General features: G+C 45.7%; 51 protein-coding genes, 2 pseudogenes and 1 riboswitch. Of the genes and pseudogenes, 33 read left to right on the top strand and 20 right to left on the bottom strand.

Going from position 1 to position 49,498, the window contains the following annotated elements; genetic code table 11:
* The first annotated feature begins 444 nt into the window (after positions 1-444).
* Positions 445-1,296, top strand: a complete 852-nt coding sequence (locus tag QUB70_RS15495; protein ID WP_332981630.1) for a hypothetical protein — start codon at positions 445-447, stop codon at positions 1,294-1,296.
* A 14-nt stretch (positions 1,297-1,310) separates the two neighbouring features.
* On the opposite strand, the gene QUB70_RS15490 is transcribed toward QUB70_RS15495, so the two are convergent.
* Positions 1,311-1,970 carry a restriction endonuclease subunit R gene (locus QUB70_RS15490; RefSeq protein WP_332981628.1) on the bottom strand — a complete coding sequence of 220 codons (660 nt, stop codon included), beginning with the start codon at positions 1,968-1,970 and terminating at the stop codon, positions 1,311-1,313.
* A gap of 81 nt (positions 1,971-2,051) precedes the next feature.
* Between QUB70_RS15490 and QUB70_RS15485 the strand changes: the two genes are divergently transcribed.
* The 3 genes from QUB70_RS15485 (at position 2,052) to acs (ending at position 4,834) form a co-directional block, all read left to right on the top strand.
* Positions 2,052-2,402, top strand: a complete 351-nt coding sequence (locus QUB70_RS15485; RefSeq protein ID WP_332981627.1) for a DUF433 domain-containing protein — start codon at positions 2,052-2,054, stop codon at positions 2,400-2,402.
* Entirely contained in the window at positions 2,380-2,739 is a 360-nt protein-coding gene (locus QUB70_RS15480) for a DUF5615 family PIN-like protein (RefSeq protein WP_332981626.1), read from the top strand. Before QUB70_RS15485 ends, QUB70_RS15480 begins: the two co-directional genes overlap by 23 nt.
* 124 nt (positions 2,740-2,863) lie before the next feature.
* Entirely contained in the window at positions 2,864-4,834 is a 1,971-nt protein-coding gene (gene acs / locus QUB70_RS15475; protein ID WP_332981624.1) for an acetate--CoA ligase, read from the top strand.
* 408 nt (positions 4,835-5,242) lie between these two features.
* Here acs and QUB70_RS15470 read toward each other — a convergent pair whose 3' ends face one another.
* Positions 5,243-5,530 (bottom strand): hypothetical protein, encoded by a 288-nt coding sequence (locus QUB70_RS15470; RefSeq protein WP_332981622.1) that lies wholly within the window; start codon positions 5,528-5,530, stop codon positions 5,243-5,245.
* Positions 5,530-5,721, bottom strand: coding sequence for a hypothetical protein (locus QUB70_RS15465; RefSeq protein ID WP_332952377.1), 192 nt, complete (start codon positions 5,719-5,721; stop codon positions 5,530-5,532). The genes QUB70_RS15470 and QUB70_RS15465 overlap by 1 nt, the downstream gene beginning before the upstream one ends.
* Before the next feature lie 124 nt (positions 5,722-5,845).
* Between QUB70_RS15465 and QUB70_RS15460 the strand changes: the two genes are divergently transcribed.
* The 7 genes from QUB70_RS15460 (at position 5,846) to QUB70_RS15430 (ending at position 9,537) form a co-directional block, all read left to right on the top strand.
* Complete coding sequence (locus tag QUB70_RS15460; RefSeq protein WP_332981621.1) at positions 5,846-6,004, top strand: hypothetical protein; 159 nt, start codon at positions 5,846-5,848, stop codon at positions 6,002-6,004.
* 35 nt (positions 6,005-6,039) lie between these two features.
* Positions 6,040-6,453, top strand: a complete 414-nt coding sequence (locus tag QUB70_RS15455) for a hypothetical protein (RefSeq protein WP_332981620.1) — start codon at positions 6,040-6,042, stop codon at positions 6,451-6,453.
* Between the two features lie 442 nt (positions 6,454-6,895).
* Positions 6,896-7,474, top strand: a complete 579-nt coding sequence (locus QUB70_RS15450) for a Uma2 family endonuclease (protein ID WP_332981617.1) — start codon at positions 6,896-6,898, stop codon at positions 7,472-7,474.
* 21 nt (positions 7,475-7,495) lie between these two features.
* A complete protein-coding gene (locus QUB70_RS15445; protein ID WP_332981616.1) occupies positions 7,496-7,645 on the top strand; it encodes a hypothetical protein in 150 nt (49 codons plus the stop codon).
* Entirely contained in the window at positions 7,633-7,968 is a 336-nt protein-coding gene (locus QUB70_RS15440; protein ID WP_190740648.1) for a XisI protein, read from the top strand. The genes QUB70_RS15445 and QUB70_RS15440 overlap by 13 nt, the downstream gene beginning before the upstream one ends.
* Positions 7,969-7,971: 3 nt before the next feature.
* On the top strand, positions 7,972-8,550 hold the full coding sequence (locus QUB70_RS15435; RefSeq protein ID WP_332981614.1) for an acyl carrier protein phosphodiesterase: 579 nt from the start codon (positions 7,972-7,974) through the stop codon (positions 8,548-8,550).
* A 96-nt stretch (positions 8,551-8,646) separates the two neighbouring features.
* Positions 8,647-9,537, top strand: coding sequence for a thermonuclease family protein (locus tag QUB70_RS15430; protein ID WP_332981612.1), 891 nt, complete (start codon positions 8,647-8,649; stop codon positions 9,535-9,537).
* Between the two features lie 881 nt (positions 9,538-10,418).
* Here the strand turns inward: QUB70_RS15430 and QUB70_RS15425 are convergent.
* Both QUB70_RS15425 and QUB70_RS15420 read right to left on the bottom strand, forming a co-directional pair.
* Positions 10,419-12,338: an iron uptake porin gene (locus QUB70_RS15425; RefSeq protein ID WP_332981610.1), complete on the bottom strand. Its 1,920-nt coding sequence runs from the start codon at positions 12,336-12,338 to the stop codon at positions 10,419-10,421.
* A gap of 79 nt (positions 12,339-12,417) precedes the next feature.
* The gene (locus QUB70_RS15420; protein WP_332981636.1) at positions 12,418-12,636 is read right to left on the bottom strand and encodes an ATP-binding protein; all 219 of its coding nucleotides are present in this window, start codon (positions 12,634-12,636) and stop codon (positions 12,418-12,420) included.
* 660 nt (positions 12,637-13,296) lie between these two features.
* Here QUB70_RS15420 and QUB70_RS15415 point away from each other — a divergent pair.
* The gene (locus tag QUB70_RS15415) at positions 13,297-14,085 is read left to right on the top strand and encodes a class II glutamine amidotransferase (protein ID WP_332981608.1); all 789 of its coding nucleotides are present in this window, start codon (positions 13,297-13,299) and stop codon (positions 14,083-14,085) included.
* Between the two features lie 107 nt (positions 14,086-14,192).
* Here QUB70_RS15415 and QUB70_RS15410 read toward each other — a convergent pair whose 3' ends face one another.
* The 11 genes from QUB70_RS15410 to QUB70_RS15360 form a co-directional block, all read right to left on the bottom strand.
* A complete protein-coding gene (locus QUB70_RS15410) occupies positions 14,193-15,050 on the bottom strand; it encodes a hypothetical protein (RefSeq protein WP_332981606.1) in 858 nt (285 codons plus the stop codon).
* Positions 15,051-15,135: 85 nt separating this feature from the next.
* On the bottom strand, positions 15,136-15,486 hold the full coding sequence (locus QUB70_RS15405; RefSeq protein WP_332981633.1) for a DUF5615 family PIN-like protein: 351 nt from the start codon (positions 15,484-15,486) through the stop codon (positions 15,136-15,138).
* Complete coding sequence (locus QUB70_RS15400) at positions 15,483-15,803, bottom strand: DUF433 domain-containing protein (RefSeq protein WP_332981605.1); 321 nt, start codon at positions 15,801-15,803, stop codon at positions 15,483-15,485. The genes QUB70_RS15405 and QUB70_RS15400 overlap by 4 nt, the downstream gene beginning before the upstream one ends.
* Positions 15,804-15,839: 36 nt before the next feature.
* Complete coding sequence (locus QUB70_RS15395; protein WP_332981603.1) at positions 15,840-16,223, bottom strand: hypothetical protein; 384 nt, start codon at positions 16,221-16,223, stop codon at positions 15,840-15,842.
* 69 nt (positions 16,224-16,292) lie between these two features.
* Positions 16,293-16,682, bottom strand: a complete 390-nt coding sequence (locus tag QUB70_RS15390) for a hypothetical protein (protein ID WP_332981600.1) — start codon at positions 16,680-16,682, stop codon at positions 16,293-16,295.
* Positions 16,679-17,248, bottom strand: a complete 570-nt coding sequence (locus QUB70_RS15385; protein WP_332981598.1) for a hypothetical protein — start codon at positions 17,246-17,248, stop codon at positions 16,679-16,681. The genes QUB70_RS15390 and QUB70_RS15385 overlap by 4 nt, the downstream gene beginning before the upstream one ends.
* Positions 17,249-17,338: 90 nt before the next feature.
* Positions 17,339-17,542, bottom strand: coding sequence for a type II toxin-antitoxin system RelN family antitoxin (locus QUB70_RS15380; protein WP_332981596.1), 204 nt, complete (start codon positions 17,540-17,542; stop codon positions 17,339-17,341).
* 7 nt (positions 17,543-17,549) lie between these two features.
* Positions 17,550-17,897, bottom strand: a complete 348-nt coding sequence (locus QUB70_RS15375; RefSeq protein ID WP_332981595.1) for a XisI protein — start codon at positions 17,895-17,897, stop codon at positions 17,550-17,552.
* Between the two features lie 126 nt (positions 17,898-18,023).
* A complete protein-coding gene (locus QUB70_RS15370) occupies positions 18,024-18,416 on the bottom strand; it encodes a hypothetical protein (RefSeq protein ID WP_332981593.1) in 393 nt (130 codons plus the stop codon).
* Positions 18,409-19,074, bottom strand: a complete 666-nt coding sequence (locus QUB70_RS15365; protein WP_332981591.1) for a Panacea domain-containing protein — start codon at positions 19,072-19,074, stop codon at positions 18,409-18,411. Before QUB70_RS15365 ends, QUB70_RS15370 begins: the two co-directional genes overlap by 8 nt.
* A 212-nt stretch (positions 19,075-19,286) precedes the next feature.
* Complete coding sequence (locus tag QUB70_RS15360; RefSeq protein WP_332981589.1) at positions 19,287-19,544, bottom strand: type II toxin-antitoxin system RelN family antitoxin; 258 nt, start codon at positions 19,542-19,544, stop codon at positions 19,287-19,289.
* A gap of 115 nt (positions 19,545-19,659) precedes the next feature.
* On the opposite strand from QUB70_RS15360, the gene QUB70_RS15355 reads away from it, so the two are divergent.
* A complete protein-coding gene (locus QUB70_RS15355; RefSeq protein ID WP_332981587.1) occupies positions 19,660-20,880 on the top strand; it encodes a hypothetical protein in 1,221 nt (406 codons plus the stop codon).
* Positions 20,881-21,067: 187 nt separating this feature from the next.
* Here QUB70_RS15355 and gltB read toward each other — a convergent pair whose 3' ends face one another.
* Entirely contained in the window at positions 21,068-25,654 is a 4,587-nt protein-coding gene (gene gltB / locus QUB70_RS15350; RefSeq protein WP_332981585.1) for a glutamate synthase large subunit, read from the bottom strand.
* 315 nt (positions 25,655-25,969) lie between these two features.
* Between gltB and QUB70_RS15345 the strand changes: the two genes are divergently transcribed.
* From QUB70_RS15345 to QUB70_RS15280, 14 genes and pseudogenes are all read left to right on the top strand, one after another.
* Positions 25,970-26,188, top strand: a complete 219-nt coding sequence (locus QUB70_RS15345; RefSeq protein WP_332981632.1) for a DUF433 domain-containing protein — start codon at positions 25,970-25,972, stop codon at positions 26,186-26,188.
* A gap of 135 nt (positions 26,189-26,323) precedes the next feature.
* A complete protein-coding gene (locus QUB70_RS15340) occupies positions 26,324-26,911 on the top strand; it encodes a hypothetical protein (protein WP_332981584.1) in 588 nt (195 codons plus the stop codon).
* A gap of 191 nt (positions 26,912-27,102) precedes the next feature.
* The gene (locus QUB70_RS15335) at positions 27,103-28,380 is read left to right on the top strand and encodes an RNA-guided endonuclease InsQ/TnpB family protein (RefSeq protein WP_332981581.1); all 1,278 of its coding nucleotides are present in this window, start codon (positions 27,103-27,105) and stop codon (positions 28,378-28,380) included.
* 76 nt (positions 28,381-28,456) lie between these two features.
* Entirely contained in the window at positions 28,457-28,864 is a 408-nt protein-coding gene (locus QUB70_RS15330) for a Fic family protein (protein ID WP_332981580.1), read from the top strand.
* A 277-nt stretch (positions 28,865-29,141) separates the two neighbouring features.
* Positions 29,142-29,561 carry a cupin domain-containing protein gene (locus QUB70_RS15325; protein WP_332981578.1) on the top strand — a complete coding sequence of 140 codons (420 nt, stop codon included), beginning with the start codon at positions 29,142-29,144 and terminating at the stop codon, positions 29,559-29,561.
* A gap of 203 nt (positions 29,562-29,764) precedes the next feature.
* Positions 29,765-30,094 (top strand): HesB/IscA family protein, encoded by a 330-nt coding sequence (locus QUB70_RS15320; RefSeq protein ID WP_332981576.1) that lies wholly within the window; start codon positions 29,765-29,767, stop codon positions 30,092-30,094.
* A 560-nt stretch (positions 30,095-30,654) separates the two neighbouring features.
* Positions 30,655-32,469 carry an allophanate hydrolase gene (atzF, locus tag QUB70_RS15315; protein WP_332981573.1) on the top strand — a complete coding sequence of 605 codons (1,815 nt, stop codon included), beginning with the start codon at positions 30,655-30,657 and terminating at the stop codon, positions 32,467-32,469.
* A gap of 40 nt (positions 32,470-32,509) precedes the next feature.
* Positions 32,510-33,259 (top strand): calcium-binding protein, encoded by a 750-nt coding sequence (locus QUB70_RS15310; protein ID WP_332981571.1) that lies wholly within the window; start codon positions 32,510-32,512, stop codon positions 33,257-33,259.
* A gap of 310 nt (positions 33,260-33,569) precedes the next feature.
* A complete protein-coding gene (truB, locus tag QUB70_RS15305) occupies positions 33,570-34,493 on the top strand; it encodes a tRNA pseudouridine(55) synthase TruB (RefSeq protein WP_332981631.1) in 924 nt (307 codons plus the stop codon).
* Positions 34,494-34,508: 15 nt separating this feature from the next.
* Positions 34,509-34,718: pseudogene (locus QUB70_RS15300) on the top strand (NAD(P)-binding domain-containing protein); the annotation flags it as partial.
* 157 nt (positions 34,719-34,875) lie between these two features.
* On the top strand, positions 34,876-35,106 hold the full coding sequence (locus QUB70_RS15295; RefSeq protein WP_332981569.1) for a hypothetical protein: 231 nt from the start codon (positions 34,876-34,878) through the stop codon (positions 35,104-35,106).
* 10 nt (positions 35,107-35,116) lie between these two features.
* Entirely contained in the window at positions 35,117-35,347 is a 231-nt protein-coding gene (gene yidD / locus QUB70_RS15290) for a membrane protein insertion efficiency factor YidD (RefSeq protein ID WP_332981567.1), read from the top strand.
* Between the two features lie 216 nt (positions 35,348-35,563).
* Complete coding sequence (locus QUB70_RS15285; RefSeq protein ID WP_332981566.1) at positions 35,564-36,778, top strand: response regulator; 1,215 nt, start codon at positions 35,564-35,566, stop codon at positions 36,776-36,778.
* Between the two features lie 114 nt (positions 36,779-36,892).
* Positions 36,893-37,900: a glycosyltransferase family 2 protein gene (locus QUB70_RS15280; RefSeq protein ID WP_332981565.1), complete on the top strand. Its 1,008-nt coding sequence runs from the start codon at positions 36,893-36,895 to the stop codon at positions 37,898-37,900.
* A gap of 408 nt (positions 37,901-38,308) precedes the next feature.
* Here the strand turns inward: QUB70_RS15280 and QUB70_RS15275 are convergent, their stop codons facing one another.
* Positions 38,309-38,521: a hypothetical protein gene (locus QUB70_RS15275; protein ID WP_332981562.1), complete on the bottom strand. Its 213-nt coding sequence runs from the start codon at positions 38,519-38,521 to the stop codon at positions 38,309-38,311.
* Between the two features lie 85 nt (positions 38,522-38,606).
* On the bottom strand, positions 38,607-39,740 hold the full coding sequence (gene tnpB, locus QUB70_RS15270) for an IS200/IS605 family element RNA-guided endonuclease TnpB (protein WP_332981561.1): 1,134 nt from the start codon (positions 39,738-39,740) through the stop codon (positions 38,607-38,609).
* A 348-nt stretch (positions 39,741-40,088) separates the two neighbouring features.
* A riboswitch (guanidine-I (ykkC/yxkD leader) is annotated at positions 40,089-40,243 on the top strand.
* Positions 40,244-40,387: 144 nt separating this feature from the next.
* On the opposite strand from tnpB, the gene QUB70_RS15265 reads away from it, so the two are divergent.
* The 6 genes from QUB70_RS15265 to uca all read left to right on the top strand — a co-directional run bounded on the left by QUB70_RS15265 (position 40,388) and on the right by uca (position 49,077).
* A complete protein-coding gene (locus QUB70_RS15265) occupies positions 40,388-41,455 on the top strand; it encodes an ABC transporter substrate-binding protein (RefSeq protein WP_332981559.1) in 1,068 nt (355 codons plus the stop codon).
* A 106-nt stretch (positions 41,456-41,561) separates the two neighbouring features.
* A complete protein-coding gene (locus QUB70_RS15260) occupies positions 41,562-42,413 on the top strand; it encodes an ABC transporter permease (RefSeq protein WP_332981557.1) in 852 nt (283 codons plus the stop codon).
* Between the two features lie 176 nt (positions 42,414-42,589).
* On the top strand, positions 42,590-43,366 hold the full coding sequence (locus tag QUB70_RS15255; protein ID WP_332981556.1) for an ABC transporter ATP-binding protein: 777 nt from the start codon (positions 42,590-42,592) through the stop codon (positions 43,364-43,366).
* Between the two features lie 351 nt (positions 43,367-43,717).
* On the top strand, positions 43,718-44,446 hold the full coding sequence (locus QUB70_RS15250) for an urea amidolyase associated protein UAAP1 (RefSeq protein ID WP_332981555.1): 729 nt from the start codon (positions 43,718-43,720) through the stop codon (positions 44,444-44,446).
* 193 nt (positions 44,447-44,639) lie between these two features.
* On the top strand, positions 44,640-45,281 hold the full coding sequence (locus QUB70_RS15245) for an urea amidolyase associated protein UAAP2 (protein ID WP_332981554.1): 642 nt from the start codon (positions 44,640-44,642) through the stop codon (positions 45,279-45,281).
* A gap of 181 nt (positions 45,282-45,462) precedes the next feature.
* The gene (uca, locus tag QUB70_RS15240; RefSeq protein ID WP_332981552.1) at positions 45,463-49,077 is read left to right on the top strand and encodes an urea carboxylase; all 3,615 of its coding nucleotides are present in this window, start codon (positions 45,463-45,465) and stop codon (positions 49,075-49,077) included.
* Between the two features lie 91 nt (positions 49,078-49,168).
* Here the strand turns inward: uca and QUB70_RS15235 are convergent.
* Positions 49,169-49,498, bottom strand: a pseudogene (locus QUB70_RS15235) (photosystem II q(b) protein); the annotation flags it as partial.

The following is a 49,498-nucleotide window of genomic DNA, read 5'->3' as shown; positions in this document are numbered from 1 at the left end:
CCCATTCCACAAGAAAAAAACTTTTTGTGGGATGGGCATCTTGCCCGTCCCAGCTATTTTTGCAAGAGGTCTAATACAAAACCCTTGCAAGAATTTTTGACGATCGCAAAACTCGCGCAGAACCGACCTACTATGATAACATAAGTCAATTCAAGCCGCGGAAATTAGGGAGATGATTTTAGAATATGAATGCCATGCAGTTGCAGGTAAAGAAGACACTTAATTAGATGAAGAGGAAAATATACAATCTCCGGATGTAAAAGTTTGCGCTCTGTCAGTGCAGTCTTACAAAAAAAATTACCAATCTTGACATCAGGAACCTCCGACATTAATATTATTGTAAATGAGTAGATAATCGCTATTTTGCTAAATTATCTAAACTGCGTAAACCAGGAGAGCGATCGCTCTTACAACTTTTTTTATTCAAGTGTGAGGATATTGAAGGTGAAAAAGATTATTGTCTTTGCAATTATATTCATATTTTGCTGGTTTTTAACGCCATTTCTCAAGTATTACCTAACTGCAATTTTCACGAATTTAGCGCTACCAGACTGGTCGATCGGTGTTTTAGTGGCTGTGGTGAGTTGGTTCATTACCTTTGTTCTGTCAGTGTTGCTGTTTTTGAAACCTTTAGTCCTTCAAGACTTATCAAAAGAACAAGAGTTTATACTGGCAGATCCCTATGAATTTCCGCAGCTAGATGTCGAATCGCTTCAGCGATATACAGAGGATATAGAATCTATAGGTTTTGTCAAAATTATCGATTTCAAAATTATCGATTTCAAAATTTCCACCCAACAAGTGAGTTTCGCTAGGATATTTCTTCATCCGCAACATCAGTGCTGGGCTGAAGTGAGTCAGATCTGTTTGCATACAAAATCCATGCCAATCATATCCACGATAATGAGTGTTTTTGATAGCGGTTACTCATTATCTAGTAGCGATAGAAAACTAAGCGGTTTGCTATTTGGTCGAAATTTTATCATCCGTCACCCCCAAATTTTGTGGATGAGCCACCCTGGTATTACTCAGAATAAACTTTTGGAAATACATTTGCAGCGACGGCGGAAAGTTGCCCGTACCCTTAACATAAAAATAGCGGAAGTGACAAACGATTCACTCGATGTTTACTGTGATTTTCAGCGAGAATTACGGCTCAAACGCAAGCAGTATTTTCAGCGCAAAAACATAGCTGTCGGTCTGGTAGAATCTTTACTTTTTGACGTGAATCCGAAGCAGGAGTGGATGGGCGAATATGGGGATGCGGTAGCAACAAAGATGCGGTCAGGACGTTAGAAATATAACACTTTTTATGCGATTTGCAACTGCAAGTTCTGCAACTTGCAAATCGCTTTCAACACTTGCGCCAATAAGAGCGATCGCTCTCGGTCAATCAAGTTCAATTCCGGTAAAATCTGATAAGTGCAAGGATTCCCCCGCGTCACCCGCACAAACCGATAACTTTCCCCATTCGTCGTCAATCCCCAAACAGACGATTGCTGCTGCAAACTCTTATAAGCATAAGTCAGCAATTGCGGCAAACCGACCAAAGGGGCGATCGCACTATTTTTCGCCTCCACGACCAAAATCCAAAACTGTGCAGCCGCGAGCTCTGCATCCGGCTGATTTACGGCTAGAATATCCAACCGCCCTTTAATTAAAATATCCCCGTCCTCAACCTCGATGGGGATGCTATCTTCCATTGTCAGCACAACAGGAACTTTAAAAAATCCCGTCAATCTCATCAACGGCGACAGTGATAAAAACTTAACCAATTCTTCAGAAACTTTCCCTGCTTCTAGATAGCGCCAAAAGTCATTGCTGATTTGCAATAATTCCTGCTGTTCAAAATCCGTCAGAGGTTCCAGAGGGAAAAAATCAGTAAAAGAGCCTCCTGTTTGTCTTTCGAGTTTGAACAGGCGGCGAACGTCATTTAGCGAAAGTTGGCTGGCTTCTAAATTTGGGGTCATGGCTTTTGTGCGATAGCTTATCCATTCAACTGTATATAATTGATATGATATAATCATACCAGATATCACCCCGAACAAGCCATGCAACTAGAAGACTATTTCAACTTCCTCAGACCTGACGATATTCGGCTCAAAGGTTCTCGCATCGGCATCGAAACCATTCTTTACGAATACCTGTTTCGCGCTCGAACTCCCGAAGAAATCGCCAACATTTATACATCGCTCACCCTCGAACAGGTTTATGCCACCATCTTGTACTACCTGCACAACAAAGAAGCAGTCGGTAAATACATAACTGAATGGCTGGAATGGGGCGAGAAAATGCGAGAAGAACAACGTCGCAATCCTTCTCCAGCGGCTAAAAAAATCCGCAAACTGAGAGCAGCAAGAGATGCAATGAGAAAAGCTGATGGGAATCCAGTATCTATTTGATGAAAATGTCGATCCTGCCTATGCTAACCAAATTCGCAGGCGCAATCCTGATTTGGTTGTTCTAGCAGTGGGAGAACTAACAGCACCTTCCAAAGGTACTCTCGATCCAGAAATTCTTATTTGGGGCGAAATCCACAACTTCATTCTTGTCACCAACAACCGTCGCTCTATGCCAGTTCATTTAACAGATCACATAGAGCAAAATCGCCATGTTCCAGGAATATTTATCCTGAACTCCAAGATGAGTATTGGTCAAAATATTGACGAACTGATTTTGATTTATCAAGGATCGTTTGATGATGAGTACCAAGATAAAATTGAGCATTTACCACTGTAATAATTTCTAACACATCCCCAATACTTACAAAATTTCCCAACGTCTTAAGGAAAATAAACATACTTTTGCCCCAATTTATGTACACAATAGCTAAAAAGAGTAACTGAACTAAAAACTAACAGCGATGTCACAAGATACGATCGAATCAATTCTCCATGAAAAACGTCTATTTCAGCCGCCCGCTGAATTCTCCCAAAAAGCTCACATCAAAAGCCTAGAAGAATACCAAGCCCTCTACGACAAAGCCAAAGCTGACCCCCAAGCATTCTGGGCACAACTCGCCGCCCAAGAATTGCACTGGTTCCAAAACTGGGATACCGTGCTCGACTGGCAACCGCCTTTTGCCAAATGGTTTGTCAATGGCAAAATTAACATTTCTTACAATTGTCTCGATCGCCACTTAACCACTTGGCGCAAAAATAAAGCCGCCCTGATTTGGGAAGGGGAACCCGGAGACTCCCGCACCCTCACCTACGCGCAACTCCACCGCGAAGTCTGCCAAATGGCCAATGTCATCAAACAATTGGGAGTCCAAAAGGGCGATCGCGTCGGCATTTATATGCCGATGATTCCCGAAGCTGCGATCGCCATGCTAGCCTGCGCCAGAATCGGTGCAGTGCACAGCGTTGTGTTTGGTGGATTTAGTGCAGAAGCTTTGCGCGATCGGCTTAACGACGGCGAAGCAAAACTCGTCATCACCGCTGACGGAGGCTTCCGCAAAGATGCAGCAGTTGGCCTCAAAGCACAAGTAGACAAAGCACTAGCAAATAATGCCGTACCAAGCGTTACCAACGTTCTCGTAGTTCAGCGCACCAAACAGCAAATTGACATGGAACCTGGGCGCGATATTTGGTGGCACGAATTGCAAAAAGATGCCTCGGCAAATTGTCCGGCAGAACCGATGGATAGCGAAGATATGCTGTTCATTCTTTACACTTCTGGCAGTACCGGAAAACCCAAAGGAGTCGTCCATACAACGGGCGGTTACAACCTTTATACCCACATGACAACCAAGTGGATATTCGACCTCCAAGATACCGATGTTTACTGGTGTACTGCTGATGTCGGCTGGATTACCGGACACAGTTACATAGTCTACGGGCCGCTGTCCAACGGTGCGACAACTTTAATGTATGAAGGTGCTCCCCGCGCTTCTAATCCCGGCTGTTTTTGGGATGTAATTGAAAAATACGGCGTCACAGTTTTCTATACTGCACCCACCGCAATTCGCACCTTTATGAAAATGGGCGAACAATTGCCAAATGCCAGAGATTTGTCATCTTTACGATTGTTAGGAACTGTCGGCGAACCGATCAATCCTGAAGCTTGGATGTGGTATCAGCGCGTAATTGGAAACTCGAATTGCCCGATCGTCGATACTTGGTGGCAAACAGAAACCGGGGGAATTATGATTACCGCTTTGCCCGGTGCAATTCCTACAAAACCCGGTTCTGCAACCCTACCGTTCCCCGGAATTGTGGCTGATGTTGTTGACCAAGATGGCGAACCTGTAACTAACGAAAGCGGCGGTTATTTAGTCGTGAAACATCCTTGGCCGGGAATGATGCGGACGCTTTACAACGATGCCGATCGCTTCCGCCGCACTTATTGGGAATATTTGCACCCGAAAGATGGGGAATTTGTGTACTTTGCAGGGGACGGCGCGCACAGGGATGAAGACGGTTATTTCTGGGTAATGGGCCGCGTTGACGATGTAATTAATGTGGCCGGACACCGACTCGGCACGATGGAAGTCGAGTCGGCTTTGGTATCGCATCCAGCGGTGGCGGAAGCTGCGGTTGTTGGCAAACCGGATGAGATTAAAGGTGAGGAAATTGTGGCTTTTGTCACGCTGGACAACTCGCAGCAACCTAGCGATGAATTGGCTAAGGAATTGAAGCAGCACGTTGTTAAGGAAATTGGGGCGATCGCCCGTCCGGGAGAAATTCGATTTACTGATGCTTTGCCGAAGACTCGCAGCGGGAAGATTATGCGGCGTTTGCTGCGTTCTTTAGCTGCGGGAGAAGAGGTTTCTGGGGATACTTCGACTTTGGAAGACCGGACTGTTTTGGATAAGTTGCGAGGGGAATCGTAGGGGTATTTTGTAACCGCAGATGTAGGCAGATAAACACAGATGAACGCAGATATAATTACATTAGCGTTCATCTGTGATTTAATTGTTCGGTATAATTGAGATGTTGCACTATTCTCAAGAACGGGCAAGATGCCCGTTCCACAAGAAAATTCACTCTTTGTGGAACGGGCATCTTGCCCGTTCCTAAACAGGTAATTGAGAAGGGTGCAAGATATCAGCTATAATGGAAGTAGCAAAACTACATAACTTTCTGCGGTGTCATTCTCAATAAGAGTGGTAAGTCATACCATAGCTCTCAATAGGCCGCAACACTACTTCTGAAATAAATTTGTGATGCGATCGCCCGCATACTACAGTTAGGCGATCGCTCTTGTGCTATCCAAGATTCACGGTTATAGCAAAAACAGCTTATTTGCCTCGCCACAGATGAACCGCATCTGGGTTAATTTGCGACCTTACCTGTAGCCAATCCTCTAAAAAGTAGTCATCATCAACTGCTTCAGAATGCTGTTCGTCTTTGAGAATTGCTAAGACGTGAACTCCTGACGGATAGTTGACATGACGGATTTCTGGGTCATATCCTAAGTCTTGAATTTTTGCTAAAATGCGATCGACAGCACCGGCAACAGTAAGATCGACGGCAAGAATAATTTGACCGAGTTTAGCACCCGGTTTTACACATTCCAGAACAGCCATTACTCTTTCTCCTTGTAGTTGCAACGGTAGACTTGAGGGCGATTTTCAACTTTTCGGGGTTGAGTTACAGATTCTAATTCAACCCGGTAGCGATCGGCTCGTTTTTGGCACTCCTGTTTCGCTTGCTTGGGGTTATCCGCTAAAATCGGCTCGTCCCAGCGTTCTGGTTCTTTTTCTGGATCTTGAATCATAATTAAATTGCTCCTTTGTTGGACGTTCAACTTCGGGGAAGTCGTCTTGGCATGGTGCGGCAACATTCTGCCAAGGCGCATTTATCTGCTATAATTGTACTGCATTTTTTAGTATAATTGCAGTATGAGTAAAAATGTTAAAGTTCTAACCATCCGACTGCCTGAAGTAGAAATGCTTCGGCTAGAAGCTTATTGCGCGAACAGCGGTAGAACAAAAACCGATGTGATTCGCGAACAGATTAGGAGTTTAAAAGTTGAAGATTTGTCGCTTCCCCCAGATTGATAACCTTGGTTCATTAACATCCCTTGAGACAGGCCATGCTCCCAGAAACTGTACAGTTGCAAATTCCTTTTCAAGTCCTGCTAGATGCGATCGCCTCCCTCCCACTCGAAGAAAAACGCCGACTTTGGCAACTCTTAAATGCAGAAATTACTCAAGCAGAAACCGACCTGCCTTCTCAAGTTCTGATTCAAAATAACAATGGGTCGGATTACAAACCCACAGGGGAAATCTTGACTGCGGCAGAAATACGCGATCGCTATCCCCGCGAGTGGGTGCTAATTGCTGATACTGAATCAGACGATTTATGGAATGTGATTCGCGGTGAAGTTTTAGCTCACTCACCGCAGCGAGAGGAAATCGATCGAGCTTTGACAAATTTTAAAGATGTCCGGTCAATTTCTATAGAATATACTGGCCCTATTCCTGATGAATATTCGGTGCTATCGTGACTTTGCAAAGACTTTATCGGTGCTCGCGTTACGGAAATTTACTCGTATTAAAAGCTGCTGCCTCTAGCACAAGTAATACTGTCAGACAATTCAGATTATTAGTTGATACAGGGTCAACTTATACCGTTTTGCGGGTAAATATATTAGAAGCTCTTGGTTGCGATATCCAAAATCCTCTACGCAGAATTAGGACATCAGCAGGTGGCGGTATTGTGGAAGCACCAGTATTAGCTGTGCCTTAGTTTAATTGCTTGGGCGAGCGTTTAGAAAATTTTCCTATAGTTGCCTACACGTTACCTGCGACCACTTTTGTAGACGGTCTGCTAGGGATGGATTTTCTTGCTCCTATGCAAGCTGTTATCTATGCTAAAGAGGGAGAGATTCGCATTCGTTAAAAATACAAGCTACAATCAAGATAACTTCTGGACTGGATCTGAGCGCGATGGCTCCACTACTTAGCAAAACCACAGATCGGCGAATTGTTCATCATGGAATGTGGGAACGGTTTAAATTTATCCAAAAAGGCTTTGAAGGCTCCCCTAGAGTGCGACTATTTTACTATGATGGGACGATCGAGATTCTGATGCCTGGAGAAGACCACGAAACTTTTGCTCATGTTATCGGTTACTTAGTGACTACTTTTCTCGTAGAACAGGGAATTTTCTTCAAGCCCACAGGGGCAATGACGCAGGAAAGATCGGGAGTTGTCTCTGTGCAAGCAGACGAATCCTACTACATTGAGAGTGTAAAACCAATTCCCGATTTATCTATCGAAGTTGTCTTTACCAGTGGAGGAATCAGTAATTTAGACCGCTATAAAGCTTTGGGTGTTCCAGAGGTTTGGTTTTGGGAAGATGGATTACTGAATATATATCATCTCCATGACGGTAGCTATGAAAAGAGCGATCGCAGTCAGCTACCCGGACTCAATAACCTCGATCTCGATTTGATGAAACGCTGTATTTTGATGGCGGAAACTGATGCTGGGGAAGCTATTAGAGCGTTCCGTCGAGAGATGTAGGCGCTCGCACTTTAGCAAATTATGTATGAAAGATTTAAGCTCCTGTTGCTTGCCATCAAGAATCAATCGATATTTGAAGAACCGATCGGTCAATTAATGATTGAAGATGAAAAGCTCAAGCTGATTGTATTCGACCCAAATCAAGAGGCGATCGTAAAATGGATACTTTAGCTAACTTTAGAACCACCATTAAAACAGTTCTCGAACCTTACACGAAAATCCCTTACTCTCATGGCGATATAATTTGTAAAGCCGTGTTTGATGAAAAATCAGATTGTTACCTGCTAGTTACTTTAGGCTGGGATAAAGCCAAACGAATTCACGGCTGTTTGGTTCATATAGATATTATTGATGATAAAATTTGGGTACAGCGAGATGAGACAGAATACGGGGTTACGAAAGAACTTGTAGCTGCTGGAATTTCCAAGGATTCCATTGTTTTAGGTTTTCATCCCGCAGATGTCAGACCTCATACAGGTTATGCAGTTGTGTAGCTAATGAATTATTTGGCTCATCTATTCTTATCAAAAGGCACGCCAGAATCCCTCATTGGCAACCTCTTAGGAGATTTTGTCAAAGGTTCTGCCGTCAACCTTTATCCCGATGAAATTAGAAAAGGCATCGATTTGCACCGCAAAGTGGATAGCTACACGGACTCTCACCCAATAGTGCGATCGAGTAAAAGCCTTGTTTGCGCCGATAGACGCAGGTTTGCTGGAGTTTTGATTGACGTGTTTTACGACCACTTCTTGGCTAAAAATTGGCTGGAATATTCAGAAATTCCGCTTCCCGATTTTTCTCGCCATGTCTATAAAGTCCTGCAAGACAACCGCGATATATTGCCTGAATCTCTCCAGCGCGTGCTGCCAACAATAATTGCCCGCGACTTGCTTTCATCTTATCAGGAAATTGCCGAAATCGGCATCACTCTTACAAGAATGTCTGCCCGCATTAAGCGGACAAATAACTTGGCAAGCGGCATAGAAGATTTGACAGCTAACTATCAGCGCTTAGAATCGGATTTTCGGGATTTTTTCCCCGATTTGATAAAATATGCGACACTTGGCAAATATTAATACAAAAAACAAAAATTACAGTTGCTATTGATAGCGAACTCGTGTATAATTCAACCGATACCTGCATGAAATCTCAAATGCAACAGGGTTCAAAATATGGCAACCAGAATTCCGAACCTGCAAGTAACTCAAGTAGTTGATGGCGACAGTATCAAAATTTCTCTCAAGGGCAAAACCGAGTCTCTGCGACTGATTTGCGTCGATACAGAAGAAAGTCATTCTGGAGGCTCCAAACCTGTAACTGCGGCGGGGAAAGCAGCTTCAGAAATGGCTAAAAAATACTTCGCGACAGCAGAGGGCGGACTTGCTACAGTTGACATAGAATTTGATACAGATGACCCGATAGAAATTGCGGTGGAAAAACACCGCGATAACTACGGCCGCCTCCTCTGTTACGTGCATAAAGAGGGAGAAAATTACAATCTTAAACTGATTGCAGAAGGCTGGAGTCCCTACTTTGTGAAATACGGGCGATCCAGATTGTATCACCGCCAAATGACTGATGCTGAAGCTGTAGCCAAAGCATACAATCTGGTGATTTGGAATCCGAACACAAATGCAAAAATTCCCTCTCGCAACTATGCTAATTTGTTACCTTGGTGGTCGATGCGCGCCTCAATTGTTGAAGAATTTCGCTTGTCGGAAGCAACGGGAGGAGCGTTTTCCTTGAGGTTGGATTATCCAAAAATATTGGCTGCTTCCGAGACAGCTAAATCTATTACTATTTTCTGCGATTTGCAGGCGGGAATTAATAAATGGATAGGCAATAATGCTCTGATTTATGCTGGTTCAGTTTATCATAAATTAGATTTGTGGATACCGGATGCTGAAACTGAGACGATGGCACCTTTAAAGCGGCTGATTGACAAGCGTTATGCTGGTCAAGGACGCGGCTACGTTTATATTAGCGGGAAGGTAGAACAGTACAAAGGGAAGCCTCAAATTGTTTTGAGAGATATCAAACAACTTTCGGATTTTCCCCGATAATATTTAAACCACACTTTATTTCATACATCTTTTTTACGGGTTCTAATGTTCTTCGGAAGTACGATCGCACAACACAAATAAATAGAGGATGATGCTAGGAAGCGATCGCCCTCTATTCAGCCATGATATTCTATTTATCCAGAGGTGCAGGAAAATTTATTGCTGCATTGAAGGAGTAGTGAAAAATCGACATCCTAATGGATTTGTGCGTGCAGATTGATTTTGAGGAGTTGTTATAGGAGGACTAGAGTTAGGAGATGTGCTATTCAATTCTGAGACGGTAAAAGATTTAGAAATGTTAGGATTTTTCCCCAGATCGCTCGCAGAAGTGTTAGCAACATTTGGTGACTCGGTACTTGTGATATCCTGTGTTTCAGTTACATTTATCCGGGATTTTACAGTCGTTTGTGCCTGACACGGATAGGCAGTCATAGCAGAAATTACAGCAAAGCCCAGAAACCCAAGATAGCCCGTTGATTTAATCATATTTATCTAAACCTAAACTTAAAGAACTATTAGTAATGCTCCTGATAATAGATTAAGTTAGGAAAACTTATGTTTCAAGCGTGTTTATGCGTATTTTTTTAAACTTAATAATTAGGTATTTGTATGTAGGAAAAAAAGATAAAAACGGGGAAATTACTACTAAATGTAAAGTTGCAGTAAAGATAGCGGGTTTTTACTGAGAAAAAATCTTAGGAGATCCCGCTGGGGTTTTAATCACTGTCTGCTTACCGAAGAACCTCTTTCTCGCTTAACGGGCAGGATGCCTCTTTGACAAAATTAAATTTTCTTGTGGGTCGTTCCTCCGGGGCGGGTTCACCAAAATTGTTTGGAATTCGCGATCGATCTACTAAACCCGCCCTCACAGCATTAGACTCTTAAAAAGAAAATGAAGTTCTCAGTACACCAACTGCGATCGGGTCGCTATCGGGAGTGTGACCAGGTTGAAAAATCAAGATCAATCCAGGGGTGACGCTGATATTATCATTCACCTGCCAGCGGTAGAATACCTCTACATGAGTAGTCGTTCCGGGTTGCCCGCCCGATCGCCCTAAACCCGTATCTAAAAAATCAGGAACGTTATTACCTGTAGGTAAATTGCTGCTGACAATTTTAGGCGGTTGCCCGATATAAATTCCTCCTAAATTTCCGGCTTTAAACAAATCTGGGAAATTTACAAAAACCATATAATTTGTAGTTGCTACCGTACCAGATTTACCCGGAATGCGAGAATTAGTATAACCAGCCCAACCTCCCAGAGAAACTCGCGAGGAAATGCGCCAATTTAAACTTGCTCCCACTGCATTTGTTCGCAGAGAAGCGGACTTATTTGTGTTAGAGTTGATAGCCGTCAATTGGCTATCACCTGCCAAACTAATCAGATTACCGTCCGGCGAATAATCGTTAACATAATAGACAGTAAAATCAACTGGATCGGCTGGTGTAAGAGTTAGTTCTACACCCAATGTATTGTGTCCTTTAGACCCGTTAGAACTGACAAAAAATCCAGAAACGTTAGTTGAATAAACGGCTTGCAAACTGGCTCGATTCGCAAATTGCCAGTCAATGCCGATGCCGCCTAAACCTAAACCAGTGTTCAAAATTGGGTTTCTTTGGGCGAACGCAGAAAGGGGGCCGGAAGCTGCACTTTCAGCCCGATTCGGCCCTCGAAAAGCAGTTATCATGTTAACTCCTGCTGTCCCTGCAAACACTGCCAATTTGTCGCTGACAAGAAGGCGGTAGTTGAGGTCGCTGATAGTTAATCCAGAAGTTTCGCCTAAATTATAAGCAAGGTTTACGTCTTCGGTTAGTTGGGGAGAAGTGCCTCCGTTCTGGTTGTAAAAACCGATTAATAAGTTACTGCGAGGACTAAATTGAGTGGTTAAGTAGAATTGATTTAGGTTGATTGTATTGACATTTGTACCGGGGTCTTTGGTATCTCTTTTGCCGTCTCTGGGAGCGCGATCTGCACGGTTGGGTGTGCGCCCTTGTATTCCAAAAACGGTGAATCCTGACAGTTTAGTTGTGGTCGAAAATTGATTGGCTTCTAGTTCGCTAGTTCGCGCTTCTAGTACATCCACTCTGCCTCGCATTGTGGCAATTTCCGCAGCAAACTCTTCTTGTAACTTTTGCAGTTTTATTAAGTCGTCTCGCTTAGCTAGACTTTCAGTTGATTTGGCGATCGACTCGCGTATTTTATCTAAACAAGCATTGACTCCGGCAGCAAATTCATAGCGGGTAAGGGCGCGGTTTCCGCGATAGGTTCCGTCGGGGTATCCAGCTATGCAGCCGTATCTTTCTACTAAGGATTGCAGTGCTTGAAATGCCCAGTCTGTGGGCTGTACGTCGCTGAGTTGGGAAACTGATGTAACTTGTTCTATTGAGTTTTCAGCAGGGTAAGTTAATGGGGGATTTGCTAATTTATTTTCTTCAATTAACGGAGGTATTTCTGCGGGCTGCGTTTCGCTGGCTTCGGATATGTGAGTTTCTATCTCACTCGCTATAGGTAGGGGCGGCTCCAATGTGGGGTTTATCGGTGAACTTTCATCTACATTGTGAGAATTTGCGACTGATTCTCGATCGGGATGACGATCGAAATTATCCGGTAGATTATTTGTCGGTGCGGGTAATTGATACCATTCATTAACGGGATCTGCGGAATTTGCACTATTTGCTGTTGTTTCAGGATCGGTCATTTCTGCTAAGGCTGGAATGCTGAATAATGCCTGCAATCCGAATCCTAGTATTAAGCTGCTAAGGATTTTCCAAATTTGTCGATCGCACTTGTGATTTTTCATGTTATTTATACTTGGTGAGGATTTATCTAAAAAAGCGAGAAAAAGCGTGATTCCCTACGAGATAGCTACGCTTCAGGCACTATTCGAGATGAAGGGCGATCGTAAATTCCGTTTCTTCTCTCAAAACTGACGAACCAGTCAAACTTCCGCCCTGGGTTTCTTCAACTATGTGACTGCTGATTGACAATCCGGTTCCCGTTCCTTTTCCAATAGCTTTTGCAGTGAATGAAAAGTCAAAAATCTGCGATATTATTTCCTCAGACATTCCTGTCCCCTTGTCTTTGATTTGAATCCAAATATCTCGCTCTCGCTCATATAACTAAGTAGTAATAGTGTAGTAATAGTGATGATGTTGGGTGCGGATGCCATCGATGCCAAAATACACCAGTGCTTAGCTTTTTATAAAGCATCGATCGCCTTTTGCAGTACGATTCATAAACACCTGATTCAGTCCCAAGAGCATTTAAGGAAACTAATCTATCCATAATTTTTGATGATTTGAATTGCCTGCTGGTTATTATGGGCCTTCAAACGGTGCTGCAAAATCATCAAAGCGCTATCAATTCCTTCCCGGATATCGGCTAACACTTTATACTCGCTGTCTGCACGGTAAACAGTGCGAGCGAGTTATAGGTTAACATAGTTCGCAGGGAAACACGATTTTTTTAGCGATCGCCAACTTTTTTAACTTCAGTATCATTACGGTTGACCAAGCAAAAACATTAAGAGTCTTTAACTTATTTAACCCGTTAATACTATAATACTATCATCGCCAATTTGTAGCCTGTAGGGTGCGTCAGCTAGAACACTTACGCTTACAAGGGAAACGAGAAAGGAGCCGTGGCACCCTACAATACTATTTTAAATGCGTAACAGCTTAATACTATAATACTATCATCGCCAATTTGTAGCTGCCAATAGCTGCGACATCCATTCAAACTCGACAAATTTAAAAGCTATGTGCCAATTACTGGGAATGAACTGCAATGTTCCGACAGATATTTGCTTTTCTTTTGAGGGTTTTTCTGCAAGAGGCGGCAAAACGGACGTTCATCAAGACGGTTGGGGAATTGCTTTCTTTGAAGGTTTGGGATGCCGCCTTTTTATAGACTCTAAACCTGCGATTGCTTCTCCGGTTGCTGAAGTAGTGCGTCGCTATCCCATTCACTCAACTAACGTCATTGCTCACATCCGCAAAGCTACCCAAGGCGAAATTGCTCTGGAAAACTGCCACCCTTTTATTCGGGAACTTTGGGGGCGCTATTGGGTGTTCGCTCACAACGGAAATCTGGAAAATTTTCATCCAGAATGTGCCGGAGTTTACAAACCTGTTGGCAAAACAGACAGCGAAAAAGCTTTTTGTTTGATATTAGAAATGTTGCGAGAAAGTTTCCCTCAAAATAAGCCTGATTTGACGGAAATTTACGCGATTTTGAATAAAATTACTAAAACTTTGGCAGAGTACGGAATTTTTAACTATTTACTTTCCGATGGAGAACATTTGTTTGTGCATTGTTCTACAAATCTGCATTATATTGTGCGACAAGCACCTTTTGCTAGCGCTCACTCGATCGACGAAGATGTAACAGTCGATTTCCGGGAACTGACAAAGGACGACGATCGCGTGGCTGTTATTGCCACTTTTCCGCTGACTGATAACGAAGTTTGGACGCAAATTAAACCTGGAGAATTGCTGGTATTTCAGGATGGTTTGCCAGTCAATTTTTCACCGCTGGAGTTAAGTTAAATGAGCGCTGCGAAGAGGCTGCAAAATCTGTGTATTGCCGCATTGCAGGCTCGTGAAATGCCAACACAATATCTTCCATCGCACTGCGTGCGCGAATTGCGATCGCATCAAATCCCTGATTCAGTAAAAGCTAGGTTCAAATCATCAATCAACCCCAATTTTTGGGCCCACTCTGTTAAGTAACCCCGATCCAAATTCTCAGATTGGACTTTCAGAATTCCCAAAACATCATTCCATTGTTTTTGAGACTGAGACTGTTGCCGCCAGAGCAGTTTTGCCAACACAATATCTTCAGGAGAAGCAACCCAAAATTGTTCTACACCAGCTTCGTCAAGCGCTTCTAATCGTCGTCTTGCCATTTTTGAGCGATCGAATTCAGTCTGAGAATTCAGCACAATATCAGCGTTCAATACTGAGGTCATGTGAGTGACGCTCAACACCATTCCTCTGCCCTGTTGAATATCTTCTACTGAACCGGGAGGGCAGTAAAAACCAGCGGTTTCTAGTGCTGCAACTAATCGATCAATATTGTCCCGGATCGAGTCAATTACTAAATCTAAATCGCGTGTTGTTCTGGGGTCACCATAGACGGAAGCGGCAACTCCTCCTGTAATATAATAAGAGATACCTAATGTTTCAAAAATTGGGTGCAGCAGTCGGGCGATGTGGCTGGGGTCTTGCGTCCACATAGATGAGTCACTGGTGGGGGTTAAAATTGGTAGCCATTTGCTACGTAAGATCGATCGGGCAAATCGCTCTTTGTAGGTTGAGGGACAAGCTTTTTTCATCCCGCGCAAGCTAACAGTTTTTGCCCAACGATTTAATTTTGCCGCCATTTGCCACCGTTGGGAATTGGTGAGTTGCCGCAGTAGGTAAAAATCAATTGCATCAGCTTCAGGTGTTTTATCATCTGACTGGGCGCGATATCCAGGTTTGATGGATATTTTTGGTATGGATTGAATCATTTTGCTTGTTGATTTTCCTAGCCATTCACAAAACTATTGATAGTTCCTGGTGATTTTCGTACAATTGTATCTCCCGTAGCTGGAATCACAGAGGTAAGTAGACAATGCGGTTCACCCAGTCTTCTGATTCGGATGTCTGCCATATTTTGATTAAATTGTCGATCGCTTCGCTAACAGGAAAACTTTGCAACACTATAATTACACCCGAACTTGTTTGAGTAGAAATAAATTCTGCAAAATATCTCGGCATGGTTCTTTGGTCGTGGGAGACGAGAATTCTATTTTCTTGTGCTGCAAAACTTAGAACTTCTAAATCTGTCAAGCCACTTAAAAGCGATGCGTTTGATGTTTGAAAATCAACAGTTGCCTCGCGTCTCATAACTCCTGTTACAATCGCTTGATTGAGATCGGCATCTGCTTGGAAACTATTTTTTATTGCGGGCTAGTCTGAGTGTAAAACTTTTGATAAAGCAACGAGTTGTTTTCCCTTGCCTGCTGTCTCAATGTTTCAAATAGTTGTTCTCCCTCGGATAAATAAGCATTAATAGCTGTGCGATTAGCCAAGTAAAAGGTAATCGCTCCATAAACTTCTTCTAGTGTCAGTGCTGGGAATGACTGAACCATGCTTTCAGGTGATTGTCCTGCCAGGAAAGCATAAATAATTGAATCGAGAGAAACGCGCTTCCCGACAATTCGGTAGCAATCTTCCCGTTCTTCAATGTACTGTTTTGTAGTTAGGGCTGCTGTACTCATGGTTGGCTGCATTAACTCCTAATATTTTATATCTTATCAGCGTTGTAGCTTTAAGCGCAAACTCCGAAACCTATCTTCAGCATCAATTACTTCACCTCGTTCGGCAGCATCCATTCCCAGACGAATTTCTTGCTGGAGTTCTTTGAAGCGTCCTTTATAGATATGTTCCCCTTTATCGGACTGCAAGAATTTGATAAAGGCTAATACTTCTTGTTGCTGGTCTGGCGATAAGACTTTCACATTTTCCAAAATGGCTTGTTCGACGGTCATAATTATCTCTTTTTTTTTGATTGCTATTCTACAATCTAGTAACAATATTATATCAAACGGGTGGGGCAACAGCAATTCGAGGGTGAGTTCAATTGCGATCGGTTGCGATCGCTCAATTAAATCGCAAATAACTTCCAGGTAGCGTCGCAACAGCTACAGTGTTTGCCAACAAATCGAAGAACTCAAGGCCATAACCTGTTTCTAGTCCCTCGACGAGTGCTATTGATTTACCAGTCCTGGCAGTTCCTTAATGTCGATGTGGATTCCTTGACGTTTCAGATATTGGCTCAAGTTAATCTGGATGAATAAATCTTTGAGTTCTTCAGCAATCTCTGCCGGGGGATTGCCAGATAACGCAGTTGCAATTAGACGTTCTGCCATTCGTAATTCGCCACATTCAATCGCTAAAGATGCTGCGCTGCGGTGAAGCACAGAACGAGTGGGTTCAGCATCAAGGGCGCTAGCGATTAAGGCTGCGGCCTGAGTTTCTTGTTCAAAGGCTTGGCGCGTCAATTGTGCAGCCAACTCCAACGCACCTCTTAAGCGGGCGACTGCCGCTGCTTCGGCTAAATCCATTGCTTGTTTGTGGAGCGATTGAATCTGACTCATTGGAGTACGGTTCCTTCAGGATTTTTCTTGGCACTAATAATAGAAATCGGTCGGCTGAACTCTACTACAATGATATACGCTGGCAAGCCTTGTGCGTCTGAGGCGCGGGTTTGTTCAGTTTTCAGCTTGACTCTAGTATTGATTTGACTTTGATTGCCTTTGCGAATTCCAGAAACCTCTAGCCGAGCCATTCGCTCAAATGGCAATGTGGTAGCTGAATTTTGACTTCCTAACCAATAGTCAAATCCAGTTCCTTTGCGAGAGCGTTCAATGACTGTGAGATTTGTTAATTGCAAAATTAACAGGAATGCGATTCCATAAGCAGCCTGCTCGGTAGTATATTCTTCGTCATTCCAACATCGTCGGGTTTGCTCGGTGACTGGCTGCCAATCTAACTTGAATGTGGCAGAAAATTCTCCCTCAACTTTAAGTGTTACTCCTGGTTGGTGAGCTTCATCGGTTAGACAAATCGCACCTGCTTCTGCGATCGCGGCTCCAAAGGCAGGGGTAATCGCAGGGAGTCCCTGGCTAAGGCTTTGTAAGTTTAAGATTTGAATCTGGCTCAAAGCGACGTTGCTCTATGGAAAGTAGATATTCAATTTTACTCTCAGTTGCGACAATTTGAGTCGATCGCTATTGGGAATTTTCATAAATAGCTAGTTCGAGCGGTTGTCATCGATTCCGTCCCACATTTGAGACAAAGGGAGAGTTTGTCCGGTAATTGCTTCATGGAAGCCTTGCTGAAGCCCTTCGAGGACGGTTTCGATGGGGTCATCATCTGGATCGATATCAGTGTCTTCCGGTATTAAGACAATAATCTGAAATTTTTGATTCATAATATCTTCTGTTAATTTTCTCATAAATGTGCTACGAAGCGGCTGCAAAATCTGTGTATTGCCGCATTCCCGGCTCGTGAAATGCTAACACGATATCTTCCTTGGGAACCCCTGCTTGTACTAAATCTGTTGCAATTCCATATTCTGTCCAGTCTTCCTCGATCCAAAATTTGCGATCGCGAAGGCGAACGTAGACTGTCATTCCCGTAAGGCGATCGCCATGAGGCCAGCCCAGGTTCATCCAGATGTAATGACCGTTTTGCTCGTCTGCAATCAGGAATGTCTCAGTGTCTTGTTGGGAAGGGCGATTATTGCACAATTCTATATACTCGGTCAAAATACGCTTGATTAGTTTGGGATACTCGATTAGTTTATCCATTACACAATTTCCTCTACTTCTGTTTTATGCAATATCTAACATTAGTCCTCCTCAGATTCATAACTCATAAATTCGCGATCGGAGTGTTAGATTTCAGGTTTCCAGAACTAAACGCTCAACAAAATCTTACGATATTCCCAAGAAACCTTTGAGGGCGACTTTATACCTATTCTTCAACCGCTTGGAAACCAAACCACCCTGCTGGATTTGTGCCAGAACAGCCACTGAACAAGATCCTTTTGGAATAGGACTACCAGCCGTAATTAATCCAGCTAGTTCAGTAGCATTCATCTCACGAGCAAATTGGTAAGCTATCGCAGACTCACGGACTATAAAGCTTGGTAAACCCGGGCCTGGTAGGAGAATACAGGCATCTTCAGAATTAGGTCTGCGGCTAGTGACGTTAACGAAGAGATAGCTGCTTTCAGAAGTTTGTGCAATGGCAATATATAGATGTTCACTGTTAGGAGGTGTATCCAGCAAAAAAGCATCTCCCAAATTAATGATGATGCTAGCCATTCAAAACCTCATCTAGATATGCCTCCCGGATGGCTGACTGCTGAATTTGGGCTATTTTCTCGTCACTGTTACCCATCAAAACCCCATCTAGATATGCCTCTCGGATGGCTGAATCCTGAATTTCACCTATTTCTTCGTCACTCTTACCCACATTTTTTAGAATATCCTCTACAGCAATCGGAATGGCTGAACCATGCGGATCTTGCCATTCTGGAAGGTCATGAGTCCACTCAGCAACCAGAAAAGGATCGAGATGTCCAAAAGCTTGATAAACCTCTTGAATGATTTCCTCCTCTTCTTCGCAAATATCTGCATTCCCTGGATCGTTCAACAGGGAAACAAGATGTTCATTTTGTTCATTTTTCGTGGCAATGAACTTAGACCAGAGAGGTAAGGCATTATCAATGGGCTTCCCCTTAATCAGGTCATAAACACCACTGAGGACGGGGCCATAATCCATAGATACATAACGATCGCCAGTAATCGGTTGCTCTATGCGTTTCAATGCAATACGGTCAGCTATGTAAAGCATCTTCAGTAAGCCTAAATATTTCATAGGCCGATCGTGCAGCTTTAAGAACACTGCTGCTGCTTCAATAGCTTTCTCTGGATGAAACCGAAATTGGATTGGCATAAGCATTTTGGAAGGGTGCTTCATAGTAGTACAATTTCATTGTAAACCATAATGCTTTGTCAGTCATTAGTGCTTTGACAAAGCATGATAGAAATCAGCGTGACTTTGACAGTATTCTCTTATTTTTTTCCGACTGATAACGTGCATTTAGCGATCGTTCTGATGTTTTCTAGATATTTCAACACGGTTTCCCCAGCAGCAATTCAGCGGTGACTTCAATTGCGATCGGTTGTGGATCAGTTGTCATCGATGCCGTCCCACATTTGAGACAAAGGGAGAGTTTGTCCGGTAATTGCTTCATGGAAGCCTTGCTGAAGCCCTTCGAGGACAGTTTCGATGGGGTCATCATCTGGATCGATATCAGTATCGATATCAGTGTCTTCCGGTACTAAGACAATAATCCGAACGTGGCTGTAGTTGGCAAGCGCAAGGGGGCGATCGAGCAAAAGTCGCCCTCGATCGTCAATTTTTCCGGTGGTTTCAATTGCTTTCATAGTCTCTCTGTGTCATAATTGATTTGTATGGTGGTAATACCTTATTTCCCTAGAGCCTTGCTAAGGATACTGGCAGCGCTGAACACGAACGTTATATTTCTTGCGAAAGAAAGCCATGAATCTTCTTGAGATTGTAAATGAAATTATAGAATTGGCAGAAACAGATGATTTTTTGGGGAGAACAGATGTCTCATGGAAAAGTTTTAGCTTTGGGGGCAATTCTATCAACTTCGTAAACGAAAATCTAATCAAATATCTTGACGCACTATCAAGGGCATTTGATTCAGATGAGAAAATTAAAATAACCTATACGTTAAAGAAATATGAATCCCTGCTACTAGAGCATTTTAGAGAGTGTTTTTCAGAAAAATGCTTAGCTAAAAATGAGGATGTATTATCGTTTGTGAAAAAGCTTAAGGCGGAAAGTATAAAAACATTTTCTGTATTCCGGGACATACATGGGATAGTTTTAAACAGCCCGACAAGTCCCTTGTTATTGGGTGGTTACACAATATACGAGTTTGCTTCACAAAAAGATTTTTTTGAGGCAAAAACAAATTTATCTCCTGAATTCACTTTCTATCACAATCCAGAATATTTAATTGAATGGAAGGCTGAAGCAAGACACTTTGAAAAAGCCCTTGAAATTGCTGACGAACATTTTGAGCGATTCGAGCTTATCCTAAGATATCTCATAGGTTCTGCGACAAATCACTTTGAAGTTGGCGTTTTAAACTACCTAGGCTCGCGTCATCGTAAAGCTTACATATTCTCTGATATGGGGGAAGTATCAAGCTCAGCGACTTATCATCGCCCAATGGAGCCGATACCACTTGATGATCCATATTTTGTAAAGGAGGATACTGGATATCACACTGTTTGGGGTTTTACTACAAAGAAAAACCTTAATAAGTTTCAAAAAAGAATTATGTTGGCAGTTGAATGGATCGGACAATCAATGGCTGATCCCTCACCACAAAGTGCTTTTATCAAGGCGGCCATCGCTCTAGAAATTATCTTTACATTAAACGAAGGGGACATTATTACTCCCGGGATTATGCATCAAATTTCTGAAAGTATAGCTCTTATATTAGGCAGCTCCGTCGATGAAAGATTAAAACTCGAATCAAGCGTAAAAAAATTGTATGGCTTGAGATCGAAGATTGTACACTCTGGCAACAAAGATATTAGTCAAGCAGATTATAAAACTCTGCTTGAAATAGCACGTTCTGTAATAATAAAGATACTCACATCAGACAAGCTTAATAGCGTTGATTCTGTAAAAGACTTATATACTATTCTCAAAAAAATCAAGTATTCTGGTGATGCAATATAACACAGCGCTGGAGTCTGATTAATTACTCGCTGCGCTCAGAATTTACTTTTGCACCGCCAGTCAATACAGCTATAACTCCGGCTCAAACAATCGCCATTAAAGTAGTTGATAGTTGGTAATCGATCGCTCGTGAGGAATAGGTAATTGGTTGTTAGTAACAGCCATTACCCATTCCTCATCCTAAACCCTAGCTGCCGCCAATCCGAGCGACATCGCGAGCGTTTTCTTCAAACGCAGCCGTCAGCGCATCATCACCGCTTAAACCCGATGCGATCGCCCTTTCAATGGCCTGCAACACCCGCTTGTAATCCCGCGGCATCACCTTCACAAACACCGGCACCATCTCATCCCACGCAGCCAAAACTTTCGATGCTTTCCCACTTCCAGTCAAATCAAAATGAGTCTGAATTAACTGCCGCAAATCGCTGATTTCCTCAACATCCTCCAGTTTTTCCAAATCCACCATCGACATATTGCAGCGAGTAGCAAAATCCCCCGCCTCATCCAAAATGTAAGCAACACCGCCACTCATACCCGCTGCAAAATTGCGCCCGGTTTCACCCAAAACCACAACTTTGCCGCCAGTCATGTACTCGCAACCGTGATCGCCCACACCCTCAACTACGGTGTTAACGCCTGAGTTGCGCACCCCAAAACGTTCGCCCGCCATCCCTCGGATGAAAACGTCACCAGCGGTGGCTCCGTAAAGCACCACGTTGCCGACAATCACATTTTCTTCTGCGACGAAGGTGGAAGCTGGCGACGGATACAGGATGATTTTGCCGCCGCTGAGCCCCTTGCCCAAATAGTCGTTAGCTTCGCCTTCGAGCTCTAGGGTGACTCCCTTGGGCACGAATGCGCCAAAGCTTTGCCCAGCGCTGCCTTGGAAGTGCAGGTGCACCGTGTCATCCGGCAAACCTTCCCAGTTGCGTTTGGTGATTTCGTTGCCGAGAATTGTGCCGACAACGCGGTTGACATTGGTAATCGGCAGTTTGGCGTGGACTTTTTCGCCATTTTCGATCACACCTTTGCACAAATCCAACAACACAGTCATATCCATCGACTTTTCCAACCCGTGATCCTGCGCCATCTGACAGTAGCGCCCGACATCCGCCCCAACCTCCGGCTGGTACAGAATGTTCGAGAAGTCCAAACCCTTAGCCTTCCAGTGTTCCACCGCTTGCTGCGCTTCCAAAACATCAGTGCGGCCAACCATTTCATTCAGCGTGCGGAAGCCCAACTGCGCCATAATTTCCCGGACTTCCTGGGCGATGAAAGTCATAAAGTTTACCGTATTCTGCGGATCGCCAGTAAAGTTTTTCCGCAACAGGGGATCTTGAGTTGCAACGCCGACAGGGCAAGTGTTTAAGTGACAAACGCGCATCATGATGCAGCCCAATGTCACCAGCGGCGCTGTGGCAAAACCGAATTCCTCAGCGCCAAGCAAGGCAGCAATTGCTACATCGCGGCCAGTTTTCATTTGACCGTCAGTTTCCACGACAATCCGGCTGCGGAGATTGTTGAGTACCAAAGTCTGGTGAGTTTCCGCCAGTCCCAATTCCCAAGGTAATCCCGCGTGTTTGATCGAAGTTTGCGGCGACGCGCCGGTACCGCCGTCGTAGCCGGAAATCAACACGACATCGGCGTGGGCTTTCGCAACCCCTGCCGCGATCGTCCCGACTCCAACTTCCGACACCAATTTCACGCTAATCCGCGCTTCCCGGTTGGAATTTTTCAAGTCGTGAATCAATTCGGCCAAATCTTCGATCGAATAAATGTCGTGGTGAGGAGGAGGCGAAATCAATCCCACACCCGGAGTCGAGTTCCGCACCTTCGCAATCCACGGGTATACTTTTTTACCCGGCAACTGTCCGCCTTCACCGGGTTTTGCCCCTTGCGCCATCTTGATTTGCAGTTCCCGCGCTTGGGAAAGGTACAAGCTGGTAACGCCGAAACGCCCGGAAGCAACTTGTTTGATCGCGCTGTTTTTCGAGTCGCCGCGATCGTTCGTCCAAGTGTAGCGTTCCGAGTCTTCTCCGCCTTCACCCGTGTTCGATTTGCCACCAATGCGGTTCATCGCGATCGCCAGAGATTCGTGGGCTTCTTTAGAAATCGAACCGTAACTCATCGCCCCAGTTTTAAAGCGTTTGAGAATAGCTTCGACTGGTTCAACTTCCTCAATGGGTATCGATTCCCGCTGCTTGAATTGCAACAAACCGCGCAAGGTAAAATGCTGCTGGTTTTGTTCGTTAACCAGCCCAGAATACTGTTTGAAAAGCGTATAACTGCCCTCGCGCACCGACTGTTGCAGTGCGTGAATTGTCTGCGGACTAAACAAATGCGCCTCGCCTTCTTTCCGCCACTGATATTCGCCGCCGACATCGAGAGTATGTCCGCTGGATGGGCGATCGGGGAATGCGTGAGTATGGCGCAAAATAGCTTCTTGGGCGATGACTTCGAGGTCTACGCCTTCAATCCGCGAGGCTGTCCAAGCAAAGTATTTATTGACTACGGATTTGTTCAAGCCGATCGCCTCAAATATCTGTGCGCCCCGGTAACTTTGAATGGTGGAAATACCAATTTTCGAGGCAACTTTCGTCACGCCTTTAGTTGCGGCTTTGACGTAGTTTTTGCAAGCTGTTTTGTACTCGACATTTAGCAGCAATCCTTCGCGGATCGAATCGGCGATCGTCTCAAAGGCCAAATACGGATTAATCGCGCCGCAACCGTATCCAATCAGTGTCGCAAAGTGATGCACTTCCCTCGGTTCGCCGGATTCGAGCACGAGTCCCGCCCGCGTGCGCGTACCTTTACGGATCAAGTGGTGGTGCAGGCCCGCAACTGCCAGCAGCGCTGGAATTGGGGCTTTGTCCGGACTGATGCCCCGATCGCTCAAAATGAGGATATTTACCCCGGAGTCGATCGCGCTGTCTGCTGCTGCAAAAACCTCTTCTAAAGCCTGTTCGAGACCTTTTACCCCGCTTTTGGAGTCAAACAAAATCGGCAGTGTAATCGAGCGGAAATTGCCCTCATTTACGTGTTTGAGCTTAGCTAATTCTTCATTGCTGAGAATGGGCGTTTTCAGTTCAATCAAATGACAGCTTTCCGGTTCTGGTTTGAGCAAATTGCGTTCAGCGCCGATCGTAGTTTCGGCAGAAGTCACAATTTCTTCGCGGATCGAATCAATTGGCGGATTGGTAACTTGAGCAAACAACTGCTGGAAGTATTCGTAAAGCAATTTTGGTCGATTGGAAAGCACGGCCAGCGGCGTATCCGCACCCATCGCGCCGACAGCTTCCACGCCATCTTTCGCCATCGGTGCTAACAGCAACCGCAGTTCTTCAAAGGTGTACCCAAAGGCCATTTGCCGCTGCAATAATGTTTCCGGGTGGGATTCTGGCAATGCCGGCGCATCTTTCAGTTTGGCGATTTCGACCATGTGCCGGTCTATCCACTCGCGGTACGGGTGTTCTGTGGCGATTTTGGTCTTAATTTCCTCGTCAGAAACGATGCGGCCTTCTGCTGTATTTACTAGGAACATCCGCCCCGGTTGCAAGCGGCCTTTTGATACAATTCGTTCTGGGGCGATCGGCAAAACACCGGCTTCCGATGCCATAATTACCAAGTCATCTTTGGTAACGCAGTAGCGGGAAGGGCGCAAACCGTTGCGATCGAGCACGGCGCCGATCGATGTACCGTCAGTAAAGGCGATCGAAGCTGGGCCGTCCCAAGGTTCCATCAAGCAAGAATGGTATTCGTAGAAAGCTTTTTTCTCGTCACTCATGGACTCGTGGGCTGTCCAAGGTTCGGGAATCATCATCATGACAGCGTGCGGCAAAGAACGCCCGGCCAAATACAGCAATTCCAAAGCATTGTCAAAAATCGTCGAGTCGCTACCTTCGATGTTGATTAAATTGGGGATTTTCTTTAAGTCATCGCCGAATAGTTCCGACTCGAACAGCGATTGCCGCGCGTGCATCCAGTTAATGTTGCCGCGCATCGTGTTAATTTCGCCGTTGTGGGCGATGTAGCGGTAAGGGTGCGATCGTTCCCAGCTCGGAAAAGTATTGGTGCTGAAGCGCGAGTGAACCAGGGCTAGAGCGCTTTCCATGTCGGGGTCGTGCAGTTCGGGATAGTAATCCCCCACTTGCACCGGCATTAACATACCCTTGTAGACGATCGTCCGGCAGGAGAGTGTGGAATTATACCAGTAGGGGTCTGTGTTAGTCCTGCGGATGGCGTTGTGAGCGCGTTTGCGGATGACGTACAGTTTTCGCTCGAAAGCCGCCTCGTCGATACCTGCCGCCCGCCGGAGGAACACTTGCTGCATGAAGGGTTCGCTAGATTTGGCGGTGTCGCCGAGGGACGAGTTGTCGGTGGGAACATCGCGCCAGCCGAGCACTTCTTGGCCTTCTTCTGCCGCGATTTCCTCAAAAATGCGTTTGCCGTTTTCCCGTTCAGTTCGATCGGGCGACGAGTAAATCGTACCGACGCCGTACTCGCCGGCTTCGGGAAGTTCGATGTTTAGGGCCGCCGTTACTTTTTTGAGAAACTTGTGGGGCACTTGCATTAAAATGCCCGCCCCGTCTCCGGTGTTGGGTTCGCAGCCGCACGCGCCCCGGTGGTCGAGGTTCAATAGGATTGTCAGTGCCTGCTCGACAATTTCGTGGGATTTGTTACCCTTCATGTGTACGATGAATCCGACTCCGCAAGCGTCGTGCTCGAACTGCGGATCGTACAGGCCTTGCTTTTGTGGCAGTCCGTTGTTGTTCATTTGGATGCTCCTGTCAAAGTGGTGAAAAGATGTCGATCTAGAGTAGAGGGTGGGATGGCGATCGCTCTAGTATCATGTATTATATGTGGATCTACTCAATTGGGTAGAGCCACCAAAAAATCCCAGCTTATTCGATCGAGCGTAAAAAAATAGTTAAAGCTGATGAGTTAACTAGACCTCTTGCAAAAATCCTTTCATCAATTGATGGAACGGGCAAGATGCCCGTTCCACAAGAGTTATTTTTTCTTGTGGAACGGGCATCTTGCCCGTTCTAATTATTTTTGCAAGAGGTCTACTATGGAAACCGGAGGTTAAATATTTATCCTTAAACACTCTTCAATTATTAGCGCGTCTCCTGAGATTATGGGTGGCACCCCAGTTTTTACTTGTACTAGGGTTCCGGTACAAACACTTCTGGACTATCTAAAAGCAGGAGAATCTATTGATGATTTTTTAGATGGATTCCCAACTGTGACTAAAGAGCAAGTTATCGCGTTGCTGGAAGAGGCAGAAAAACAGCTTCTTGGTCACTAGAGGAGAAGTTATATCTTTTGAATTATTAAACCGCAGAGGCCGCAGAGAGCGCAGAGGAAGAGAAGAGAGATGAGTGATTCCGATACCAACTCGCATCTTGCACCATTGTTAATAAGTTTTTCAAGGGCGGGCAAGATGCCCAGCCCACAAAATTTACTCTCTGTGGAACAGGCATCTTGCCTGTTATTAAGAAATAACTTTATCGCACTGTTAGTCCGACTGTATCCTCAGCGTCTGGGTGACATTCTCCACCAGCATTTTGCCTTCTCATCAGCAATGAGTATTTCTGAAAAATTGCAAAAAGTCGATCGACTCAAAGCGTGGTTAGATAGCTTTCGGCCACTTTCTCCGACTCTGGTTGCAGAATTGAAAAAACTCTACGACGTTCGGTTCACCTATCACTCCAATGCGATCGAGGGAAACACCTTGACGCAGCGCGAAACCGAATTAGTCCTCGAAACCGGCATTACTGTGGGTGGAAAAACTTTGCGCGAACACCTAGAAGTCATCGGACATCGAGATGCGATCGACTACATTGAAATGCTAACGCGATCGGACACCGCGATCGGTGAATGGGAAGTTAAACAAATTCACAACTTAATTATCAGGGCTATCGCCCCGGAGGAAGCTGGACGCTATCGGCAGTTAGATGTCAAAGCCGCCGGTACCGAATATTTCTATCCGCCTCATAAAAATAATACGGGAAGCGGGAAACGAGCGTGACTTTAGTCCTGAGAGGAAAGCGACGCGGGGGACTTCAGTCCCCGTGTCTTTCTTAGTTAGCAGAATGGTGTGGATATTCTATATATTTCTTAACGACTTCACTGCTAAATAAAATTGTGTTGTCGTAACTTGACTTGTCCACAATATTCCTCTAAACTAAATAAATCAATTAATTTTTTAGGAAAAAGGGGGTGGCTAAAATCAAAAAAACAATGGGAGTACAACAGGTATTGTTGGCTCCTACCAAAGAAGTTGAAGCAGTGTTGCAGTATCTCTGCCGGCAATCGGGCAAGCTATACAATAGCGCTGTTTATTTCGCTCGTCAGACATTTTTTAAAACGGGAAAACTGCTAACAGGAAAATTCGACTTATCTTTTGAACCGTCAATTTCTAAATCGATGGTTGCTAAGTCACTGCCTTCAACACCCATGCAGCAAACTCTGATGTCGGTGGCGGAGGCATTTAAAAGCTTCAAGGAATTGAGAAAATTATATCTTCAAGGTAATTTACACTTTAAACCTAAACCGCCGAACTATCTAACGGGGTCTAAACTATTTAAAGTAGCTTACCCTAATTCTGGAGGACTAAAGCCAGCTCTTGTCGGCAATCAATTGCGATTTTCCCTGGGTTTAACAGTGCGGCGCTGGTTTGGGATTTCTGAATTCTTTCTGCCGATGCCATCAAATATTGACTGTGCAAAGGTTAAAGAGTTCACGATTCTCCCGAAAAACGGTGCTTTCTACTTGGAAGTGTCTTACGAGGTAGAATGCCAGGAGCATAATTTAGATCGCAGTCAAGCATTATCAATCGATTTGGGAACTGCCGACAATTTAGCTGCTTGTGTTGACACGTTGGGAAATTCTTTCTTGCTCGACGCTCGCGTTATGAAGGCGATGAATCAGCTTTGGAATAAGAAAGTGGCAACTAGGAAAGAAGGGAAGCCCACAGGTTATTGGGATAGTTGGTTAGACCGCGCAACTCGCAAGCGCAATCATCAGATGCGCGATGGTGTCAATAAAGCTGCAAAGTTAATCGTCGATCATTGTTTAAAACACGGTATTGGCCATCTAGTAATTGGATGGAACCAATGGTTTAAATCCAATGTTGATATGGGCAGTCTGAACAATCAGAAATTTGTTCAGATGCCTTTGGGCAAATTGAAAGAGCGTTTAAATCAACTTTGTGATTTGCACGGTATTCAGTTCACCGAAACAGAAGAAGCGTACAGTTCCAAAGCTAGCTTTCTTGATGGAGACTCCCTACCTAAGTACGGTGAAAAACCGCTTGGGTGGAAAGCGTCTGGAAGGCGAATTAAACGTGGATTGTATCGCTCTGCGGACGGAAGTTTAGTTAACGCGGATCTTCACGGTGCCGCTAATATTCTCAGAAAAGTAGCCAGTAAGTTAGGTGTAAAACTTGACCGACTGGGTAGACGGTGTTTGGCTACCGTAGCGAGAATCAGGCTTTAGTGATAACTAAGGTTATTCTGTCAGCAGAATCGAGCGTGGCTTCAGCCCGCTTGAGTGTCAATATTTGATTTCGGGTTTGATTCCGGAATTTATCGAATGGCTCAACAGCGATAAAATCAGATCGTTGCATCCGCTAGAGTTTGCAGCCGAAGCACATCTTCGCTTTGTTTCGATTCATCCGTTTCGGGATGGTAACGGACTCACCGGGCGGTTATTGATGAATCTCCTGCTGTTGCGGGCTGGATATCCCATTGTCATTATCTCTAACCAGGTGCGTGCTGCCTACATCGATGCGATCGCACAAGCACAGCAGCATGGTTCTGGGATTCATCCGCTGCTCGATCTTATTGTAGATGCGGCCCGATACTCGCTGGTCGAAACCTTGCAAATCATCGCAACCGCCAGCGATAGCCAAAGTCAAGGGCTGCCTTTCTATCAAGAGATGCTAGCAGTTTTGCAGCAGCAGTCTCAAGAGCTGGATTAGGATTCACCTTTAATCAATATTCAACAACCAGCGCCCTTTCTATGAAGATTTGATGTAGATTGGGGCGATCGCGAATACCGGTTGACAACCGCTGTGATGATTTTGCTATGGTGGTCAAGATGGGTCGATCGGGCAAAGCAGACAAAAGTGCAAAAATCTACAGTCCGCTAAGCGGTTCGCGCGATCGGACTTCGGTTTTAAGGATAAATTAGCTAATCTCAAAAAACAACGTCGTTTACCAAAGGATTCAGGAAGCAATCCTCAAGGAGTAAAAATCATGGTTCAGATTCAAGAAATTTCTCAAGTATCTACTCTGCACGCACCTGCTGCACCCAACGCAATAGCCGCCACCGAATTGCGGCCTTGGGGCTCCTTTACGACTCTAGAAGAAGGCCCAGGATATAAAATTAAGCGGATCGAAGTTAAGTCTGGACACCGCCTCAGCCTGCAAATGCACCACCACCGCAGCGAACACTGGATCGTAGTTTCTGGTACTGCAAAAGTTACTTGCGGCGACACTGAACAAGTTTTGTTTACAAATCAGTCTACCTACGTTCCTCAGTGCACTTCTCACCGCTTGGAAAATCCGGGAGTTATCCCCCTGATTTTAATTGAAGTGCAGAATGGCGAATATCTCGGAGAAGATGATATTATCCGCTTTCAAGACGATTATGCTCGTAATGAAAAGGCTAAGTAACTCAAGTTGCTCAAGATATAGGGGTAAGGTGCACCGCTGCACCCTACATTCTCCGGGTAAGGTGCGCCTAAGCTGTTCGACATTCAAACTGTACTATTGGTGGGCTAGACCCCATACTGCAAGGGGTTGAGGCAATAAATTTAAATGACTAACAGCTTAGCCGTGCACCCTACATTCCAATTACAAATTACAAATTACAAATAATGATTCATCTGAGCAAAACAGCAGCGATAGAAGTAACGCGCCTCAAGTCGAAGCATCCGAACCCCAATGCTTTATTTCGTCTGGGCGTGGAATCGAGCGGCTGCTCGGGTTTGTCTTATACAATGACATTTGACGATGCGCCAGCCCCAGAAGACGCTGTATGCGAGTCCGAGGGAATTTCCGTTGCGATCGACCCCCAGCACTTAAAATATCTCAATGAGCTCACTTTGGATTATTCAGAAGACTTGATGGGCGGAGGTTTCCGATTTCACAATCCCAATGCCGCCCAAAGCTGTAGCTGCGGCAACTCTTTTTCGGCAAAGGAATAACCAATCTGTAGGGTGCGTCAGTTGCAGATCATTAGACCTCTTGCAAAAGTCCTTTTAATCAAATTTTGGAACGGGCTCTCCGGCCCGTTCCACAAGGAAAAATGTTTTTTGTGGGATGGGCATCTTGCCCGTCCTAGTTATTTTTGCAAGAGGTCTATTGTTCAATTCTTTAATCTAAAATCGATTGACGCACCTGAAAAAATAAGCAATAACCAATATGATTTAGGGTGCGTCAGTTGCAGATAATTCTAAAATCTGGCGTTGCTTAATCAGGGTATGAAAAAATAATTTTAAAATCCAGAAACTGTGTCGAAAATGGTTTCTATGACTTGCATATTTTGCCTTGCATACCGTAAATTAGGAACATTTAGATGGTTATTCCTACTCAATCTCCTCAATTCTAGCACCAATCCTTGATATATTTCATTAAGAAATATTGAAGGCGGTTGAAACCGCTACCGACTTTTCCCCGTGTCTAAAGCCAGGGGCCCGGCGGGCTCGTCTTTTGGTCAATTCTTCAATCTAAAATCGATCGAGTTCAGTGAAATTGACGGTGCATTATGGAAAAATTTAACTACAGCAACAGTCTCGACATTAATTCGCTGCTCGATCGCTACCGCACAGGCTCGATCGCGCCCGCAGATGCGATCGCCAGCGTGTACGATCGGATCGAACGCTATGCAGATCCGGCGGTGTGGATTTATTTAGCACCGATCGCGGAAACCCTCGAACGCGCCAAAGCTTTGGAAAACCTAGACCCGCAACAATTGCCGCTCTACGGAATACCTTTTGCGATCAAAGATAATCTCGATTGGGCGGGCGTTCCCACTACGGCGGGATGTCCTCCGTTTGCTCGCACTCCAGGGCGATCGTCGGCAGCCGTAGAGCGCCTGTGCGCGGCAGGTGCGATCGCGATCGGCAAAACGAACATGGATCAGTTTGCCACAGGATTAGTGGGAACCCGCACGCCTTATGGAGTTTGTCGCAATCCGTTCGATCGGCGCTACATCCCGGGCGGATCGAGTTCCGGTTCCGCAGCAGCAGTCTCGGCCGGATTGGTAAGTTTTGCTCTGGGTACCGATACCGCAGGATCGGGGCGGGTTCCCGCTGCTTTTACCAACATTGTCGGGCTGAAGCCAAGTTGCGGGCTGGTAAGCACTCGCGGGCTGCTGCCGGCGGTGCGATCGCTCGATTGCGTTTCTGTGTTCGCTCTAACTTGTGCGGATGCCGCAGCAGTGCTGCAAGTAGCGAGCGGTTTTGACGCTGAAGATGCGTTTTCTCGCCGCCCTGAAACGAAAGTTTTGCCCGATTTATCGAGCTTGCGGGTGGGAGTTCCCGCAGACGGGGAACTCGAATTTTTCGGGAATGCAGAAGCCGAACACCGCTACCGTTCGGCGATCGCGCGCTTGCAATCTTTGGGCTGCACGATCGTACCTATTGACTTCAAACCCTTTGCGGATGCTGCCGAACTGCTCTACGGCGGGCCTTGGGTAGCAGAAAGGTTGGCCGCGATCGGCGATTTCCTCGACGCGCACCCAGATGCGATCGATCCGATCGTGTACGAAATTATCAGCGGTGGCAAACGCTACGATGCCGTCTCTGCCTACCGCGCGTCGTACCGGTTGGCCGAGCTCCGCCAGATCGCAGCAATTCAGTGGCAGTCAATGGATGTGTTGGCGGTTCCCACGACAGGTACGATTTATACTGTCGCAGAAGTTGCAGCCGAGCCGATCGCGCTCAACACAAATCTCGGGCGCTACACGAACTTTGCGAATTTGCTCGATTTGTGCGCGATCGCAGTTCCCAGCGGGTTTCAAAGCAGCGGATTGCCCGCAGGATTGACACTGATGGCTCCTGCGTGGCACGATTTATCGCTCTGCCGCCTGGGATCTGCTTTCCACGCCAGCTTGGGGGGAACTTTGGGCGCAACCGGTCTACCGCTGCCAACCTTCCCGGAACCCGCCACCGCAGCCAAATTGTCCTCAGAAGAACAAGTCAAAATAGCCGTGGTTGGCGCTCATTTGAGCGGTGAGCCGCTGAATTATCAACTAATCGAACTCGGAGGAATTTTGGTTCGCGCCTGCCGTACCAGCCCGATTTACAGGCTGTACGCTTTGACGGGGACAGCGATTCCCAAGCCGGGATTGGTGCGGCAGAACGAGGGCGGTAGCGCGATCGAGGTGGAAGTTTGGGAGTTGTCGATCGCAGCTTTCGGCCGATTTGTCGCTCAAATTCCCCCGCCCCTGGGAATTGGTACGCTGGTGTTGGAGGACGCCTCTACGGTGCAGGGCTTTTTGTGCGAATCTTATGCTGTGGCGGGTGCGATCGATATTTCCGATCTCGGCGGTTGGCGAGCTTATAACTTCCGCTTTTAAGCTAAGTTAGAATTGCAAATTTTTACCCATCTTCACAGTCATGCCGACAGCAGTGCCATCTCAGCCAATTCCCAGAATCACAACCCCAACCCCCACCAGCGGGGGTACCAATCCCGGAGGCGATGCTAGTGGCAGGAGAGGCACCAGCGGCCCCGACTCCATCAGCGGTACTGCGGGCGCTGACTTGATATTCGGTTTGGGCGGCCCTGACACCATTTTCGGCTTGGCGGGAGACGATAGCCTGTACGGTGGCGACGGTGACGACTCTGTGCGGGGCGGGGCTGGTAATGATTTGCTGTTCGGCGGTGCAGGCCGCGACAGCGTTTTGGGCAGCGAGGGCGACGATACTTTCTACGGTGGCAAAGGTTCTGACTCGGTAAGCGGCGACGATGGCAATGATTTGCTGTTTGGCAACCAAGATAGCGATACTTTGTTGGGAGGCGCGGGCAATGATACTTTGTTTGGGGGTGCTGGCGACGACTCGCTGCTTGGTGGCATCGGCGATGACTGTTTATCGGGCGATCGCGGCCGAGATACTTTAACTGGCGGCGCCGGAAACGATACTTTTGCGATCGGGCGTTTGGCAGACGGGGATGTGATTGCAGATTTTACTGATGTGAGCGATCGAATTCGCTTGAGTGCCGGTCTTACCTTTGGCGAACTCACCATTTCCGCTGGAACCGGAACTTCGCCGAGTACAATTATTCAGCTTACAAGCACCAAGGAAACTCTGGCTACTTTATTCGGAGTTGCCAGCACTTCTATCAGTCAGGCGGACTTTATTTTTTAATTGGGAATGGGTAATTGGGAATGGGTAATTGGGAATGGGTACTTTTGAGTTTTAAGTTTTCAATGTTCAACTTTTCAACTCATGCACGGCTTTCGCCTTGCGAGTAAAGCTCTTCGGAGCGATATTTTATAAAAGTAATCTCAACAATTTTCATCCTCCTTATTACTTATTCCATCTATCCGTTAAATCCGTTAAAAAATCAGTTGCCGAACTTCCATCTGACTTCTATCCGTTAAATCCGTTAAAAAATCAGTTGCCGAACTTCCTTTTGACTAATGACTAAGGACTAATGACTAATGACTTCTTTCTAATGACTACTGACGGTTTTCTCAATCTCAACAAACCTGCGGGCATGACTTCTCACGACTGCGTGGGGCGAGTGCGCCGGCTATTGAAACTCAAGCGAGTCGGACACGGAGGAACCCTCGATCCTGCTGTGACTGGCGTTTTGCCGATCGCCCTGGGCAAAGCAACCAGACTGCTGCAATTTCTCCAACACAATAAAGCTTACCGAGGCACGATTCGGTTTGGCTTAATTACCGCTACAGACGATTTGGAAGGAGAAATTATCCATTCTCGGCCGGTGCCGGAGTTGAGTTTAGAAAAAGTGCAATCTGCACTGCCGAACTTTATCGGAAAAATCGAGCAATTTCCGCCGAGTTTTAGTGCGGTTCAGGTGGGAGGAAAACGCCTTTACGAGTTAGCTAGAAAAGGCGAAACTGTGGAAGTTGCTGCTAGAAATGTCGAGGTTTTTCGACTGGAAATCTTGGATTGGCGATCGGGGGATTTTCCTGAATTGGATTTGGCGATCGCCTGCGGGGCGGGTACTTACATTCGGGCGATCGCGCGGGATTTGGGCGCACTGTTGAATGCAGGCGGTACTTTGGCTTGTTTGACTCGCACCGAAAGCAGCGGTTTCTCGATCGACCAAAGTCTCAGTTTTGAAGAATTGGAACTGCAATTGCAGGAGAATAAATTCTGCCCGATTTTGCCAGCGCAGGTTTTGGGACATTTAGGGGCGATCGTCCTTTCCCCTGAATATACCAAACGCTGGTTTCAAGGTCAGCGCCTCCCGATCGCAGAAATTATGGAAAATAGGAAAGTAGAAAAAAATCTTTCCATTTCCTCATCTTCTCTCTTGCAGGTTTACAATGAAGACAATCAATTTTTAGGTATCGGTCAAGTAGTTACTTCAGATACAAGTAGCATCTTGGCTCCTCAAATTGTGTTTTAGCTATTAAAGAGGCAAAAAATGAAAATAGGTATAATTGGCGCTGGAAATGTTGGCGGAACTCTGGGACGCATTTTAACACAAAAAGGTCATGAAATAGTATTTGGTGTCAGAGACCCACAGAGTTCTAAAGTGCAGTCTGCTGTAGAATCTACAGGAGGGAAAGCACTAGCAGCTAGCGTTCGGGAAGCTGCAAGTCACGGAGAAGTTTTGATATTAGGAATGTGAATTAAATAACTTACACTCTTGAAAGTGGGGAGTAGGAGTTGGGCGTCCCGCCCGCCCTTTTTGGACGGGCGGGACGCCCATCCCACAATAACAATTAAAATTGTAAGTTATTTAATTTGCGTTCCTTAGCTACGCCTTGGAGTGCCACCCAAGAGGCGTGCGTGAAAATTTGCAGTTCGGCTCGCAAACAGCAACTGCGTTTATTTGCGGAGACGATGTAGAGGCGAATAAAATTGTAACTAATGTCGCGCAAGACATCGGATTTGAGGTGATTGATGCGGGGGATTTGAAGCAAGCTCGATTGCTAGAACCGCTGGGGATGCTGTGGATTTACCTAGCTTTTAGTGGCATGGGACAAGATTTTTCGATTAATTTAATCAAGCGCTGAGGCCAAAATTGTGAAAATATTGCTGACCGGATTAATCCGAGGCTACAAAATGGGGATTTCTCCTTATTTGCCTAACGCCTGTAGATTTCACCCAACTTGTTCGCAATACGCGATCGAAGCCATAGAAAGATTTGGGGCGGCCCGCGGCGGATTCATGGCAGTTAAGCGGATTTTGCGCTGTCATCCTTTTCATCCTGGGGGTTACGATCCCGTACCTCCCAAAGATAGCGAGGGGAATTAATTATTATTGAGAAGCAGGATTTTAGTCATTAGTTAATAGTGCACAGAGGCGTTGCATCCTCATGGCTAAAACTCCCGAGGGGAATCACTCCCTGATACGGTTAAACTCGTAGCATTAATTGTTTTTTTTTACCAAAATTCAGTAATATTACTGTTCTTTTCCACAAATGAGCAGCTATATAATAGTAGAAACAGAGTACAGGGGATGCGAGTGAATATGTCTGCTACCGCAATCGGGTACAAAATGTTGTCTCATACTTTGGCAGTCCTCGACCAGAAACAGGCAACGGGGAAGCTGCTGTTAGAGCAAGGTGAACAACAGTGGCAACTTTACTTTTTTCGGGGTAGTCTGGTTTATGCCACAGGAGGATCGCACAGAGCGAGACGGTGGTACAGGGCGATCGGGCAACACTGTCGAAACTTTCAAGTGGATCTCAGAGACCTCGATGCTGGGGAACTGTGGGAATATCAACTGATAGAGCAAGGGTTAGCAGCCAGCGAAATGAGTTTGGAACAAGCTAGGGCGATCGTCCACAGCAGCGTTTCCGAAGTGTTCTTTGCTCTGATCGGTCAATCGGGTTTGCGCCGGGAGTGGCGTCCGTCCGAAAAATATTTTTCTAAAATTATCTCTTCTTTGGTGCTGTCTTTAACGGAAGTAGAGCAAATTCTGTGCTCTACAGAAGAACTTTGGCACAAGTGGAAAGCAATGGGTTTGTGGCTGGTAGATCCAGAACAAGCACCGCTTTTAAAAGCGTCGGCCCAGTTGCAGCAAAATCGATTTAGTTCTAATTCTTTGATAGCTTTGGCTAACGTATTTAACGGCGAGAATACTCTTTGGGATATTGCATTTAAGAAAAAGCAGTGCGTGACAGTGGCAACTCGCGCTTTAGTTAATTATATCAAGCAGGGTTTAGTAAATTTCCGAACAGTACCAGACTTGCCATCGCCTATAGAACAGTGGCGCCTTGCCGCGGCGATGACCCGGCCGGGTCGCCCTTTGATTGCCTGTATCGATGACAGTCCGACAGTATGCGAATTTTTAGAGCAAATTTTATTGCCGGCGGGGTATCGAGTCCTAAAAATTCAAGACCCGATGCAGGGAGTGGGCATCATCGCCAAACACAAGCCTGGTTTAATTTTTATGGACGTGGTGATGCCGAAGACAAGCGGCTTTGCTTTGTGCAATTTTTTGCGAAAAACACCGGCTTTTCGGGAAACTCCGATCGTGTTTTTGACCTGTAAAGACACTATAATTGACCGCACGCGAGCGAAATTTACAGGTGCTTCCGATTTTTTGAGCAAGCCACCCAATCCCGAACAGGTTTTGCAAGTAGCTGACAAGTATTTGAAGGTAAAAGGCGATCGCAACCCTTTAGCAATTAGCCGCCCTGATTTACTGAATTCGCACCAACTTACATTTGCAAATTCTTGAACGGAAATTACGGAAATTAATGAATAAAAGAACCCTTTCTAGGGTGCGTCAGGAACTGACGCACCCTATAACTATTGTACAATAAAGACGCAACCGAATTTAATATAATTAATTATGAGTGATGTTATGAGCGATCGCACTCCGCAGGTAAGCGTAGTAATTCCGGCTTACAATTGCGCGGATTACGTCGGTCAAGCCGTAGATAGCGTTCTGCACCAAACCTATACTGACTGGGAAATTATTGTAGTAGACGACGGTTCCAAAGATGACACCAGATTAGTTTTAGAGCAATATGGCGATCGAATTCGCTACATTTACCAACAAAATCAAGGAGTTTCGATCGCCCGAAATCGCGGCATCGAGCTAGCGCGAGGAGAATTCATCGCCTTTCTCGATGCTGACGACTACTTTTTCCCAGACAAAATAGCAGCACAAATGGCTGTATTTGCAGCGAAACCAAATCTAGGAATAGTCCACAGCGGCTGGCGTCTAGTTAATAGTATAGGCGAACCGCTAAAAGATGTCAAACCCTGGCAAAACGTCCCTAAATTAGACTTAGAAATGTGGCTCAGGTGGAAACCGGTATTACCCAGCGCGATGATGTTTCGCCGCCATTGGTTAGAGCGCGCCGGCGGCTTCGATCCTCGATTTCCACCAGCCGAAGATACAGATTTAGTGCTGCGTTTAGCCTTAATAGGATGCGAAGCAGATTGGCTGCGGCAAGTAACAGTTTGCTACCGCCAGCACGAACAAAGCGCCATGTACAAAGGTTTACCGCAGGCTAAATCCCTCGCCGCAGTCACGGACAATTTTTTTGCCCGCCCCGAATTGCCGGATAAAATACGTTTGTTGGAAAAGCAAATCAAGTACAGTACCTTAGTTTGGATTGCTTGGTATTTGTACCGCACGGGTCATTCTGTTGAGATGGTAGAGTTTTTGCAGCGTTCTTGGAATTATACGCCTTATTTGCCTGTGGAAACAGTAATTAATTGGACGGAATGTTTCGCCGAGTTTTCGCAGAATGCGGGAAATGAATTGGATGCAGATTTATTAGCTCAATCTCCCGAGTGGCAGCAGTTAATGCAGTGGGTAATTGTCGGTACGCCAGCTCGATCGTGTTGATAGTCGATCGAGCTTTTATATCATGTCCGGTTGATTCTGGATCGGATAATTTGCGATCGTAGGGGCTGGTTTTACCAACCATCTATCTGGGAAACTAAATAAGCTGTTCTGCATTTAAATTGGCTGTCAAAAAACAATCAAACTCTTGTGGGGTGGGCTTCTAGCCCGCCCCGAATATGCAATTTAAATGCGCGACAGCTTATCTCGTAAACCCGCCCCCCCATGCTTATCTATTCGATCGCACTCTGGCGTTGCTTAATCAGGGTATGAAAAAAATCAGTTGAAAATCCCCAAGCTTTGTCGATACTGGTTTCTATGACTGGCCTATTTAGCCTTTCATACCGTAAATCAGCAACGCCTTTAGTTTCATTAACTCACTAATTTTAAATTTTAAATTCACCCTGGATTTTACCATATATCATTTGTCAGCCGGGGCGGGTTCACCAACAAAAACCTGCAAATAATTGACAATCTCATAAACCCGCCCCGGCCTCGCATCCAGTCTAGGGCGATCGAAGTATTTCTCAACAAATCTGCAATTTTTGCCTTGCGGGTTTCGTCTGTATGCAGGTAAACTTCGCGATCGACAATCGCCCGGTTTAATCCTCCAAAAACTTTCATCGTGAACTACCAGACGCTGACCACTTAAGTGGTACAGCGCTGGCTTCCTGATTCAACGGGAACAGCGTCCAACAAAACCGAAATTTTACTCTTGTCGACTTACATCCCCTCCGCAGGCATTCGCGCTAGTTCCTAACGCCAAAATCCGCAAGGCTTCATTTCTAATGTTGATTGAAGCATTTATGTCGCGATCGTGATGAGTACCGCAATGCCGACAAGTCCATGTCCTAATATCAAGAGTGAGACTCTCAACTCGATTTAGACATACATGGCAAGTCTTAGAGCTAGGAAACCATCTGTCAATTTCGACATATTGCTTTCCTTCACTTTCAGCCTTGTACTTGAGCATGGTACAGAACATACCCCAGCCAACATCACTAATCGATGAAGCTAAGTTATGATTCTTTACCATACCTTTGATATTGAGATTTTCTACTGCAATAACTTGGTTTTCGTTCACTATCTTGCGGGATAGCTTGTGCAGAAAATCTTCACGGCACCGAGCAATTTTGGAGTGAACTTTTGCCACTGCCAGCCTTGCCTTCTTTCGGTTTTGACTGCCTTTCTTTTTGCGAGAAAGCGAATGTTGTTTTCGCTTTAAGTTCCGCTGGCGTTTGACAAAATGTTTGGGATTGCTAAATTTAGAACCATCACTGGTAATCGCAAAATGAGTCAATCCTACATCAATACCAATCGCTTTATTTCCTGGAACCAGTTCAGGTTTTTCTTTCCCGTCATCAATCAAAACAGAAACAAAGTGTTTACCGTCCGGGTTGCGAGACACGGTGACTGTTTTGATGTCGCCATCAAAATCACGGTGTCGCCGACAAAAAACTAAGCCAATTTTAGGCAGGCTGATATAGTCACCCTCGAATTTGACATTTTGAGGATAGCCGATCGATTGCCTGCCGTGCTTGGCTTTAAATTTGGGCGGCATCGCCCTCTTGTCAAAGAAGTTTTTATAGGCAGTAGACAAATTTAGTGCAACTACCTGCAAACATTGAGAATAGGGTTCTTTTAGCCATTCGTATTCTTTTTTGAGTGCAGGAAGTAAGCCTTGTATACACCCTCTAGACAGTCCTTTACCAGTATTCTTGTAAGTTTCTTGACATAAATTCAAAGCATAGTTCCAAAACCATCTCGCACAGCCAAAAGACTTTGCTAGCAAGAATTCTTGCTCATCTGTGGGATAAATTCTGTACTTGTATGCCTTATACATTTATCAAGATTGCCGAATACAGATAAAGTTATCGTACCACACAAAAACGATATTGATTCGCTGTCGCTCAAGTTATTTTTTGGTTCATTTTCATCCCGACGCTCACCTCCGGTAGAGCGCGGGACTTCCCATTCACATTAGTTAAAAACCCGAGAAAAACCGTATTTTGTAACATTCTACACATTTTACGATCGAACTTGCTGTTACCGTTTGAAACGTAGCAATCTAGTACGATCGCACGCTACAGTATGCTTACCTTTCAAAAAGCTAAGTGCATTGCAGCAATCAAAAGTCTCGAATAACTCCCTGATTTGCAAACAGGACTTATACAGACAAAAACAGAAAAAATTTAACAGCTTCTAGGGTTCCGATTTGAATCAGTTTCTAACTCAGCTTAGAAAGTTCAAGTGCTGGTCCGAGAGAAGCAGACTGGTTATCCCAATATTTTATTAATTTGAGGGAAATACTAGCCAGTTACACGGCGGGATAAAAGCCCGGGAGAAACGCGATCGGTCTTGCCGACTCGGTTCGTTAGCTCTCGGGCTTTATCCTTGTATATCAGGGGGGTTTGCGGAAGCTAAGGAAGCCAAGAAAGGTGCAAAAGCTCGATCGACATATTCACCTCTAACCAGCAACCAGAATCTGCTATGAATATCCGATATTGCTCCCCAAAAATAACGCGATCGCCCTTATCCTACTGTGCCATATTTTTCATAACCTTGTTTTTCGCGATCGGCTGCGTCAACCCGGCAATTTATATCAAAACCACGACAGAAACAGAAGCAGCTTCTTCAATAAGTGCTGATGCAGTTCGCCTCGGATTCAGCGCGTGGCCTGGCTGGTTTCCGTGGCAAATTGCCAAAGAACAAAAGATATTTGAAGCCAACAATGTTCCTGTAGACTTAAAATGGTTTGACGGCTACTTAGAATCGATCAGCACCCTCACCGCAGGACAGATAAATGCTAACAGCCAAACCCTCGGCGATACAGTAAACTCCATATCAGGCGGCGCCGACCAAGTAATTGTTTTAGTCAACGACAACTCGACGGGAAATGACAAAGTAATTGTCGCCGAAGGCATCAATTCTGTTGCGGATTTGAAAGGAAAAAAAGTTGCAGCAGAGGAAGGTACAGTCGATCACTTTCTCTTATTGTTAGGGCTGAGAAAAGCAGGTTTATCAGTGCAAGATATTCAATTTGTACCGCTGGAAACCGGCAAAGCTGCGGCGGCTTTCGTCGGAGGACAAGTCGATGCGGTGGCAGTATTTGCGCCGTTCACTACCCAGGCATTAAAACGCTCGAACAGCAAGGAACTGTTTAGTTCAAAAGATTTTCCGGGGGCGATTTCCGACCATTTGGTATTCACCCGAAAGTTTATAGACGAACACCCCGATCGAGTGCAAGCCCTAGTCAATTCATGGTTTGCAACATTGGAATACATGAAATTAAATAAAGAAAAATCTTACGAGATTCTCGCCAACCGCGCCGGAGTCAGCGTAGAGGAATACAAAGAATATGAAAACGGCACTAAGATATTTACGATTGAGGAAAACTTGAAAGCATTTCAACCGGGAAATGACATGACATCCTTGCAGTTTGCGGCGGCAGAAATGACTAAATTCCTCGTAGATGTAAATTTAGCCAAAACCCAACCAGATATCAGCACATTATTTGACGATCGCTTTATCAAAGCTTATGCCGAAGGTAAAAGCTAGGAGGCAGAATTTCCGATTTTGCATACACAAGCAACTTTCAAAAATATTCTTTTTTAAAATCCCAAAAGCTACTCAAATTACTCGATAACCGTTCTGCAATTAAATCATGCCACCAAATCCCGAACCCCGATCGATCCAATCCCACCTCAAGCAAAAAAGCCTAAATCCCACCGTTTTCTGGCGGATTGCGGAAGAGATACCACAACCACTCAATATTGGGTTAACGGTAACATCGATCGCACTCCCGTTGCTGCTGTGGTGGCTAGTAACAACTTTCGCCGATGTAGACCCCAAATTTTTGCCTTCCCCCGGCAAAGTTTTAGAAGCATTCGGCCGGCTGTGGAACACTCGCGAACTGTTGAAAGACACGGTAGCGAGTTTGTGGCGGGTGGGAGTGGGCTTTCTGTTCGCCTTGCTTTTTTCCATACCAATTGGCGTACTGATGGGCAGTTTTCCCAGTATTCGCGCCTTGCTTGAACCCATGTTCGGCTTGATGCGATATATGCCCGCACCAGCATTCATTCCCCTATTAATTCTCTACTTGGGAATCGGCGAAGAACCCAAAATAATGCTGATATTTATCGGCGTCTTTTTCTTCAATTCGCTGATGGTGATGGATACAGTCAAGTTTGTTCCAAAAGACTTGATCGAAGCAACTTATATGTTGGGCGGGAATCGCTGGGAAATCCTCACTCAAGTTATTTTTCCCCACGTTTTGCCGGGAATTCTTGATGCTAGCCGCATCAACCTAGCTGCGGCTTGGCAATTGGTAATCGTGTCGGAATTGATTGCGGCAACCGAAGGCTTGGGCCGCCGGATCAGCGTCGCCGGTCGATTTCTCCGAACCGATGAAATTTTTGTGGGCCTGATTGTCATTGGGGCGATCGGGCTGACTTTTGACTTGCTTTTTCAATATCTGCTGCGGGTTTCTTGTAAATGGTCAAGTCAGAAACAGTAAGCAGATTTTGAAGGAAGAAGGAAGAAGGAAGAGGGAAGAAGGAAGATGGAAGAGGGAAGAAGGCAGTGGTTTACAATCAAATTGCAACCCCGCTAAATATCATTTTTTCTCCTAAAACTTCCAGATTTTGGGAATAAACAAATCAATTTTTTACTTACAATACAGAGGATTAACTCATGTTTCTACAAATCAACAACCTGCACAAAAACTTTGAAACGAAAAAGGGTAAATTAGTTGTCCTCAAGGACATCAATATGAGCATCAAGCAAGGCGAATTTATCTGCGCGGTAGGCGCATCCGGTTCGGGCAAATCTACTCTTTTGAGGCAGATTGCGGGATTGGACAAGCCGACAACAGGGGAAGTGAAAATTGACGGCAAGGAAGTTGTTTCGCCTGGGCCGGATAGAGGTATGGTATTTCAGCATTACACTCTTTTTCCTTGGATGAACGTGCAGGAAAATGCCGAGTTTGGCCTCAAACTTCAAGGCTTGTCCAAGCAAAAGCGGCGCGAACAAGCTAGCTATTATTTGAGTGTGGTAGGATTGACGCAGTTTGCTTCGTCGCTACCGAAGGAATTGTCGGGCGGGATGAAACAGCGGGTGGCGATCGCCCGCGCCCTCGCTTCTGAACCTAAAGTGTTATTAATGGATGAACCTTTCGGCGCCTTGGACATCCACACCAAAGAATCGATGCACGAATTTATGCTCGATTTGTGGCGCCGCACTCAGATTACAATCTTTATGATTACCCACGATGTCGAAGAAGCGGTGTTTCTTTCCAATCGGATTTATGCTTTGGGCGCTCGTCCCGGTACAGTGAGAAAGGAGATGTCGATTAATTTGCCCGATCGCACTCCCAGCATTAAACGGCACGCCAAATTCCACGATTACCGCGACGAACTCATGGATTTGATGCGGAAACACGGACAAGAAGCAGTTGCAATGGCTGCTTAAATAGAAATAGGTTTGTATTTGCACTTTTACGGGCGGGCAGGATGCCCACCCCACAAGAAAACTCACTCTTTGTGGAACAGGCATCTTGCCTGTTCGCCAAGAGTGCAACTGCCAACTTAAATAAGTGGAAACTTAACATCTTGCACCATTGTCAATTACCTATTTAGGAACGGGCAAGATGCCCGTTCCACAATAAAATTGAGTTTTGTGGAACGGGCATCTTGCCCGTTCTTGAAAATGGTGCAAGATATCAGTGGAAATAAATATTACTTTGGGAAAGGGCGGGTTTTGCCGCTACAAAATACTATTATTTTGTTTCCCTAACCTACCCAAATACATCAAGAGGAACTTATGGTGCAACTATCGATCGACCCAAACTCACAAATTGATTCAAGCCTCGTATTAATGCAAGAAACCGTACCGGGCGGCGCGTACTGGTCGGGAGTCATCAAGCGGGGAAACACCCTGCGAATCACCGATTTAGAAGGCTCTCGCGGCGTTTCCATGCTGTGCTACAACGCCGACAATGCGATCGAACGTTTCAACGCAGCAGACACCGCCAAAATTCAATTCAACGCCTTTCTCAAACAAGGCATGGTGCTTTACACAGACATGGGACGCATCCTATTTTCCATCACCCAAGACACATCCGGCTGTCACGATTTGCTAGGAGGATGCAGCAACGCCATTAGCAATGCCAAAAAATACGGAGAAGGAGACTGGAAAAACTCCCGCGATAACTTCCTCAAAGCCCTAACTCGGTGGGGATTGAGCAAAAAAGATATCATGCCCAACCTCAACTTATTTACTCGCATTGCCGTCAAACCAGACGGCACGATGGAGTTTCGCGAAGGCTGCGAAAAACCGGGGAGTTTTATCGATTTGCGAGCCGAAATGAACGTATTGACAATTATCTCTAACTGCCCCCACATCCTGCATCCGGGTTCAATTTACGATCCAAAACCCATCCAAATTCAGATTGTGAAAACCCCCGCACCCGCACCTGACGACTTGTGCCGCACCGCCAACCCGCAAGCCGTGCGCGGCTTCACCAACACCGATGCTTTGTTCCTGCAATAGACAGCACTGCATTTAATCGCCTCCAATTCCCGCCATCATCTGCGTTTATCAGTGTTTATCTGCCTAACATCTGCGGTTAAAAAAGCCATCAAAAACTGATGTAAAACACCTAAAAAACCAGATTTGAAAACTATATCTAATCCGCACCGAGCGGCAGCAAAAAATGCTGTAAATTCATCAACCCCAGTGAACCATGACTGCAACCACCCAACAAATCCTCGATCCAGAAACAGCAATTTACAACGAAGTTTTACCAGCCACACATCCCTGGTCTCGCGTCATCAAAAAAGGACAGATTCTCCGCATTGTAGATTTAGGCGGAAATCAAGCAGTAGACTTTTTAGTTTACAATGCCGATGACCCTTCAGAACGCTACAGCGCCCCCGATACGATCGTCAATCAAGGCAACATATTTGTCACTACAAACAGCCAACTAATTTCCAACGAAGGGCGAGCCATGATGACCATAATTGCTGACTCCTGCGGGCGGCACGATACCTCCGGCGGCGCCTGTAGCTGCGAGAGCAACTCGGTGCGGTTTGGACTCGACAAAAAATACCAGCACGCCTGCGTTGAAAATTTCCTCGCCGCAATTCTTCCCTACGGTTTGGGCAAACGAGATTTAGTCAGCAACATCAACTTCTTTATGAACGTTCCGGTTAGCGAAGACGGCACCCTAGAAATTGTTGACGGCATCTCCGATCCGGGAAGTACAGTTGATTTGCGAGCCGAAATAAACGCGCTAGTTGCTATTTCTAACTGCCCGCAAATGAACAATCCTTGCAACGCTTACAATCCTACACCGATTCAGTTGATTGTTTGGGATTCCGTCTAATCTAATATACCCGCCGCGAGGGGGACGCTAGCACTATTGTTACCGCCCTCCCCTATTGCCCCAAGAAACAAGCAATTGCATTCCCAAGCTTTCCAATCTAGAAATTATCTGCGTTTATCTGCGTTCATCTCCCTAACATCTGCGGTTGACTTATCAATCAAAAATTTATACAAATACCCAAATGTTTAACAAAGTTCTAATTGCAAATCGCGGTGAAATAGCCTGCCGAATTATCCGCACCCTCGATCGCCTCGGAATTGCTTCGGTAGCAGTATATTCTGAAGCCGACGCCCGCGCCAAGCACGTTTTCGCCGCCAGCGAAGCCATTTGTATCGGTGCAGCCGCCGCAGCCGAGAGTTATTTGCGGTTCGATCGCATTCTCGAAGTTGCGCGCCAAACAAAAGCTCAAGCTATTCATCCGGGTTACGGCTTTTTGAGCGAAAATGCTGAATTTGCCGAAGCTTGTGCAAGGGAAAATATTGCATTTATCGGCCCGACTCCGAGTCAGTTGCGCTGCTTTGGATTGAAGCACACCGCGCGGGAAATAGCCGCTGCAAATCAAGTGCCGCTAACTCCCGGAAGCGAACTTTTAGCAAGTTTAGAGGATGCCCAAAAAGCGGCTGGCGCGATCGGCTATCCGGTGATGCTCAAAAGTACCGCAGGCGGCGGCGGCATCGGTTTGCAGGCTTGTTTTGGCGATCGAGATTTGGCAGAAGCATTTGAAAAAGTACAGCGTTTAAGTCAAAGCAATTTTAAAGTGAGCGGCGTTTTTTTAGAAAAATACATTCAAACAGCCAGACACATTGAAGTCCAAATCTTTGGAGATGGCAAAGGAAATGTGATATCCTTGGGCGAGCGAGATTGTTCGGTGCAGCGGCGCAATCAAAAAGTAATAGAAGAAACTCCCGCCCCTGCTATTAGCGACGAACAGCGAAATCAGTTGTACGGTGCAGCAGTGCGGTTGGGACAAGCCGTAAATTACCAGTCAGCAGGTACTGTTGAATTTGTGTTTGATGTCGATGCGAAACAGTTTTATTTTTTGGAAGTCAACACGCGCTTGCAAGTTGAACACGGCGTTACTGAAGCTGTCAACAACATCGACCTCGTTGAGTGGATGGTAAAACAGGCTTCGGGAGATTTGTTCCCCCTGGAAGAGTACCGATATCGGCCGCAGGGACACTCAATTGAGGTGCGAATTTATGCCGAAGATGCCGCCAAGAATTTTCAGCCGAGTTCCGGGCTTCTAAATCAAGTTGTGTTTCCCGAAAACGTCCGCTGCGACAGTTGGATAGAAACCGGCACGGAGGTTACTCCTTTTTACGATCCGCTGCTAGCCAAAGTAATCGTTTGCGGGGATAATCGAGAACAGGCGATCGCTCAACTAAAAGCTGCTTTAGATGCCAGTGAAATAGCGGGAATTGAAACTAATTTAGATTACCTCCGCCAGATTTTGGACGATTCCAGATTCAACCGAGGCGAACTGAACACGCGCTTTTTAAACTCTTTTGAATACGCACCTTTAACGATCGATGTATTGGAGGGTGGAACCTACAGCAGCATTCAGGATTATCCGGGGCGGATTGGCTATTGGGATGTTGGCGTGCCGCCTTCTGGGCCGATGGATCATCTGGCATTTCGATCGGCAAATCGTTTAGTAGGAAATCCAGAATCGACAGCCGGATTGGAATTCACAGCGACAGGCCCAACTCTGCGCTTTAATGCCGATACAGTTATTAGTTTGACTGGTGCAATTATGAAGGGAACGCTAAACGGCGAACCAGTGCCGTTTTGGACGGCAATTCCCGTAAAAGCTGGCAGCATTCTTAAGTTAAAAGGCATTCAAGGCGGCGGCTACCGCACTTATTTAGCAGTCAAACACGGCTTTAATGTACCGGAGTATTTGGGCAGCAAATCAACTTTTGTACTGGGCAAATTTGGCGGACACGCGGGCCGCACGCTGCGTCCGGGAGATGTGTTAAAACTCCACCAAACTGCAACTCTGGAAGCGGAATTATCTTTGCCTCCCGAACTCATTCCAAGTTACAGCAATAATTGGGAAATCGGTGTTTTGTACGGGCCTCACGGCGCGCCGGATTTCTTTACTGAGTCAGACATCGAAATGTTTTTCTCTACAGAATGGCAGGTGCATTACAACTCGACGCGGACGGGTATTCGGCTGATCGGCCCGAAGCCTACCTGGGCGCGCCAAGACGGCGGGGAAGCGGGTTTGCACCCGTCTAACATTCACGATAATGCTTACGCGATCGGCACGATCGACTTTACGGGCGATATGCCTGTAATTCTCGGTCTTGACGGCCCGAGTTTGGGAGGTTTTGTGTGTCCTGCTACTATTGTGCAGTCGGAATTGTGGAAAATCGGGCAACTGAAACCGGGGGACAGCATTCGCTTTCACTGTTTGAGTTTTGCTGAAGCTTTGCAGCGGGAATTAGCACAAAATAGGCAAATTGCTACTTTTTGTTTGCCTGTTTTTGGGGAAAATGCGGAGGAATTGCCCGCAGTTCCCGCCTCTCCAATTTTGCACGAAATTCCCGAATCTCCGGGACAGGTTGCTGTTACTTACCGTCAAGCTGGGGATAAATATATTCTAGTTGAATACGGCCCGTTGGTGCTGGATTTAAATTTGCGTTTTCGGGCGCACGCCTTGATGGAACAGTTGAAAGCAAATCCGTTGCCTGGTGTTATCGAATTAGTGCCGGGGATGCGATCGCTCCAAATTCACTTTGAGGGCCGCCAGATTTCGCAACAGCAGCTAATGCAGGCGCTGATTGCGGCTGAGGCGGAACTTCCGGCGATCGAGGATTTGGAAGTGCCGGCGCGAATTGTGCACTTGCCTTTATCTTGGGAAGATGAATCGACGCTGTTGGCCATTGAAAAATATATGCAGTCTGTGCGATCGGATGCACCTTGGTGTCCCAGCAATATTGAGTTTATTCGCCGCATAAACGGGCTTGACAGCATCGAACAAGTCAAAGAAATTGTATTTAATGCTAGCTATTTAGTGATGGGTTTGGGAGACGTTTATTTAGGCGCGCCCGTCGCAACTCCCCTCGATCCGCGCCACCGTTTGGTTACTACTAAATACAATCCCGCCCGCACTTGGACTCCTGAAAATGCAGTCGGCATTGGCGGCGCGTATTTGTGCGTTTACGGGATGGAAGGGCCGGGAGGTTATCAATTTGTCGGCCGCACGGTTCAAATGTGGAATCGGTTCAAACAAACGGCGGATTTCCAGTCGGGTAAACCTTGGCTTTTGCGCTTTTTTGACCAAATCCGATTTTATCCGGTTTCTCATGAGGAATTGCACCGCTGTCGAGAAGAATTTATTGAAGGTAAGTTTAAATTAAAGGTTGAGGAAATCACTTTTAATTTGAGAGAATACAATGAGTTTTTGCATTCTATTGCGGGGAGTGCTGCTGAATTTAAAGCGCAGCAGCAGGCCGCATTTAATGCAGAGCGCGATCGCTGGGCTGCATCCGGGGAATTTGAAGCTGAAGTGGCAGCAGAATCCTCGGCGGATGTGGCTGAGGGAGTGGCGGAGGTGAATTTGCCTGCTGGCTGTGAGGCCGTTGTCGCTCACGTTTCGGCTAATGTTTGGCAGGTGCTGGTTAATGTTGGAGATGCGGTTGCTGAGGGCGATCGCCTGTTAATTTTGGAAGCGATGAAAATGGAAATTGCTATTACTGCTGATGTGGCGGGAACTGTAGCAGAGTTGTTTTGTGAAAAGGGGCAAACGGTGACAGCCGGACAAATTCTAGCGGCGGTTCAACCCGATTAAAAATACTTCAAATCCCCGCAGTAAAAATATTTTTCCCAAACAAAAAGCGCCCCTATTTCTAGGAGCGCTTTTTGTAATCTCAGACTAAAACTTAGCCGTTGATAGAAGGAGCAACCATTGCTACGGGAGTGACTTCACTTGCAGCCAAATCAAGCGGGAAGTTGTGAGCATTGCGCTCGTGCATTACTTCCATACCCAAGTTAGCGCGGTTGATAACATCAGCCCAAGTGTTGATGACGCGACCTTGAGAGTCGATAATCGATTGGTTGAAGTTGAAACCGTTCAAGTTGAAAGCCATCGTGGAAATACCCAAAGCGGTAAACCAGATGCCAACTACTGGCCATGCACCTAACAAGAAGTGCAAGGAACGGCTGTTGTTGAAACTCGCGTATTGGAAAATCAAACGACCGAAGTAGCCGTG

Source organism: Microcoleus sp. A003_D6, assembly GCF_036702825.1.
GTDB lineage: Bacteria > Cyanobacteriota > Cyanobacteriia > Cyanobacteriales > Microcoleaceae > Microcoleus.
Note: the sequence above shows the minus strand (reverse complement) of the source record. Positions and strands in the feature narration are given on the sequence as shown.

Excerpts from the sequence above, each read along its gene's own strand:
- QUB70_RS15260 (WP_332981557.1), top strand. The coding sequence starts at position 41,562 with ATGCCACCAAATCCCGAACCCCGATCGATCCAATCCCACCTCAAGCAA.
- QUB70_RS15380 (WP_332981596.1), bottom strand. The coding sequence starts at position 17,542 with ATGAGAAAATTAACAGAAGATATTATGAATCAAAAATTTCAGATTATT.
- QUB70_RS15255 (WP_332981556.1), top strand. The coding sequence starts at position 42,590 with ATGTTTCTACAAATCAACAACCTGCACAAAAACTTTGAAACGAAAAAG.
- QUB70_RS15430 (WP_332981612.1), top strand. The coding sequence starts at position 8,647 with ATGGCAACCAGAATTCCGAACCTGCAAGTAACTCAAGTAGTTGATGGC.
- QUB70_RS15310 (WP_332981571.1), top strand. The coding sequence starts at position 32,510 with ATGCCGACAGCAGTGCCATCTCAGCCAATTCCCAGAATCACAACCCCA.
- QUB70_RS15465 (WP_332952377.1), bottom strand. The coding sequence starts at position 5,721 with ATGATTCAAGATCCAGAAAAAGAACCAGAACGCTGGGACGAGCCGATT.
- QUB70_RS15480 (WP_332981626.1), top strand. The coding sequence starts at position 2,380 with ATGGGAATCCAGTATCTATTTGATGAAAATGTCGATCCTGCCTATGCT.
- QUB70_RS15455 (WP_332981620.1), top strand. The coding sequence starts at position 6,040 with ATGCTCCCAGAAACTGTACAGTTGCAAATTCCTTTTCAAGTCCTGCTA.
- uca (WP_332981552.1), top strand. The coding sequence starts at position 45,463 with ATGTTTAACAAAGTTCTAATTGCAAATCGCGGTGAAATAGCCTGCCGA.
- QUB70_RS15265 (WP_332981559.1), top strand. The coding sequence starts at position 40,388 with ATGAATATCCGATATTGCTCCCCAAAAATAACGCGATCGCCCTTATCC.
- QUB70_RS15450 (WP_332981617.1), top strand. The coding sequence starts at position 6,896 with ATGGCTCCACTACTTAGCAAAACCACAGATCGGCGAATTGTTCATCAT.
- QUB70_RS15410 (WP_332981606.1), bottom strand. The coding sequence starts at position 15,050 with ATGATTCAATCCATACCAAAAATATCCATCAAACCTGGATATCGCGCC.
- QUB70_RS15245 (WP_332981554.1), top strand. The coding sequence starts at position 44,640 with ATGACTGCAACCACCCAACAAATCCTCGATCCAGAAACAGCAATTTAC.
- QUB70_RS15375 (WP_332981595.1), bottom strand. The coding sequence starts at position 17,897 with ATGGATAAACTAATCGAGTATCCCAAACTAATCAAGCGTATTTTGACC.
- QUB70_RS15485 (WP_332981627.1), top strand. The coding sequence starts at position 2,052 with ATGCAACTAGAAGACTATTTCAACTTCCTCAGACCTGACGATATTCGG.
- QUB70_RS15400 (WP_332981605.1), bottom strand. The coding sequence starts at position 15,803 with ATGAGTACAGCAGCCCTAACTACAAAACAGTACATTGAAGAACGGGAA.
- QUB70_RS15470 (WP_332981622.1), bottom strand. The coding sequence starts at position 5,530 with ATGGCTGTTCTGGAATGTGTAAAACCGGGTGCTAAACTCGGTCAAATT.
- QUB70_RS15440 (WP_190740648.1), top strand. The coding sequence starts at position 7,633 with ATGGATACTTTAGCTAACTTTAGAACCACCATTAAAACAGTTCTCGAA.
- QUB70_RS15360 (WP_332981589.1), bottom strand. The coding sequence starts at position 19,544 with ATGAAAGCAATTGAAACCACCGGAAAAATTGACGATCGAGGGCGACTT.
- QUB70_RS15355 (WP_332981587.1), top strand. The coding sequence starts at position 19,660 with ATGAATCTTCTTGAGATTGTAAATGAAATTATAGAATTGGCAGAAACA.
- gltB (WP_332981585.1), bottom strand. The coding sequence starts at position 25,654 with ATGAACAACAACGGACTGCCACAAAAGCAAGGCCTGTACGATCCGCAG.
- QUB70_RS15445 (WP_332981616.1), top strand. The coding sequence starts at position 7,496 with ATGTATGAAAGATTTAAGCTCCTGTTGCTTGCCATCAAGAATCAATCG.
- QUB70_RS15250 (WP_332981555.1), top strand. The coding sequence starts at position 43,718 with ATGGTGCAACTATCGATCGACCCAAACTCACAAATTGATTCAAGCCTC.
- QUB70_RS15370 (WP_332981593.1), bottom strand. The coding sequence starts at position 18,416 with ATGGCTAGCATCATCATTAATTTGGGAGATGCTTTTTTGCTGGATACA.
- QUB70_RS15275 (WP_332981562.1), bottom strand. The coding sequence starts at position 38,521 with ATGAAAGTTTTTGGAGGATTAAACCGGGCGATTGTCGATCGCGAAGTT.
- QUB70_RS15320 (WP_332981576.1), top strand. The coding sequence starts at position 29,765 with ATGATTCATCTGAGCAAAACAGCAGCGATAGAAGTAACGCGCCTCAAG.
- QUB70_RS15390 (WP_332981600.1), bottom strand. The coding sequence starts at position 16,682 with ATGAGTCAGATTCAATCGCTCCACAAACAAGCAATGGATTTAGCCGAA.
- atzF (WP_332981573.1), top strand. The coding sequence starts at position 30,655 with ATGGAAAAATTTAACTACAGCAACAGTCTCGACATTAATTCGCTGCTC.
- QUB70_RS15325 (WP_332981578.1), top strand. The coding sequence starts at position 29,142 with ATGGTTCAGATTCAAGAAATTTCTCAAGTATCTACTCTGCACGCACCT.
- tnpB (WP_332981561.1), bottom strand. The coding sequence starts at position 39,740 with ATGTATAAGGCATACAAGTACAGAATTTATCCCACAGATGAGCAAGAA.
- QUB70_RS15280 (WP_332981565.1), top strand. The coding sequence starts at position 36,893 with ATGAGTGATGTTATGAGCGATCGCACTCCGCAGGTAAGCGTAGTAATT.
- QUB70_RS15365 (WP_332981591.1), bottom strand. The coding sequence starts at position 19,074 with ATGAAGCACCCTTCCAAAATGCTTATGCCAATCCAATTTCGGTTTCAT.
- acs (WP_332981624.1), top strand. The coding sequence starts at position 2,864 with ATGTCACAAGATACGATCGAATCAATTCTCCATGAAAAACGTCTATTT.
- QUB70_RS15340 (WP_332981584.1), top strand. The coding sequence starts at position 26,324 with ATGCCCAGCCCACAAAATTTACTCTCTGTGGAACAGGCATCTTGCCTG.
- QUB70_RS15490 (WP_332981628.1), bottom strand. The coding sequence starts at position 1,970 with ATGACCCCAAATTTAGAAGCCAGCCAACTTTCGCTAAATGACGTTCGC.
- QUB70_RS15435 (WP_332981614.1), top strand. The coding sequence starts at position 7,972 with ATGAATTATTTGGCTCATCTATTCTTATCAAAAGGCACGCCAGAATCC.
- QUB70_RS15285 (WP_332981566.1), top strand. The coding sequence starts at position 35,564 with ATGTCTGCTACCGCAATCGGGTACAAAATGTTGTCTCATACTTTGGCA.
- QUB70_RS15415 (WP_332981608.1), top strand. The coding sequence starts at position 13,297 with ATGTGCCAATTACTGGGAATGAACTGCAATGTTCCGACAGATATTTGC.
- truB (WP_332981631.1), top strand. The coding sequence starts at position 33,570 with ATGACTACTGACGGTTTTCTCAATCTCAACAAACCTGCGGGCATGACT.
- QUB70_RS15425 (WP_332981610.1), bottom strand. The coding sequence starts at position 12,338 with ATGAAAAATCACAAGTGCGATCGACAAATTTGGAAAATCCTTAGCAGC.
- QUB70_RS15460 (WP_332981621.1), top strand. The coding sequence starts at position 5,846 with ATGAGTAAAAATGTTAAAGTTCTAACCATCCGACTGCCTGAAGTAGAA.